This window comes from Salmonella sp. 32070601201500089SM (assembly GCF_017573605.1).
GTDB classification, from domain to species: Bacteria; Pseudomonadota; Gammaproteobacteria; order Enterobacterales; family Enterobacteriaceae; genus Salmonella; species Salmonella enterica.
The window spans coordinates 1-57,671 of record NZ_JAGETK010000020.1 but is presented as its reverse complement, the minus strand read 5'-3'; the positions used below and the strand labels follow the sequence as shown (position 1 = coordinate 57,671).

At 53.3% G+C, this 57,671-nt stretch carries 50 protein-coding genes and 2 pseudogenes (1 of these 52 running past the window's edge); 27 read left to right on the top strand and 25 right to left on the bottom strand.

Going from position 1 to position 57,671, the window contains the following annotated elements:
* Window positions 1-31, top strand: the final stretch of a protein-coding gene (gene thiP / locus J4728_RS22315) for a thiamine/thiamine pyrophosphate ABC transporter permease ThiP (RefSeq protein WP_208212429.1). 1,580 nt of this gene lie to the left of the window's left edge; the window shows 31 of its 1,611 coding nt (coding positions 1,581-1,611); the start codon falls outside the window, past its left edge; its stop codon occupies window positions 29-31.
* Entirely contained in the window at window positions 15-722 is a 708-nt protein-coding gene (gene thiQ, locus J4728_RS22310; protein ID WP_064000414.1) for a thiamine ABC transporter ATP-binding protein ThiQ, read from the top strand. The genes thiP and thiQ overlap by 17 nt, the downstream gene beginning before the upstream one ends.
* Window positions 723-760: 38 nt before the next feature.
* Here the strand turns inward: thiQ and J4728_RS22305 are convergent, their stop codons facing one another.
* Window positions 761-1,528: a DedA family protein gene (locus J4728_RS22305; RefSeq protein ID WP_001148369.1), complete on the bottom strand. Its 768-nt coding sequence runs from the start codon at window positions 1,526-1,528 to the stop codon at window positions 761-763.
* 118 nt (window positions 1,529-1,646) lie between these two features.
* Window positions 1,647-2,492: an arabinose operon transcriptional regulator AraC gene (gene araC / locus J4728_RS22300; RefSeq protein WP_000852387.1), complete on the bottom strand. Its 846-nt coding sequence runs from the start codon at window positions 2,490-2,492 to the stop codon at window positions 1,647-1,649.
* Window positions 2,493-2,831: 339 nt separating this feature from the next.
* On the opposite strand from araC, the gene araB reads away from it, so the two are divergent.
* The 3 genes from araB to araD all read left to right on the top strand — a co-directional run bounded on the left by araB (window position 2,832) and on the right by araD (window position 6,890).
* A complete protein-coding gene (araB, locus tag J4728_RS22295; RefSeq protein WP_208212427.1) occupies window positions 2,832-4,541 on the top strand; it encodes a ribulokinase in 1,710 nt (569 codons plus the stop codon).
* Between the two features lie 10 nt (window positions 4,542-4,551).
* Complete coding sequence (gene araA, locus J4728_RS22290; protein ID WP_086811520.1) at window positions 4,552-6,054, top strand: L-arabinose isomerase; 1,503 nt, start codon at window positions 4,552-4,554, stop codon at window positions 6,052-6,054.
* A gap of 140 nt (window positions 6,055-6,194) precedes the next feature.
* Window positions 6,195-6,890, top strand: a complete 696-nt coding sequence (araD, locus tag J4728_RS22285; protein WP_208212425.1) for an L-ribulose-5-phosphate 4-epimerase — start codon at window positions 6,195-6,197, stop codon at window positions 6,888-6,890.
* A 5-nt stretch (window positions 6,891-6,895) separates the two neighbouring features.
* On the opposite strand, the gene J4728_RS22280 is transcribed toward araD, so the two are convergent.
* On the bottom strand, window positions 6,896-7,315 hold the full coding sequence (locus tag J4728_RS22280) for a DUF4751 family protein (RefSeq protein WP_001103156.1): 420 nt from the start codon (window positions 7,313-7,315) through the stop codon (window positions 6,896-6,898).
* Window positions 7,316-7,832: 517 nt separating this feature from the next.
* Here J4728_RS22280 and J4728_RS22270 point away from each other — a divergent pair.
* The 4 genes from J4728_RS22270 to rluA all read left to right on the top strand — a co-directional run bounded on the left by J4728_RS22270 (window position 7,833) and on the right by rluA (window position 14,599).
* The gene (locus J4728_RS22270; RefSeq protein ID WP_000877505.1) at window positions 7,833-8,453 is read left to right on the top strand and encodes a YdcF family protein; all 621 of its coding nucleotides are present in this window, start codon (window positions 7,833-7,835) and stop codon (window positions 8,451-8,453) included.
* 43 nt (window positions 8,454-8,496) lie between these two features.
* Window positions 8,497-10,848, top strand: a complete 2,352-nt coding sequence (gene polB, locus J4728_RS22265) for a DNA polymerase II (protein WP_208212423.1) — start codon at window positions 8,497-8,499, stop codon at window positions 10,846-10,848.
* A 173-nt stretch (window positions 10,849-11,021) separates the two neighbouring features.
* Complete coding sequence (gene rapA / locus J4728_RS22260) at window positions 11,022-13,928, top strand: RNA polymerase-associated protein RapA (protein WP_001116966.1); 2,907 nt, start codon at window positions 11,022-11,024, stop codon at window positions 13,926-13,928.
* An 11-nt stretch (window positions 13,929-13,939) separates the two neighbouring features.
* Complete coding sequence (rluA, locus tag J4728_RS22255; RefSeq protein WP_000525197.1) at window positions 13,940-14,599, top strand: bifunctional tRNA pseudouridine(32) synthase/23S rRNA pseudouridine(746) synthase RluA; 660 nt, start codon at window positions 13,940-13,942, stop codon at window positions 14,597-14,599.
* Window positions 14,600-14,693: 94 nt separating this feature from the next.
* On the opposite strand, the gene djlA is transcribed toward rluA, so the two are convergent.
* Complete coding sequence (gene djlA / locus J4728_RS22250; protein ID WP_001200595.1) at window positions 14,694-15,506, bottom strand: co-chaperone DjlA; 813 nt, start codon at window positions 15,504-15,506, stop codon at window positions 14,694-14,696.
* A gap of 253 nt (window positions 15,507-15,759) precedes the next feature.
* Between djlA and lptD the strand changes: the two genes are divergently transcribed.
* From lptD to apaH, 6 genes are read left to right on the top strand one after another with little or no spacing between them, the layout of a single operon-like run.
* Complete coding sequence (gene lptD, locus J4728_RS22245) at window positions 15,760-18,120, top strand: LPS assembly protein LptD (RefSeq protein WP_000746127.1); 2,361 nt, start codon at window positions 15,760-15,762, stop codon at window positions 18,118-18,120.
* A 53-nt stretch (window positions 18,121-18,173) separates the two neighbouring features.
* A complete protein-coding gene (surA, locus tag J4728_RS22240; protein ID WP_000800482.1) occupies window positions 18,174-19,460 on the top strand; it encodes a peptidylprolyl isomerase SurA in 1,287 nt (428 codons plus the stop codon).
* Entirely contained in the window at window positions 19,460-20,449 is a 990-nt protein-coding gene (gene pdxA / locus J4728_RS22235) for a 4-hydroxythreonine-4-phosphate dehydrogenase PdxA (RefSeq protein ID WP_000093001.1), read from the top strand. Before surA ends, pdxA begins: the two co-directional genes overlap by 1 nt.
* Window positions 20,446-21,267: a 16S rRNA (adenine(1518)-N(6)/adenine(1519)-N(6))-dimethyltransferase RsmA gene (rsmA, locus tag J4728_RS22230; RefSeq protein WP_001065397.1), complete on the top strand. Its 822-nt coding sequence runs from the start codon at window positions 20,446-20,448 to the stop codon at window positions 21,265-21,267. Before pdxA ends, rsmA begins: the two co-directional genes overlap by 4 nt.
* Window positions 21,268-21,269: 2 nt before the next feature.
* The gene (gene apaG, locus J4728_RS22225; RefSeq protein ID WP_000610894.1) at window positions 21,270-21,647 is read left to right on the top strand and encodes a Co2+/Mg2+ efflux protein ApaG; all 378 of its coding nucleotides are present in this window, start codon (window positions 21,270-21,272) and stop codon (window positions 21,645-21,647) included.
* 10 nt (window positions 21,648-21,657) lie between these two features.
* Entirely contained in the window at window positions 21,658-22,506 is an 849-nt protein-coding gene (gene apaH, locus J4728_RS22220) for a bis(5'-nucleosyl)-tetraphosphatase (symmetrical) ApaH (protein WP_000257211.1), read from the top strand.
* Between the two features lie 105 nt (window positions 22,507-22,611).
* Here apaH and folA read toward each other — a convergent pair whose 3' ends face one another.
* The 3 genes from folA to kefF form a co-directional block, all read right to left on the bottom strand.
* Complete coding sequence (gene folA / locus J4728_RS22215) at window positions 22,612-23,091, bottom strand: type 3 dihydrofolate reductase (protein ID WP_208212421.1); 480 nt, start codon at window positions 23,089-23,091, stop codon at window positions 22,612-22,614.
* Between the two features lie 198 nt (window positions 23,092-23,289).
* Window positions 23,290-25,152 carry a glutathione-regulated potassium-efflux system protein KefC gene (kefC, locus tag J4728_RS22210; RefSeq protein WP_208212419.1) on the bottom strand — a complete coding sequence of 621 codons (1,863 nt, stop codon included), beginning with the start codon at window positions 25,150-25,152 and terminating at the stop codon, window positions 23,290-23,292.
* On the bottom strand, window positions 25,145-25,675 hold the full coding sequence (gene kefF / locus J4728_RS22205) for a glutathione-regulated potassium-efflux system oxidoreductase KefF (RefSeq protein ID WP_000600710.1): 531 nt from the start codon (window positions 25,673-25,675) through the stop codon (window positions 25,145-25,147). The genes kefC and kefF overlap by 8 nt, the downstream gene beginning before the upstream one ends.
* Window positions 25,676-25,796: 121 nt before the next feature.
* Here kefF and J4728_RS24345 point away from each other — a divergent pair.
* A pseudogene (locus J4728_RS24345) lies at window positions 25,797-25,877 on the top strand (hypothetical protein); the annotation flags it as partial.
* Window positions 25,878-26,228: 351 nt separating this feature from the next.
* On the opposite strand, the gene J4728_RS22200 reads toward J4728_RS24345, so the two are convergent.
* Window positions 26,229-28,118, bottom strand: a complete 1,890-nt coding sequence (locus J4728_RS22200; RefSeq protein ID WP_208212417.1) for a sulfatase-like hydrolase/transferase — start codon at window positions 28,116-28,118, stop codon at window positions 26,229-26,231.
* Between the two features lie 897 nt (window positions 28,119-29,015).
* Here J4728_RS22200 and srfN point away from each other — a divergent pair.
* Window positions 29,016-29,306, top strand: coding sequence for a DUF1471 family virulence protein SrfN (gene srfN, locus J4728_RS22195; protein ID WP_000745961.1), 291 nt, complete (start codon window positions 29,016-29,018; stop codon window positions 29,304-29,306).
* A gap of 223 nt (window positions 29,307-29,529) precedes the next feature.
* On the opposite strand, the gene J4728_RS22190 is transcribed toward srfN, so the two are convergent.
* From J4728_RS22190 to J4728_RS22160, 7 genes are all read right to left on the bottom strand, one after another.
* Window positions 29,530-29,946: a hypothetical protein gene (locus tag J4728_RS22190; protein WP_161460226.1), complete on the bottom strand. Its 417-nt coding sequence runs from the start codon at window positions 29,944-29,946 to the stop codon at window positions 29,530-29,532.
* A 299-nt stretch (window positions 29,947-30,245) separates the two neighbouring features.
* Window positions 30,246-30,476, bottom strand: coding sequence for a YgdI/YgdR family lipoprotein (locus J4728_RS22185; RefSeq protein ID WP_001172089.1), 231 nt, complete (start codon window positions 30,474-30,476; stop codon window positions 30,246-30,248).
* An 88-nt stretch (window positions 30,477-30,564) separates the two neighbouring features.
* Window positions 30,565-31,905 carry an MFS transporter gene (locus J4728_RS22180; protein WP_208212415.1) on the bottom strand — a complete coding sequence of 447 codons (1,341 nt, stop codon included), beginning with the start codon at window positions 31,903-31,905 and terminating at the stop codon, window positions 30,565-30,567.
* Window positions 31,906-32,051: 146 nt separating this feature from the next.
* Window positions 32,052-32,339 carry a ferredoxin-like protein FixX gene (gene fixX, locus J4728_RS22175; protein WP_000203736.1) on the bottom strand — a complete coding sequence of 96 codons (288 nt, stop codon included), beginning with the start codon at window positions 32,337-32,339 and terminating at the stop codon, window positions 32,052-32,054.
* Window positions 32,336-33,622: an FAD-dependent oxidoreductase gene (locus J4728_RS22170; protein ID WP_001287770.1), complete on the bottom strand. Its 1,287-nt coding sequence runs from the start codon at window positions 33,620-33,622 to the stop codon at window positions 32,336-32,338. The genes fixX and J4728_RS22170 overlap by 4 nt, the downstream gene beginning before the upstream one ends.
* A gap of 49 nt (window positions 33,623-33,671) precedes the next feature.
* The gene (locus J4728_RS22165; protein WP_061375648.1) at window positions 33,672-34,613 is read right to left on the bottom strand and encodes an electron transfer flavoprotein subunit alpha/FixB family protein; all 942 of its coding nucleotides are present in this window, start codon (window positions 34,611-34,613) and stop codon (window positions 33,672-33,674) included.
* A 15-nt stretch (window positions 34,614-34,628) separates the two neighbouring features.
* The gene (locus J4728_RS22160) at window positions 34,629-35,399 is read right to left on the bottom strand and encodes an electron transfer flavoprotein FixA (RefSeq protein WP_000692185.1); all 771 of its coding nucleotides are present in this window, start codon (window positions 35,397-35,399) and stop codon (window positions 34,629-34,631) included.
* A 480-nt stretch (window positions 35,400-35,879) separates the two neighbouring features.
* On the opposite strand from J4728_RS22160, the gene caiT reads away from it, so the two are divergent.
* The 6 genes from caiT to caiE all read left to right on the top strand — a co-directional run bounded on the left by caiT (window position 35,880) and on the right by caiE (window position 43,064).
* Window positions 35,880-37,397: an L-carnitine/gamma-butyrobetaine antiporter gene (gene caiT, locus J4728_RS22155; RefSeq protein WP_000787073.1), complete on the top strand. Its 1,518-nt coding sequence runs from the start codon at window positions 35,880-35,882 to the stop codon at window positions 37,395-37,397.
* A gap of 34 nt (window positions 37,398-37,431) precedes the next feature.
* Window positions 37,432-38,574 (top strand): crotonobetainyl-CoA dehydrogenase, encoded by a 1,143-nt coding sequence (caiA, locus tag J4728_RS22150; protein WP_000347134.1) that lies wholly within the window; start codon window positions 37,432-37,434, stop codon window positions 38,572-38,574.
* A gap of 111 nt (window positions 38,575-38,685) precedes the next feature.
* Window positions 38,686-39,903 (top strand): L-carnitine CoA-transferase, encoded by a 1,218-nt coding sequence (gene caiB / locus J4728_RS22145; protein ID WP_001016212.1) that lies wholly within the window; start codon window positions 38,686-38,688, stop codon window positions 39,901-39,903.
* A gap of 62 nt (window positions 39,904-39,965) precedes the next feature.
* Window positions 39,966-41,519: a crotonobetaine/carnitine-CoA ligase gene (gene caiC, locus J4728_RS22140; protein WP_208212413.1), complete on the top strand. Its 1,554-nt coding sequence runs from the start codon at window positions 39,966-39,968 to the stop codon at window positions 41,517-41,519.
* A 53-nt stretch (window positions 41,520-41,572) separates the two neighbouring features.
* Window positions 41,573-42,358: a crotonobetainyl-CoA hydratase gene (gene caiD / locus J4728_RS22135; RefSeq protein WP_080154449.1), complete on the top strand. Its 786-nt coding sequence runs from the start codon at window positions 41,573-41,575 to the stop codon at window positions 42,356-42,358.
* 109 nt (window positions 42,359-42,467) lie between these two features.
* Window positions 42,468-43,064 carry a carnitine operon protein CaiE gene (gene caiE, locus J4728_RS22130; protein ID WP_000122863.1) on the top strand — a complete coding sequence of 199 codons (597 nt, stop codon included), beginning with the start codon at window positions 42,468-42,470 and terminating at the stop codon, window positions 43,062-43,064.
* 77 nt (window positions 43,065-43,141) lie between these two features.
* Here the strand turns inward: caiE and caiF are convergent, their stop codons facing one another.
* The 3 genes from caiF to carA all read right to left on the bottom strand — a co-directional run bounded on the left by caiF (window position 43,142) and on the right by carA (window position 48,205).
* A complete protein-coding gene (gene caiF, locus J4728_RS22125; protein ID WP_000333324.1) occupies window positions 43,142-43,537 on the bottom strand; it encodes a carnitine metabolism transcriptional regulator CaiF in 396 nt (131 codons plus the stop codon).
* 273 nt (window positions 43,538-43,810) lie between these two features.
* Window positions 43,811-47,038, bottom strand: a complete 3,228-nt coding sequence (gene carB / locus J4728_RS22120; protein ID WP_001126310.1) for a carbamoyl-phosphate synthase large subunit — start codon at window positions 47,036-47,038, stop codon at window positions 43,811-43,813.
* An 18-nt stretch (window positions 47,039-47,056) separates the two neighbouring features.
* Entirely contained in the window at window positions 47,057-48,205 is a 1,149-nt protein-coding gene (gene carA, locus J4728_RS22115; RefSeq protein WP_000597282.1) for a glutamine-hydrolyzing carbamoyl-phosphate synthase small subunit, read from the bottom strand.
* A 638-nt stretch (window positions 48,206-48,843) separates the two neighbouring features.
* Between carA and J4728_RS24135 the strand changes: the two genes are divergently transcribed.
* Window positions 48,844-48,966, top strand: coding sequence for a hypothetical protein (locus J4728_RS24135; protein WP_000355310.1), 123 nt, complete (start codon window positions 48,844-48,846; stop codon window positions 48,964-48,966).
* 104 nt (window positions 48,967-49,070) lie between these two features.
* Here J4728_RS24135 and dapB read toward each other — a convergent pair whose 3' ends face one another.
* From dapB to citC, 7 genes are all read right to left on the bottom strand, one after another.
* On the bottom strand, window positions 49,071-49,892 hold the full coding sequence (dapB, locus tag J4728_RS22105) for a 4-hydroxy-tetrahydrodipicolinate reductase (RefSeq protein ID WP_000544038.1): 822 nt from the start codon (window positions 49,890-49,892) through the stop codon (window positions 49,071-49,073).
* A gap of 179 nt (window positions 49,893-50,071) precedes the next feature.
* Window positions 50,072-50,980 (bottom strand): triphosphoribosyl-dephospho-CoA synthase CitG, encoded by a 909-nt coding sequence (citG, locus tag J4728_RS22100; RefSeq protein WP_001103238.1) that lies wholly within the window; start codon window positions 50,978-50,980, stop codon window positions 50,072-50,074.
* Window positions 50,958-51,509 carry a citrate lyase holo-[acyl-carrier protein] synthase gene (gene citX, locus J4728_RS22095; protein WP_208212411.1) on the bottom strand — a complete coding sequence of 184 codons (552 nt, stop codon included), beginning with the start codon at window positions 51,507-51,509 and terminating at the stop codon, window positions 50,958-50,960. The genes citG and citX overlap by 23 nt, the downstream gene beginning before the upstream one ends.
* A complete protein-coding gene (gene citF / locus J4728_RS22090; protein ID WP_000665574.1) occupies window positions 51,509-53,029 on the bottom strand; it encodes a citrate lyase subunit alpha in 1,521 nt (506 codons plus the stop codon). Before citF ends, citX begins: the two co-directional genes overlap by 1 nt.
* A gap of 10 nt (window positions 53,030-53,039) precedes the next feature.
* Entirely contained in the window at window positions 53,040-53,909 is an 870-nt protein-coding gene (gene citE, locus J4728_RS22085; RefSeq protein ID WP_001247811.1) for a citrate (pro-3S)-lyase subunit beta, read from the bottom strand.
* The gene (citD, locus tag J4728_RS22080; RefSeq protein WP_000691461.1) at window positions 53,906-54,199 is read right to left on the bottom strand and encodes a citrate lyase acyl carrier protein; all 294 of its coding nucleotides are present in this window, start codon (window positions 54,197-54,199) and stop codon (window positions 53,906-53,908) included. The genes citE and citD overlap by 4 nt, the downstream gene beginning before the upstream one ends.
* Before the next feature lie 29 nt (window positions 54,200-54,228).
* On the bottom strand, window positions 54,229-55,272 hold the full coding sequence (citC, locus tag J4728_RS22075) for a [citrate (pro-3S)-lyase] ligase (RefSeq protein ID WP_208212409.1): 1,044 nt from the start codon (window positions 55,270-55,272) through the stop codon (window positions 54,229-54,231).
* 244 nt (window positions 55,273-55,516) lie between these two features.
* On the opposite strand from citC, the gene citS reads away from it, so the two are divergent.
* From citS to J4728_RS22060, 3 genes and pseudogenes are all read left to right on the top strand, one after another.
* The gene (gene citS / locus J4728_RS22070; RefSeq protein ID WP_000183602.1) at window positions 55,517-56,857 is read left to right on the top strand and encodes a citrate/sodium symporter CitS; all 1,341 of its coding nucleotides are present in this window, start codon (window positions 55,517-55,519) and stop codon (window positions 56,855-56,857) included.
* A gap of 158 nt (window positions 56,858-57,015) precedes the next feature.
* A complete protein-coding gene (locus tag J4728_RS22065; protein WP_001001154.1) occupies window positions 57,016-57,255 on the top strand; it encodes an oxaloacetate decarboxylase subunit gamma in 240 nt (79 codons plus the stop codon).
* 16 nt (window positions 57,256-57,271) lie between these two features.
* Window positions 57,272-57,671 (top strand): annotated as a pseudogene (locus J4728_RS22060) (oxaloacetate decarboxylase); the annotation flags it as partial.

The window sequence follows — 57,671 nt, the reverse complement described above, 5'->3', positions numbered from 1 at the left end:
ACTACCGGGCCGACATGCTAAAACTGATTGATATCACCTGGCTTTACCATCATTTGCCGATGCGTTTTACGCTGGCGATAGAACGCGGCGAGCAGGTGGCGATTCTTGGCCCCAGCGGCGCGGGGAAAAGCACGTTGTTGAATTTAATTGCCGGTTTTCTTGCGCCTGCCAGCGGTACGCTACTGATTGCCGGCGAAGATCATACGCTTACGCCGCCCTCACGCCGTCCGGTCTCAATGCTGTTTCAGGAGAATAATTTATTCAGCCACCTGAATGTGCAGCAAAATATCGGTCTGGGGCTAAACCCTGGGTTAACGCTCAACGCCAGCCAGCGGGAAAAACGGGACGCTATCGCACGTCAGATGGGCATTGAGAGTCTGATGGCGCGTTTGCCGGGCGAGCTGTCCGGCGGCCAGCGTCAGCGGGTAGCGCTGGCGCGCTGCCTGGTACGCGAACAGCCGGTACTGCTGCTGGATGAACCGTTCTCCGCGCTCGATCCCGCGCTGCGTCAGGAGATGCTGACGTTGGTCAGCGATATCTGCCGCGAGCGACAGCTCACGCTGTTGATGGTCTCGCACAGCGTGGAAGATGCGGCGCGAATTGCGCCCCGGTCAATCGTCGTGGCCGACGGGCGCATTGCGTGGCAAGGCAAAACAGACGAGCTACTAAGCGGTCAAGCCAGCGCCTCAGCGCTATTGGGCATCAAATCCCATATTTTGTAGGCCGGATAAGGCGAAGCTGCCATCCGGCAAAGGAATCGTTAGTAACCCACAACTTTGCGCAGAATATCGATATATACCGGCATCAGCGGGTGGCGAACCAGCACCACCAGCGCGACCACGCCGATCCCGAGCGTCAACGGCGCCAGATACAGCAAACGGCTGCGGGGGAAATACGCGGTTAAACGATCGACTGCCGCTTTGCCGCTGCGCCACAGCCGCCAGCATAGCCAGCCTCCGACCCACAGCAGCAACGCCGTCGCCAGCAGCAGCCATTTGAAATCTCCGCTCTGCATATCGGAAGGAATATCGATTGCCGCTCCCGCCAGAATGCCCGGCAGGAAATAAAACGGCGGCCACAGCAAACAGCCAATCAAGTTCGGCCCAATAAATTTCGCCACGGGAAGATCCAGCATCCCTGCCACCATCGGCACCAGCGGCCTCGTCGGACCGACGAAACGTCCGACCAGGATCGTGAACATACTGTGCTGATGCAGCGCATGTTCGGTTTTATCCAGCAGCGACTTGTTCTTTTTCATAAAAGACCAGCGGTGTAGCGGCTTTTTAAAGCGCCACCCCAGCCAGAACGAAATCCAGTCGCCCATCAGACAGCCGATAATACCCACCAGCCAGGCATGCCAAAAATTGAGCTCGCCGCTGCCGATAAGCGCGCCCAGCCCCGCCATCAGTACCGTGCCGGGTAAAATCAACCCCACCAGCGCCAGCGATTCCAGGAAGGCGACCAGCAACACGGCGATGAGCGAATACAGAGTGGATTGGGTGATAAAGTGTTCCAGCAGTGCTTGCATAGTGTGTCCGTCAGCGTGATGAAGCAGGGATTCTGCTTACCCCGTCCCCCTTCGTCAAGCCGTCAATTATCCGAATAGTTACGGCTTATGACATCTTTGTGGACACATCATTCACTTTTTATTCACATCCGGCCCTGAACTCGCTAGGACTTGCCCCGGTGCATTTTTTAAATACCCGCGAAAAATAGAGCTGATCGTCAAATCCAACATTGCGCCCAACGGTCGCTATCGGCATTCGCGTGGTGCTAAGCAGGAGTTTCGCCTGGCTGATACGCTGATCTTCGCGCCAACTTAATACGCTAATGCCTAACTGCTGGCGGAACAGATGCGATAACCGGGAGGGCGACAGGCAGACATGCTGGGCGACGCTGGCGATATCAAAATGACTGTCTGCCAGATGGTCGCTGATATACTGGCAGGCATCGCGCACACGGCTATCCATCGGCGGATGCAACGACTCATTAATTACCGCCATACGTCTGAGCAACAACTGCTCCAGCAGATTGATCGCCAGTAGCTCAGAATAGCGGCCTTCCCCTTGCCCGGCGCTGATGATCTGCCCGAACAGTTCGCTGAAATGCGGCTGGCGCGCCTCGTCCGGGCGGAAAAATCCTGTCTGGGCAAAGATTGTCGGCCAGGTCAGCCACTCCTGCCAGTAGGCGCGAGGCCGGAAATAAACCCACTGGTGATACCACTCGCTGGCGTCCGGATGCCGTCCATAGTGATGAATCTCGCCCGGCGGAAACAATAATATATCGCCAGGCCGACAGACAAACTGCTCGCCATTATTATTAATGACGCCCTCTCCGCGGATGGTCAGGTTAAGAATATATCCCTTCATGCCCAACGGACGATCGATAAAAAAATCCAGATATCCATTCGCTTCAATTGGCGTCAGCCCGGCGACCAGATGGGCATTAAATGAATATCCCGGCAATAGCGGATCATTTTGCGTTTCAGCCATGATTTCTCTACCCCCGATGTTCAGAGAAGAAACAAATTGTCCATATTGACCAGGACGACAGAGCTTCCGTCTCCGCAAGACCTTGCGCTTGATGAAAGCACGTATCAACCCCGCTTGTGAAAAGCGCTTTGTAACAAAAGCGTACAGTTCAGGCGATAAAATTAAGTAACAGAAGTGTCTATAACTATGGCTGGAATGTCCACATTGAATATTTGCACAGCGTCACACTTTGCAAAGCATTAGCATTTTTGTCCATAAGATTAGCGGATCCTGCCTGACGGTTTTTGCCACGACTCTCTACTGTTTCTCCATACCTGTTTTTCTGGATGGAGTAAGACGATGGCAATTGCAATTGGCCTCGATTTTGGCAGTGATTCAGTGCGCGCTCTGGCAGTGGACTGCGCCACCGGCGACGAGATCGCCACCAGCGTAGAGTGGTATCCGCGCTGGCAAGAAGGCCGTTATTGCGACGGCCCGAACAACCAGTTCCGTCATCATCCGCGTGACTACATGGAGTCAATGGAGGCCGCGCTGAAAGCCGTTCTGGCACAATTAAGCGCCGCGCAACGCGCAAATGTCGTTGGCATTGGCGTTGACAGCACCGGCTCTACGCCAGCGCCGATTGACGCCGACGGTAACGTCCTGGCGCTGCGTCCGGAGTTCGCCGAGAACCCGAATGCGATGTTTGTGCTGTGGAAAGATCACACCGCCGTGGAAGAGGCCGACGAAATCACTCGTCTGTGCCATAAGCCAGGCAAGGTCGACTACTCCCGCTATATTGGCGGCATTTACTCCAGCGAATGGTTCTGGGCGAAGATTCTGCACGTCACCCGCCAGGATAGCGCCGTCGCGCAGGCCGCCGTCTCGTGGATTGAACTGTGTGACTGGGTGCCGGCGCTGCTTTCGGGCACCACTCGCCCGCAGGATATCCGCCGTGGCCGCTGCAGCGCCGGGCACAAAACACTGTGGCATGAAAGCTGGGGCGGTCTGCCGCCCGCGAGCTTCTTTGATGAACTCGATCCGTGCATTAACCGTCATCTGCGCTACCCGTTATTTAGCGAAACCTTCACCGCCGATCTGCCCGTGAGCACCCTGTGCGCCGAATGGGCGCAGCGCCTCGGCTTGCCGGAAAGCGTGGTGATTTCCGGCGGCGCGTTCGACTGTCACATGGGCGCGGTCGGCGCGGGCGCACAGCCCAATACGCTGGTAAAAGTCATCGGCACGTCTACCTGCGACATTCTGATTGCGGATAAACAGAGCGTCGGGGATCGCGCCGTGAAAGGCATTTGCGGTCAGGTTGACGGCAGCGTGGTGCCGAACTTTATCGGTCTGGAAGCGGGCCAGTCCGCTTTCGGCGACATCTACGCCTGGTTTAGCCGCGTGTTGAGCTGGCCGCTGGAACAACTTGCCGCGCAGCACCCGGAACTGAAAACCCAGATTAACGCCAGCCAGAAGCAGCTACTGCCAGCGCTCACCAACGCCTGGGCGAAAAATCCGTCCCTGGATCACCTGCCGGTGGTGCTCGACTGGTTTAACGGTCGCCGCACGCCAAACGCTAATCAGCGTCTGAAAGGCGTCATTACCGATCTCAATCTCGCCACCGACGCGCCAGCGCTGTTTGGCGGTCTGGTAGCTTCGACCGCCTTCGGCGCGCGCGCCATTCAGGAGTGTTTTACCGAGCAGGGTATCGCGGTCAATAACGTGATGGCGCTTGGCGGCATCGCCCGTAAAAATCAGGTCATTATGCAGGTCTGCTGCGACGTACTGAATCGTCCGTTGCAGATCGTCGCTTCCGACCAGTGTTGCGCATTAGGCGCCGCTATCTTTGCCGCCGTCGCTGCGAAAGTCCATGCCGATATTCCTGCCGCCCAGCAAAGCATGGCAAGCGCGGTAGAACGCACTCTGCGTCCCCGCCCTGAACAGGCGCAACGCCTCGAACAGCTTTACCGCCGCTACCAGCAGTGGGCGCTAAGCGCAGAACAACATTATCTTCCGACTGCCGCGCCGGCGCCAACGACCCCGGCCAATCAGGCAATCCTGACTCATTAAGGACACGACAATGACGATTTTTGATAATTATGAAGTATGGTTTGTGATTGGCAGCCAGCATTTGTATGGCGCAGAAACCCTGCGTCAGGTCACCCAACATGCCGAGCATGTGGTCAACGCGCTGAATACCGAAGCCAAACTGCCATGTAAACTGGTATTAAAACCGCTGGGCACCTCGCCGGATGAGATTACCGCCATTTGTCGTGACGCCAATTATGACGATCGCTGCGCAGGGCTGGTGGTCTGGCTGCACACCTTCTCCCCGGCCAAAATGTGGATCAACGGGCTGAGTATCCTTAACAAACCACTACTGCAATTCCATACCCAATTTAACGCCGCCCTGCCGTGGGACAGCATCGATATGGACTTTATGAACCTGAACCAGACTGCGCACGGCGGCCGCGAGTTCGGTTTTATCGGCGCGCGGATGCACCAGCAGCACGCGGTCGTCACTGGCCACTGGCAGGATAAAGAGGCCCATACGCGTATCGGCGCCTGGATGCGCCAGGCGGTCTCTAAACAGGATACCCGCCAGCTAAAAGTCTGCCGCTTCGGCGACAATATGCGTGAAGTCGCAGTGACTGACGGTGATAAAGTGGCCGCGCAAATCAAATTTGGCTTTTCGGTCAATACCTGGGCGGTCGGCGATCTGGTGCAGGTGGTGAATTCTATCGGCGACGGCGATATCAACGCTCTGATTGACGAGTATGAAAGCAGCTATACCCTGACGCCCGCCACCCAAATCCACGGCGATAAACGCCAGAACGTGCGGGAGGCGGCGCGTATTGAACTCGGTATGAAGCGTTTCCTGGAACAGGGCGGCTTCCACGCCTTTACGACGACATTTGAAGATTTGCACGGCCTGAAACAACTCCCGGGTCTGGCCGTACAGCGTCTTATGCAACAGGGCTACGGCTTTGCGGGCGAAGGCGACTGGAAAACCGCCGCTCTGCTTCGCATTATGAAAGTGATGTCAACCGGTCTGCAGGGCGGCACCTCATTTATGGAGGATTACACCTACCACTTCGAGAAAGGCAACGATCTGGTGCTCGGCTCGCACATGCTGGAGGTGTGTCCGTCCATCGCGGTGGAAGAGAAACCGATCCTCGACGTCCAGCACCTCGGCATTGGCGGCAAGGAAGATCCGGCGCGTTTGATTTTCAATACCCAAACCGGCCCGGCGATCGTCGCCAGCCTGATCGACCTCGGCGATCGTTATCGCCTGCTGGTCAACTGCATTGACACCGTAAAAACGCCGCACTCCCTGCCGAAACTGCCGGTGGCTAACGCGCTGTGGAAGGCGCAGCCGGATCTGCCGACCGCCTCCGAAGCGTGGATTCTGGCTGGCGGCGCGCACCATACCGTCTTCAGCCACGCGCTGGATCTGAACGATATGCGCCAGTTTGCAGAAATACACGATATCGAAATCGCGGTAATTGATAACGATACCCGTCTGCCGGCCTTTAAGGACGCGCTGCGCTGGAACGAGGTGTATTACGGTTTAAAACGCTAAAAGTGGAGTCTGAATGCCCGGTGGCACTGCGTTTACCGGGCCTACGGTCCTGTAGGCCGAATAAGGCATTTGTGTCGCCATCCGGCACACCGTCGCTCGTAGGCCGGATAAGCGAAGCGCCATCCGGCAGGGAGAAAACAATGTTAGAAGATCTCAAACGCCAGGTATTGGAAGCCAATCTGGCGCTGCCAAAACACAACCTGGTCACCCTTACCTGGGGTAACGTCAGCGCCGTCGATCGCGAACGCGGCGTACTGGTGATTAAGCCGTCCGGCGTCGATTATAGCGTCATGACCGCTGACGATATGGTGGTGGTCAGCCTGGAGACCGGTGAAGTCGTTGAAGGTCATAAGAAACCGTCGTCCGATACGCCAACCCACCGTCTGTTGTACCAGGCATTTCAGACTATCGGCGGCATCGTACACACCCATTCGCGCCACGCGACTATCTGGGCGCAGACGGGTCAGCCGATTCCGGCGACGGGAACCACCCATGCTGACTATTTCTACGGTACGATTCCCTGCACTCGCAAAATGACCGAGGCGGAAATTAATGGCGAGTATGAATGGGAAACGGGCAATGTCATTGTTGAAGCCTTTGAAAAAAAAGGCATTGACGCCGCTCAAATGCCCGGCGTGCTTGTCCATTCGCACGGCCCGTTTGCCTGGGGTAAAAATGCCGAGGATGCAGTGCATAACGCCATCGTGCTGGAAGAAGTGGCCTATATGGGGATCTTCTGCCGCCAGCTTGCGCCGCAGTTGCCCGACATGCAGCAATCCCTGCTGGATAAACACTATCTACGCAAACATGGCGCAAAAGCCTATTACGGGCAGTAATGCCTCTAAAAACGCGTCCCATGGGGGGCGCGTTGATGAGTCTGGTCGGTGATATATTCAGCAAATGCGCTTTGATAGACGTAATGATCAGAACTCACATATTCAATAATATTATCATAATGTCCCTGCCACGCTTTTCCTTCCAGCGCATGGAAGAAAATATAATCTTCGATTGTTGACTGCCAGCGTTGCCCATTTAACAGATAATTAATAATGGTATCCCGATGTCCGTTTTTTCTGTCGTGTCCTTGCCAGTGAAAAAAAGCATTGCCGTTTTCAATAATCTCGGTACGCCAAATTTGTTCTGTCCATGTTTTATACTCAAAAAATCGACTCACGGTTTTTATGGAAGGGTTAGCGCGTTGAGTATTGACGAAAAGATAACGGTCGCTCCCTACCAGACGCGCCTGCATACTCACATTCATAAAAGATCATTCCCGAATACCACAAATTTTGATAAAAACACCCGCACCCGAAAGTCAAAATAAAATTATATTCTAAAATAAAAATTAAATTATGCAGAGAGTTCCCGACGAATTCGCACTGTAATCCATTTTTATTTAACCATAGCGGCCAATTGGAATATTATATTTCTACCTGACGGTGCGGATGTTCCAAATGAAATTGTTACACTTTTCATTAAGTAAAACAAACAAAAAATATCGCTTTTTTGTTAATCCGAGAAATAAGTAACAGATTCGAACAAGCGCCTTTCTGAAAAATACTTAATGTATGAAAACAGACTTGACACAAAACGGCTAATACATGGGTAAAAACTGTAAATAAACATGATTCAAAATTAGCAGTTATAGGATAATTATATCTGCTGTATATACCGGCATCATTATATTGATAAATATACGTCAGCAAAAATATCTGACGCTAAAAGCCATTTTATCGTTAAAATATCCATTACACCCGTCACGGGGAACGAACTCATTCATGAAATATCGCTACATCATCAGAATCGCGGCAGGCATAATTCTCATTATGGCTACGGTGTTTATCCATAATGCCATCGCTATTTATCAGTTCAGTCAGCAAAACCAGACGCGCATAGCTGACTGCGCGATTGTCGCAGGAGCAGGCGTTAGCGGAAAAACGCCTTCTCCCGTTTTTCAGGCCAGACTGGATCATGCCATCTGGCTTTACCAACAACACATTGTCCGCGCGTTGGTATTAACCGGCGGCTACGGCGCTGGCGCAACGGTTTCCGACGCGGCGATAGCCCGTCAATACGTTCTGGAAAAAGGGATTCCGGCTAAGGCGATTTTTATTGAAGAGCGCTCTACCGTGACGCGCGAAAATATTCGTTACGCAAAACAGATACTGCGACAACAACAATGGCGCACAGCGTTACTGGTCAGCGATCCGCTGCATATGCTGCGTCTGAAAACTATCGCTCAGGATAATGGTATCGATAGCCGCTCATCACCCACGCGATCCACCCGCTATAAATCCTGGTGGGCGCAAACCCGCTTCTTACTGCGAGAAACTTTTTATTACAGCGGATATCGGCTTTTACGTTATATGCCTGTACAAAATAACAGTATTACCCCCTAAAACAGGTTATAATTAGCGTGAATTTTTTAGACAGGTAATCATCGTGGCGCAGGCAGGTTTCATTTTAACCCGGCACTGGCGGGATACGCCGCAAGGGACGGAGGTCTCTTTCTGGCTGGCGACAGACAACGGCCCTGTGCAGGCGACGCTGGCACCGCAAGAGTCCGTGGCGTTTATTCCGACCAGCCAGACCTCCCGCGCAGCCTCGCTGCTACAGGCGGAAAAAGACTATCGCCTGACGCCGCTCCAGCTGCGAGACTTTCATCGTCAGCCGGTATCCGGTCTGTATTGCCGTACTCACCGCCAGCTTATGCGGATGGAGAAACTGCTGCGCGAAAACGGCGTCACCGTTTATGAAGCGGATGTACGCCCGCCGGAACGTTACCTGATGGAGCGTTTTATTACGTCGCCCGTTTGGGTAGACGGCGAGATGCGCAACGGCGTTATCCGCAATGCGCGTCTTAAACCCCACCCCGACTATCGACCGCCGCTAAAATGGGTCTCGCTGGATATCGAAACCACGCGACACGGCGAACTGTATTGCATTGGTCTGGAAGGATGCGGCCAGCGTACCGTTTATATGCTGGGTCCGGCGAATGGCGATGACCGCCAACTGGACTTCGAGCTTGTGTATGTCGCCAGCCGCCCGCAGTTGCTGGAAAAACTCAACGCCTGGTTTGCCGAACATGATCCTGACGTCATCATCGGCTGGAACGTGGTGCAGTTCGACCTGCGTATGCTGCAAAAACATGCCGAACGCTACCGTATCCCTTTACGGCTGGGGCGAGACAATAGCGAACTGGAGTGGCGCGAACATGGCTTCAAAAACGGCGTTTTTTTCGCCCAGGCCAGAGGGCGAGTCATTATCGATGGTATCGACGCGCTTAAATCCGCGTTCTGGAATTTTTCGTCTTTTTCGCTGGAAGCCGTCTCGCAGGAACTGCTCGGCGAAGGAAAATCCATTGATAATCCCTGGGATCGTATGGATGAGATCGATCGCCGCTTTGCCCAGGATAAACCCGCCCTCGCCACCTACAACCTGAAAGACTGCGAGCTGGTCACGCGCATTTTCCATAAAACCGAGATCATGCCGTTTTTGCTGGAACGCGCGACGATCAACGGTCTGCCGGTCGATCGCCACGGCGGTTCGGTCACCGCATTCGGGCATCTTTACTTTCCGCGAATGCACCGCGCCGGCTATGTCGCGCCCAATCTCGGCGAAGTGCCGCCGCTGGCAAGTCCCGGCGGCTACGTAATGGATTCACAACCCGGATTATACGATTCAGTACTGGTGCTGGATTATAAAAGCCTGTACCCGTCGATTATCCGCACGTTTTTGATTGATCCCGTCGGGCTGGTCGAAGGCATGGCGCAGCCGGATCCGGAACACAGTACCGAAGGTTTCCTTGACGCCTGGTTTTCACGAGAAAAGCACTGCCTGCCGGAAATTGTTAGCCAAATCTGGCACGGGCGCGATGAAGCCAAACGTCAGGGCAATAAACCGCTCTCGCAGGCGCTTAAAATCATTATGAACGCCTTTTATGGCGTACTCGGCACCACGGCCTGTCGCTTTTTCGATCCCCGTCTGGCGTCGTCAATCACCATGCGCGGTCATGCGATTATGCGCCAGACCAAAGCGCTGATTGAGGCGCAGGGTTATGACGTGATCTATGGCGATACCGATTCCACTTTCGTCTGGCTCCGGCGCGCGCATTCAGAAGCCGACGCGGCGGAAATCGGGCACAGGCTGGTGCGTCACGTGAACGAATGGTGGGCGCAGACGTTACAACAGCAAAATTTGACCAGCGCGCTGGAACTGGAGTTTGAAACCCACTTTTGCCGTTTTCTGATGCCGACCATCCGCGGCGCGGATACTGGCAGTAAAAAACGCTACGCGGGCCTGATTCAGGAAGGCGACAGCCAGCGCATGGTATTTAAAGGTCTGGAAACGGTGCGGACCGACTGGACGCCGCTGGCGCAGCGCTTTCAACAGGAGCTGTATCTGCGCGTTTTTCGCAATGAACCTTATCAAGACTATGTGCGCGAGACTATCGATAAACTGATGGCGGGCGAACTGGACGCGCAGTTGGTTTATCGTAAGCGTCTGCGTCGCCCTTTACATGAGTACCAACGTAACGTTCCGCCGCACGTTCGCGCCGCCCGGCTGGCGGATGAACAAAACCTGAAGCAGGGTCGTCCGGCGCAGTATCAGAATCGCGGCGCCATAAAATATGTCTGGACTGTTAACGGCCCCGAGCCCGTGGATTACCAGCAGTCGCCGCTGGATTACGAACACTATCTTACCCGCCAGCTACAACCCGTGGCGGAAGGAATTCTTCCCTTCGTTGAAGATAATTTTGCTACACTACTGACCGGGCAACTGGGGTTATTTTGACGCGTGACGAAAGCGCCGCCTTCCAGTACCATAGCGCCCTTTCCATTCCTGGACCTAATTAACGCCACTACCACATTAGCCTGGTAGCGGGGTCGTATACTCGCAATTATCCAGTGCTGTCGCCTGGGAATGGCGAGTAATGCCTGCAATTAAAGATATAGAGCCGAACACATATGCCTTTTACACTTGGTCAACGCTGGATCAGCGATACAGAAAGCGAGCTGGGACTTGGAACCGTTGTTGCGATGGATGCGCGAACCGTCACCTTACTTTTCCCGTCCACGGGGGAAAACCGCCTGTATGCGCGCAGTGATTCTCCCGTGACCCGCGTCATGTTCAACCCTGGCGATACGATTACAAGCCATGAAGGCTGGCAGCTACATATCGATGAAGTAAAAGAAGAAAATGGCCTGCTTGTTTATGTCGGCACCCGCCTGGATACCGAAGAGACCAATGTGACGTTGCGCGAGGTTCTGCTCGACAGCAAGTTGGTTTTCAGTAAGCCCCAGGATCGTCTGTTCGCCGGTCAAATCGATCGAATGGATCGGTTCGCGCTGCGCTATCGCGCCCGTAAATTTCAGAGCGAGCAGTACCGGATGCCATACAGCGGCCTGCGCGGCCAGCGGACCAACCTGATCCCGCATCAGCTTAATATCGCTCATGATGTGGGTCGTCGCCACGCGCCGCGCGTACTGCTGGCGGATGAAGTGGGCTTAGGTAAAACCATTGAAGCCGGGATGATTCTGCATCAACAGTTATTATCCGGCGCGGCGGAACGCGTATTGATCATTGTTCCGGAAACCCTGCAACACCAGTGGCTGGTAGAAATGCTGCGCCGTTTCAACCTGCGCTTCGCGCTGTTCGATGACGAACGCTATACCGAAGCGCAGCACGACGCGTATAACCCGTTTGAAACCGAACAACTGGTGATCTGTTCGCTGGATTTCGCCCGCCGTAATAAGCAGCGTCTGGAACATTTGTGCGACGCCGAGTGGGATTTGCTGGTGGTCGACGAAGCGCATCATCTGGTGTGGAGTACCGATGCGCCGAGCCGTGAATATATGGCCATTGAACAGTTAGCTGAACGCGTACCGGGCGTGCTGCTGCTGACCGCCACGCCAGAACAGCTGGGGATGGAAAGCCATTTCGCCCGTCTGCGCCTGCTCGATCCGAACCGTTTCCACGATTTCGAACAGTTTGTCGAAGAACAGAAAAACTACCGTCCTGTCGCCGATGCGGTGGCCATGCTGCTGGCGGGCAATAAACTCAGCAACGACGAACTGAACAGGCTGGGCGATCTGATCGGCGAACAGGATATTGAACCGCTGTTGCAGGCCGCTAATAGCGATCGCGACGACGCGCAGGCCGCCCGTGATGAGCTGGTGTCGATGCTGATGGATCGCCACGGCACCAGCCGCGTTCTGTTCCGCAACACCCGTAACGGCGTCAAGGGGTTCCCGAAACGTGAACTGCATACGGTAAAACTGCCGCTGCCGACCCAGTATCAGACCGCCATTAAGGTCTCCGGCATTATGGGCGCGCGTAAAAGCGCGGAAGATCGCGCCCGCGATATGCTCTATCCGGAACAAATTTATCAGGAGTTCGAAGGCGATACCGGCACCTGGTGGAACTTCGACCCACGCGTTGAGTGGCTAATGGGCTATCTGACCAGCCATCGTTCGCAAAAAGTGCTGGTGATCTGCGCCAAGGCGACCACCGCGTTACAGCTGGAACAGGTGCTGCGCGAACGCGAAGGCATCCGCGCCGCCGTGTTCCATGAGGGCATGTCGATTATCGAACGCGACCGCGCCGCCGCCTGGTTCGCCGAAGAAGATACCGGCGCGCAGGTGCTGTTATGTTCCGAAATCGGCTCCGAAGGACGTAACTTCCAGTTTGCCAGCAATCTGGTGATGTTCGACTTGCCGTTTAACCCGGATCTGCTGGAACAGCGTATTGGTCGTCTGGATCGTATCGGCCAGGCGCATGATATCCAGATCCACGTCCCGTACCTGGAAAAAACCGCCCAGTCGGTGCTGGTTCGCTGGTATCACGAAGGGCTGGACGCCTTTGAGCACACCTGCCCAACCGGTCGCGCGATTTATGATTCAGCCTACGCCAGTCTGATTAACTATCTGGCCGCGCCTGAAGAAACCGACGGGTTTGACGATCTGATCAAATCCTGCCGCGAACAACATGAAGCGCTAAAAGCCCAGTTAGAACAGGGCCGCGACCGCCTGCTGGAGATCCACTCCAACGGTGGTGAAAAAGCCCAACAGCTTGCACAAAGCATTGAAGAACAGGACGACGACACCAACCTGATCGCGTTCGCCATGAACCTGTTCGATATCGTCGGCATTAACCAGGACGATCGCGGCGACAACCTGATCGTGCTGACGCCGTCCGACCACATGTTGGTGCCGGATTTCCCCGGCCTGCCGGAAGACGGCTGTACTATCACGTTTGAACGTGACGTAGCCCTGTCTCGCGAAGATGCGCAGTTTATTACCTGGGAACATCCGCTCATCCGTAACGGACTGGATCTGATCCTCTCCGGCGATACCGGCAGCAGCACCATTTCGCTGTTGAAAAATAAAGCGCTGCCCGTCGGCACGCTGCTGGTCGAACTGGTTTACGTCGTGGAAGCGCAGGCGCCGAAACAGCTACAACTGAACCGCTTCCTGCCGCCGACGCCGGTACGTATGCTGTTAGATAAAAACGGCAACAATCTGGCCGCCCAGGTCGAGTTTGAAACCTTCAACCGTCAGCTCAGCGCCGTGAATCGCCACACCGGCAGCAAACTGGTTAACGCCGTGCAACAGGACGTCCACGCCATTTTGCAACTGGGCGAGACGCAGATTGAAAAGTCCGCCAGAGCGCTGATTGATAACGCGCGTCGCGAGGCGGATGAAAAACTGTCCGGGGAACTGTCGCGTCTGGAAGCGCTGCGCGCCGTCAACCCGAACATCCGCGACGACGAACTTGCCGCTATCGACAGCAACCGTCAGCAGGTGCTGGAAAGCCTGAATCAGGCAGGCTGGCGTCTGGACGCGCTGCGTCTTATCGTCGTCACGCACCAATAACGGAGCCGTACATGGGGATGGAAAACTACAATCCGCCGCAGGAACCCTGGCTGGTTATCCTGTATCAGGATGAGCACATTATGGTGGTCAATAAGCCCAGCGGCCTGTTGTCCGTGCCGGGGCGTCTGGAAGCGCACAAAGACAGCATTATGACGCGTATCCAGCGCGACTACCCGCAGGCAGAATCGGTGCATCGTCTGGATATGGCCACCAGCGGCGTGATTGTAGTGGCGCTGACCAAAGCCGCGGAGCGGGAGCTAAAACGCCAGTTCCGCGAACGTGAGCCGAAAAAGCAGTATGTGGCGCGCGTATGGGGGCATCCCTCCCCGGCGGAAGGACTGGTCGACTTACCGCTCATCTGCGACTGGCCGAACCGGCCAAAGCAGAAAGTGTGTTATGAAACCGGCAAACCGGCGCAAACGGAATATAACGTGGTGGAGTTTGCGGCGGATAATACCGCCCGCGTGGTGCTCAAGCCGATCACCGGACGTTCGCATCAGCTTCGTGTGCATATGCTGGCGTTAGGCCACCCGATTTTAGGCGATCGGTTTTACGCCTCGCCGGAAGCGTTGTCACTGGCGCCGCGTTTGCAGTTACACGCCGAAATGCTGACCATTACCCATCCCGCTTACGGCACCAACATGACGTTTAAAGTCCCGGCAGATTTTTAAATTCGGAGCCAATTTATGCCGGGGCGCTTCGCTTGCCCGGCCTACATTCATTAACGTAGGCCGGATAAGGCGCTAGCCGCATCCGGCAATTCAATCACTTGAAGCCTTTCTGTTCTTTGATTAGCTCATACGCTTTCTGAATTTCCTGCGCTTTTTGCTTCGCCATCTCCATCATTTCCGGCGGTAAACCTTTCGCGACCAGTTTGTCCGGATGATGCTCGCTCATCAGTTTGCGATAAGCGCGTTTAATGGTGGTTGCATCGTCGGTGGTTTTAACCCCCAGCACATTACAGGCATCTTCCAGCGTCGGGCCGCGCTGCGCCTGCTGCCAGCCGCCGCCGGACTGTTGATGATAACCGCCGCCAAACTGCGCGCCGCCCTGCATCATGCGCAGAAACTGATCGAACTGTACGCGGGAAATACCTAACTCTTCCGCAATCACATACAGCACTTCCCGCTCATTAGGGTGTAGCGAGCCATCGGCAAACGCCGCCTGGATCTGAATTTCCAGAAACATCCGGATCAGATCAAAACGCCCGAAGCAGACGCTACGAAACTGCCGCATCTTTTCACGTAATGGGTAATTATCCGCTTTTCCGACCCGAAAGGCGTTCTGCGCGGCAGTACGTGAATCGCCGTGTAAATTCATACGATCCATCAACTGACTGGCGATATGAATATCCGCTTCCGTCACCCGTCCTTTTGATTTGGTTAAGTGGCCCATCACCTCAAAGGTGGTGGCAAAAAACAGCGCCTGCCGTTCCCGCTGGTTGGCAAACCACGCCATTTTTCGGCTGCGGGCTTTGTCGAACATATGGCCCACCAGCAGACCCAGGACCACGCCCCAAAAGCCGCCGCCCATCATCAGGGCTACGGCGACGCCAATTATCTTTCCCCAGTACTGCATAGACTCCCCAAAACGTTACGCTATCGGTGAGGCTATCTCCCACAAAATAAGGTGCTTTTCTGCGAATGAAGGCTACGGTCAATTGTGGGACATCGCCTATAATTTGCATTATCATACCTGTCATTCAATGCCGTGCCTAACACCACAGACGCTAAACGGCAGGATTAACACTGGCGCAGCGAAGATGAGTAAGTTAGGCTGTGACCGTTTGTCACGCGCAACGCTACCGATGATGGAACAATAAATACAACGTATGAAAAAACGTATTCCCACTCTTCTGGCCACCATGATCGCCAGCGCCCTTTATAGTCATCAGGGGCTGGCAGCCGATCTCGCCTCACAGTGTATGTTGGGCGTGCCGAGCTACGATCGTCCTCTGGTAAAAGGCGATACCAACGATCTGCCGGTTACTATCAATGCCGATAACGCTAAAGGTAACTACCCGGACGATGCCGTTTTTACCGGCAACGTGGACATTATGCAGGGGAATAGCCGCCTGCAAGCGGATGAAGTGCAGCTTCATCAGAAGCAGGCGGAAGGTCAGCCGGAACCTGTACGCACCGTCGATGCGCTGGGTAATGTGCATTATGATGACAATCAGGTCATCCTTAAAGGGCCGAAGGGCTGGGCGAACCTGAACACCAAAGACACGAACGTCTGGGAAGGCGATTACCAGATGGTGGGCCGTCAGGGGCGCGGTAAAGCCGATCTCATGAAGCAGCGCGGCGAAAACCGCTATACCATTCTGGAAAACGGCAGCTTTACCTCCTGTCTGCCTGGCTCCGATACCTGGAGCGTGGTGGGGAGTGAAGTCATCCATGACCGCGAAGAACAGGTTGCGGAGATCTGGAACGCCCGGTTTAAAGTAGGTCCGGTTCCGATCTTTTATAGCCCCTATTTACAGCTACCCGTCGGTGACAAGCGTCGCTCAGGTTTCCTGATCCCGAACGCGAAATACACGACCAAGAACTATTTCGAGTTCTACTTACCGTATTACTGGAACATCGCGCCCAATATGGACGCCACCATCACCCCGCACTATATGCACCGCCGCGGCAATATTATGTGGGAGAACGAATTCCGTTATCTCACGCAGGCAGGCGAGGGAGTGATGGAATTAGATTATCTGCCTTCTGATAAAGTCTACGAGGACGATCACCCCAAAGAGGGCGATAAGCACCGCTGGTTATTCTACTGGCAGCACTCAGGCGTGATGGATCAGGTGTGGCGTTTTAACGTCGATTACACCAAAGTCAGCGACTCCAGCTACTTTAACGATTTCGACAGTAAGTACGGTTCCAGTACCGACGGCTACGCAACGCAGAAATTCAGCGTCGGCTACGCCGTACAAAACTTTGACGCTACGGTGTCGACCAAACAATTCCAGGTCTTTAACGATCAAAACACCAGCAGCTATTCAGCGGAGCCGCAGTTAGACGTTAACTACTACCATAACGATCTCGGCCCGTTTGATACCCGGATTTACGGCCAGGCGGTGCACTTTGTTAACACCAAAGACAATATGCCGGAAGCAACCCGCGTCCACCTGGAGCCAACCATCAATTTGCCGCTCTCCAACCGCTGGGGCAGCCTGAACACCGAAGCGAAGCTGATGGCGACGCACTATCAGCAAACGAATCTGGACAGCTATAACAGCGATCCAAACAATAAAAATAAGCTGGAAGATTCGGTTAACCGCGTCATGCCGCAGTTTAAAGTCGACGGTAAGCTCATCTTCGAACGCGATATGGCGATGCTGGCGCCGGGGTATACCCAGACGCTGGAACCACGCGTGCAGTACCTGTATGTGCCGTACCGCGACCAGAGCGGCATCTATAACTACGATTCTTCTTTGCTGCAATCCGACTATAACGGCCTGTTCCGCGACCGCACTTATGGCGGTCTCGACCGTATTGCTTCCGCCAACCAGGTCACGACCGGCGTCACAACACGCATTTATGATGATGCCGCCGTTGAACGTTTTAACGTTTCTGTTGGTCAAATCTACTATTTCACGGAGTCTCGCACCGGCGATGACAACATTAAATGGGAGAATGACGACAAAACCGGTTCGCTGGTTTGGGCAGGCGACACTTACTGGCGTATTTCAGAACGCTGGGGGCTGCGTAGCGGAGTGCAGTACGATACCCGTCTGGATAGCGTCGCTACCAGCAGCAGCAGCCTCGAATACCGTCGGGATCAGGATCGTCTGGTACAGTTGAACTACCGCTATGCCAGCCCGGAATATATTCAGGCTACGTTGCCTTCGTATTATTCCACGGCAGAGCAGTATAAAAACGGCATCAACCAGGTGGGCGCGGTGGCAAGTTGGCCGATTGCCGATCGCTGGTCGATTGTCGGCGCGTACTACTTCGATACCAATTCGAGCAAACCTGCAGACCAGATGCTCGGCTTGCAGTACAACTCTTGCTGCTATGCGATCCGCGTCGGATACGAACGTAAGCTGAACGGTTGGGATAACGATAAACAACACGCGATTTATGATAACGCGATTGGCTTCAACATTGAGCTGCGCGGTTTGAGCTCTAACTACGGCCTCGGCACGCAAGAAATGTTGCGTTCGAACATTCTGCCGTACCAAAGCTCTATGTAATCTGATTGATTTACAACGTAATCCGCATTGCGGTTAATTGAAATGGAAAAAGTATGAAGAACTGGAAAACGCTGCTTCTCGGTATCGCCATGATCGCGAATACCAGTTTCGCTGCCCCCCAGGTAGTCGATAAAGTCGCAGCCGTCGTCAATAATGGCGTCGTGCTGGAAAGCGACGTTGATGGCTTAATGCAATCAGTCAAACTCAACGCGGGTCAGGCAGGTCAGCAGCTTCCGGACGACGCCACGCTGCGTCACCAGATCCTGGAACGTTTGATTATGGATCAAATTATCCTGCAGATGGGTCAGAAGATGGGGGTGAAGATCACGGATGAGCAGTTGGATCAGGCCATCGCCAACATCGCCAAACAAAACAATATGACGATGGATCAGATGCGCAGCCGTCTGGCTTACGATGGACTGAACTATTCAACCTACCGTAACCAGATTCGTAAAGAGATGATTATCTCTGAAGTGCGCAACAACGAGGTTCGTCGCCGTATCACCGTTTTGCCGCAAGAAGTTGACGCGCTGGCAAAACAGATTGGCACCCAAAACGACGCCAGCACCGAGCTGAACCTGAGCCATATCCTGATTGCTCTGCCGGAAAACCCAACCTCCGAGCAGGTTAACGACGCACAGCGCCAGGCGGAAAGCATTGTTGAAGAAGCGCGTAACGGCGCAGATTTCGGCAAACTGGCGATTACCTACTCTGCCGACCAGCAGGCGTTAAAAGGCGGTCAGATGGGCTGGGGCCGTATCCAGGAGCTGCCGGGGATTTTCGCCCAGGCGCTGAGCACCGCGAAGAAAGGCGACATTGTCGGCCCGATTCGCTCCGGCGTCGGCTTCCACATTCTGAAAGTAAATGACCTGCGCGGTCAGAGCCAGAGTATCTCCGTGACCGAAGTTCACGCTCGTCACATTCTGCTTAAGCCGTCGCCGATCATGAACGATCAGCAGGCGCGCCTGAAGCTGGAAGAAATCGCGGCTGACATTAAGAGTGGTAAAACCACCTTTGCCGCTGCGGCGAAAGAGTACTCTCAGGACCCGGGCTCCGCTAACCAGGGCGGTGATTTGGGTTGGGCTACGCCAGATATTTTCGATCCGGCGTTCCGCGACGCGCTGACGAAGCTGCATAAAGGCCAAATAAGCGCGCCGGTACACTCCTCTTTCGGCTGGCATCTGATCGAATTGCTGGATACGCGTAAGGTAGACAAAACCGATGCGGCGCAGAAAGATCGCGCTTATCGTATGCTGATGAACCGTAAGTTCTCAGAAGAAGCGGCGACCTGGATGCAAGAACAGCGCGCCAGCGCTTACGTTAAGATTTTGAGTAACTAATGAGCAGTGCGCAACGCGTTGTTATCACTCCCGGCGAACCCGCCGGGATTGGCCCCGATCTTGTCGTTCAACTGGCGCAACGCGCGTGGCCGATTGAACTGGTCGTCTGTGCGGACGGCGCGCTCCTGACGGAGCGGGCCGCCATGCTCGGCCTGCCCCTCTCGCTTCTCCCTTACTCGCCTGATGTCCCCGCTGCGCCGCAGCCCGCGGGAACGCTGACCCTATTGCCGGTCTCGCTGCGCGCGCCTGCCATCCCCGGTCAGTTGACGGTAGAAAATGGCCCCTACGTGGTAGAGACGCTGGCGCGAGCGTGTGATGGCTGTCTGAACGGTGAATTTGCCGCGCTGATCACAGGCCCCGTGCACAAAGGCGTTATTAACGACGCAGGCATTCCGTTTACCGGTCATACCGAGTTTTTCGAAGAGCGTTCGCAGGCGAAAAAAGTCGTGATGATGCTGGCAACCGAAGAACTTCGCGTGGCGCTGGCGACCACGCATCTGCCGCTACGGGCGATTGCAGACGCCATCACCCCTGCGCTTTTGCACGAAGTGATTGCTATTTTGCATCACGATTTGCGGACCAAATTTGGTATTGCCGAACCGCGCATTCTTGTCTGTGGCCTGAATCCGCACGCGGGCGAAGGCGGTCATATGGGCACGGAAGAGATAGACACCATCATTCCGGTGCTCGACGAGCTGCGGGCGCAGGGGATGAAACTCAACGGGCCGCTACCTGCTGATACGCTGTTTCAGCCCAAATATCTCGATAATGCCGACGCGGTGCTGGCAATGTACCACGATCAGGGCCTGCCCGTGCTAAAATACCAGGGATTCGGTCGGGGAGTGAATATTACGCTCGGCCTACCTTTTATTCGAACCTCCGTTGACCACGGCACCGCGCTTGAACTGGCGGGCCGTGGAAAAGCGGATGTCGGCAGTTTTATTACGGCGCTTAATCTCGCCATCAAAATGATTGTTAATACCCAATGAATAATCGAGTCCATCAGGGCCATTTAGCCCGTAAACGCTTCGGGCAAAACTTTCTCAACGATCGGTTTGTGATCGACAGTATTGTTTCTGCTATTAATCCGCAAAAAGGCCAGGCGATGGTTGAAATCGGCCCCGGTCTGGCGGCGCTGACGGAGCCGGTCGGCGAACGACTGGATAAGCTCACGGTCATTGAACTTGACCGCGATCTGGCGGCGCGTTTGCAAACCCATCCGTTTTTAGGGCCGAAGCTGACTATTTATCAGCAGGACGCCATGACCATGAACTTTGGCGAACTGTCTGCGCAGTTGGGCCAACCGCTGCGTGTGTTCGGCAATCTGCCCTATAATATCTCCACCCCGCTGATGTTCCATCTCTTTAGCTATACTGATGCCATTGCCGACATGCACTTTATGTTGCAAAAAGAAGTGGTAAATCGTCTGGTTGCAGGGCCGAACAGCAAAGCGTATGGTCGTTTAAGCGTGATGGCGCAATATTACTGTCAGGTGATCCCGGTGCTTGAAGTGCCGCCATCCGCCTTCACGCCGCCGCCCAAAGTGGACTCCGCCGTGGTGCGTCTGGTTCCACACGCAACAATGCCTTACCCGGTTAAAGATATTCGCGTGTTGAGCCGTATTACCACCGAGGCCTTTAACCAGCGCCGTAAAACGATCCGTAACAGTCTCGGCAATCTTTTTAGCGTTGAGACATTGACGGAAATGGGTATTGACCCGGCAATGCGCGCGGAAAATATCTCTGTCGCGCAGTACTGCCAGATGGCCAACTATCTGTCGGAAAACGCGCCTTTGAAGGAGAGTTAAACATGATCAATTCGCCCAGAGTGTGTATTCAGGTGCAAAGCGTCTACATTGAGGCGCAATCCTCACCTGACGATGAACGTTACGTTTTTGCCTATACCGTAACCATCCGCAATCTGGGCCGGGCGCCAGTGCAGCTATTGGGCCGCTACTGGCTGATTACCAATGGTCATGGCCGTGAAACCGAAGTCCAGGGCGAAGGTGTGGTTGGCGTCCAGCCGCGCATTGCGCCTGGCGAAGAGTATCAGTACACCAGCGGCGCGGTAATTGAAACGCCGCTGGGCACCATGCAGGGTCATTACGAAATGATCGATGAAAATGGCGACGCCTTTACCATCGACATTCCCGTGTTTCGACTCGCCGTCCCTACACTCATTCACTAAAATTATAACAATGGCAACTTATCTCATCGGCGACGTTCACGGTTGCTACGACGAACTGATCGCCTTATTACAGCAAGTGGAATTTACGCCAGATACAGACACTCTATGGCTGACTGGCGATTTGGTCGCCCGCGGTCCCGGTTCGCTGGACGTGTTACGCTACGTCAAATCACTTGGCAATAGCGTGCGTTTGGTGCTGGGGAATCACGATTTACACCTGTTGGCCGTATTCGCCGGGATTAGCCGCAACAAACCTAAAGACCGGCTGACCCCGCTTCTTGAAGCGCCGGACGCCGATGAGCTGTTGAATTGGTTACGCCGTCAGCCGCTGTTGCAGGTAGATGAAGAGAAAAAGCTGGTCATGGCGCATGCGGGTATTACCCCGCAGTGGGATTTGCAGACGGCAAAAGAGTGCGCCCGCGATGTTGAAGCGGTGCTGTCGAGCGACTCGTACCCGTTTTTCCTCGACGCGATGTATGGCGATATGCCGAATAACTGGTCGCCGGAGTTAAGCGGTCTGGCGCGGCTACGCTTTATTACTAATGCTTTTACCCGTATGCGTTACTGCTTTCCTAACGGTCAACTGGATATGTACAGTAAAGCGTCGCCGGAAAATGCCCCTGCGCCGCTGAAGCCGTGGTTCGCCATTCCGGGGCCGGTGAGCGAGGCTTACAGTATTGCGTTCGGGCACTGGGCGTCGCTGGAAGGGAAAGGGACGCCAGAAGGTATTTACGCGCTGGATACCGGCTGCTGCTGGGGTGGGGAGTTGACCTGTTTACGTTGGGAAGATAAACAGTATTTTGTGCAGCCGTCAAACCGCCAGATGGATATGGGCGAAGGCGAAGCGGTCAACGCCTGATAGGTTTATGCCTGATGGCGCTACGCTTATCAGGCCTACATCTGGCTACATCTGGCTCAAGAGTAGGCCGGATAAGGCGTTTCGCCGCCATCCGGCACTACAGCGTTAATGACGTTCCAGAATCTCGAAACAATAGCTGTGAGAATTCTGCTCGTCGGCATCGTGAAACTCACTGAATACCGATTCCCAGTCATCCGGTTCATAATCCGGAAAATGGGTATCGCCTTCGACTTCCGCATCAATATGCGTCAGATAAAGCTTCTGCGCCTTTGGCAGGAACTGCTCGTACACGCGCCCGCCGCCAATGACCATAATTTCCGGCGCATCGCCGCAAGCGGCAATCGCCTCATCGACAGACTTCACCCACTGCACGCGATCGTCGGTGCCTGGCTGGCTGCTGATAACAATATTTTTACGTCCCGGTAAGGGGCGTCCGATGGACTCCCAGGTGTGACGTCCCATGACGACAGGTTTATTTAACGTGTTACGTTTAAACCAGGCGAGATCGGCAGGCAGGTTCCACGGCATGGCGTTTTCCATACCGATGACGCGATCCACCGCTAACGCCGCAATCAGACTGATCATTAATTATTTCCTGATACAAAAAAAATTGCCGCCACTATACGTAAAGCGCAATCTTTCGTCGACTGACGAAAAGAGGATGAGCACGAAAATTTTTCGTTCTGCTGGCGACGCCACTCATTTGATGTGGAGCGCCAGCATTACAGTAGTTCAAAAACAGCCAATTAGCAGTAAAGTTTGCAGAACATCACATTTTTTACTTTAGATTGACGGTTTGACCTCGGGTTCATCAGCGGCCTCCCCGGAATGTTTGCCCTCAGCCGTTCCCTGCCAGCCGTGGCGCTGAATCAACGACAGATGCTCCCGGTCCTCGGTAATAATTTCGCTCAACATCGCGCTGGTACGTTTATAGGCGGCGGCGCGAGATAACGGATCGTTTTCCCCTTTCGCCATCTCTTCCACCATCCGGGTATTAAAATGGCGGAACAGATCCGCGCGCTCGCGGGCTTCATAACGCCCCAGCCCCAGCGCTTCCAGCGCCTGTCGTCCGCTTTTGAGCGCGCCTTCGAAGGTTTCACGTTCGGGCATCGCCACACCAGCCTGACGCAGGCGAATGTAATGATCGACATCACGGGCGCGGGCGATAATCTGCAGATGCGGGAAATGCGACTTCACCAGTTCACTCAGTTGCAAATTGGTTTGCGGATCGTCAATGGCGTTAATCAATACCTCCGCCTTCGCCGCTCCGGCAGATTCCAGCAAATCCATACGCGTCGCGTCGCCATAAAAAACCTTCATGCCGAATTTACGCAGCGTTTCAATATGATCGGGGTCGTGATCGAGCACCACCATCTTCACCCCGCTCGACAGCAGCAAACGCCCGGCTATCTGACCAAACCGTCCAAACCCGGCCACAATAACCCGCGGCTGCTCTTCGTCGATTTCATCCGCCTCGCGCGCTTCCCCCGTCGCGGTCTTCTCCATGCGCGTCAGCAGCACCAGAAAAATCGGCGTTGCCGCCATCGACAGCGCGACCGCCAGCGTCAGCGCTTTTGCCCATTCCGGCTCAAGTACATCCGCCATTTGCGCCGCGCCAAAAACCACAAACGCAAACTCACTTCCCTGGCCTAATAAGACGGCAAACCAGCGACGCTGTTTTGCCGGTACGCCCAGCGGCCTCGCGACCAGCCACAGCATGACGATTTTGATTGCCAGAAAACCGGCCAACAACAGCAGAATGCGCAGCGGATTCTCCACCAGCGTGCCGAAATCAATCGACATGCCGACGCCAATAAAGAACAGCCCCAGCAGCAACCCCTTAAAGGGTTCAATATCGCTTTCCAGCGCATGACGATATTCCGAACTCGCCAGCAGAACGCCCGCCAGAAACGCGCCCATCGCCATTGACAGCCCAACCTCTTCCAGCAACAGGCCGAAACCAAACACCAGAAATAGCGCCACGGCGCTGAACACTTCCCGCAAACCAGAACGCGCGACAAAGCGCAGCGCCGGGCGCGTAACGTAGCGTCCCAGCAACACCACCAGCGCCAACGCGCCTGCGACTTTCAACGCCGACAGCGCAAACGCGCCAAGCGTGGTGGATGCGCCGCTGGCGGCCAGCAGCGGAATCATCGCCACCAGCGGGATCGCCGCGATATCCTGGAACAAGAGCACTGCAAATGCGCTACGCCCTACTTGTGAAACGGTCAGGTTACGCTCATTCATTGCCTGCATGGCGATAGCCGTGGACGAAAGCGCCAGCGTCATACCAATCAGTTCCGCCACCTGCCAACGCAGGCCAAGAAACATGCAGAACAGACCGATCAGTCCGCCGCAGACCACCATCTGTAACGCGCCGCCGCCAAATACCGAGGCGCGCAGCTTCCATAACCGTTGCGGGTCCAGCTCAAGCCCAATAACAAACAACATCAGCACGACGCCGATTTCCGCAAAATGCAGAATAGATTCGGCGTCCGTCACCAGCCGTAGCCCCCAGGGGCCGATAATGCAACCCGCAATCAGATACCCCAGCACCGATCCTAAGCCCAAACGTACCGCAATCGGCACAATCAGCGCCGCCGAACCAAGATAGATCAGCGCCTGCAGTAGAGCATGGCTATCCATGATTCACCTCCTGCCATGCCAGTAAACGCTGTTTATACTGACGCGCCTGCGCCTGTAAGGTGTCGTCATCGCAAATGAACGTGCAGTGCATGGCAAACGGCGGCAGCCATTTGAGGCCGCAATAGAGCGCCGTCGCCTGTAGCGGCTGAGAAAGGACGTCAAATCCCGGATGTGAACCGATAGTAAAATGGTTTTCACCACCGCCGGTCGTTACCGCCCACAGCAGATGTTTACCGTGCAATGCCGTACCGCCATGACCGTAAGCCCAGCCGTGGGTGAGGACTTTATCCATCCATAATTTGAGTAAAGGAGGGACGCTATACCACTGCATCGGATGCTGCCAGACGATAAGACTCGCGCGCGACAGCGCCTCCTGTTCGGCGGCAACGTCAATATTGAAATCGGGATAGAGGTGATAAAGCGAACGTATTTCGACGTTTTCCAGCGTCCCTGCCTGTTCAAGCATCCGCTTATTCGCATGAGAATGATGCGGATACGGATGCGCATAAATAATGAGGATCATGATTAGCCTGTGATGATCTGTTTTTTATCACAAAGTGTAGTGACAAATTCGCCAGGCTAATAGTGAATATTATTGAGCGGCTAATCAGAAAAAATTGAATTAACGCCAGCAAGGAGTTGACGCCATCCTGCCCCCGGAAGATGCCCTCGAAGGGCCGCAGGCGTTTGTGGAAAAGCGCGATCCGGTGTGGAAAGGTCGGTGATGATAGCAGCCTTAAATCGCTGACAAATCGGTTTAAGGCCTTCTTGTCGGGCGGCGCTGCGCTAAATTTGCCTGTAATGACTATAATATCAATCCATTACATGATGACACAGGCCCAATAAGCGCAGCGCCAACAGCATCTGAACCTCCAGACACGCTGGATGCCAGATCGCCGACGCATAAATTAACCTAATGGGTCAGGTACTTAGAGCCTGGCCCAGTAGGCGTAATTGTTGAAGCCAGTTTGGGGCCGACCAGCGCGCAGAAACCGGAGCGTACACGTAGTACGTGAGGATTTTGAGCACTGCCCGGACCCAAAATGGCGAATAAAATAGCCTAATGGGCCAGGCTCTTAATCTTTCGCCATGCGGTTAAACTGCTCAATAGTAAGATCCCACGGCTCACGGGCCGCATCCGGCATAAAACTGCCGTCATCCACGCCAATTTCGTCTTTGATAATTTTATTCAGTTTTTCATTCATCGTAAGAATGAGATCCTGATATTTCTGTTTATCAGCAGCAAGGTTATGGTTCTCATCGGGATCATTTTTAAGATCGTAAAGTTCAAGATCGTTGTACTTAATAAGATCCTCCCAGGTTTCCGGCGTATTATGCTCCCTTAGCGAGAAATAACTCGCAAACTTATAACGACCATCGTTAATCATCCGCGTCCCTGAACGATGGCTAAAATCAGGATGCAAATGGGATATTTCCTGCTTGATTTGCGCCACCGTTTTTTGTTTATCTCTTTGTAGCGCGATAACGCGGTGGAGATAATGGGCATCGGTATACAAGATCATGCCATAGCAATATAAGCTGGCATTTCTCACCGCATTAACCGCAACGCCCTCCGGGTTTTTTAGCAATCCGCTAAAATTAACGCCTTTGCGGTTGCCTAACGCCTGGTGCTGTTTTTCTTCCGGCAAACCGGTCAGTCCAACTAATGTCGGCGCGATATCAAGATGACAGGTCAATGCCTGACATTTCTTATTACCGGGGTACGCCGGGTGGGAAATAATCATCGGTACATGGATCTGTTCTTTATAAACGGAAGCGCCTTTACCGTGCATCTGATGGCTTCCGCCTAATTCGCCATGATCGGCAGTAAATACAACAATCGTTTTATCAGTTAACTTGAGGGCATCCAGTTCATTTAATATCCGGTCAAGGTGAGTATCACAATCGCGGATACAGTTGAAATAGTAGTCAAGCAGTTTACGCCAACGACGATCTTCATCAGGAAACTGCCCTTCCAGCGCAGCGCGCGCCGTCTGGTATTCAAGATGCGCCGGCGGTCTTCCCAGCTCATTGAATGATTGATGCCTGTTTGCCGGCAGCGGATAGTTCGGCCAGCTTGCCTGATAAAGCTCGTTTTCCGGCGGCTGCGTGGGCGCCAGGGTATTATCATCCTGATCCAACTCGCCACGCCACTGTACCTTTTCTCCCTCTTTATCGGTATCAATAAACATGACGTCATGAGGATTAACGAGGTTAACGGCCAGGAACCAGGGCTTGTGTTGGTCATTCAAGGGCTGCCCCTTGCATCTTAACCAATTTATAGTCTGAGCCGTGGTGGTTGAATCATAAAAATAGCCGCCTTTACTATGGCCTATAATATCGCCGATGCCGTGATAGTCAGCAAAACCATATTTTTCCATAATTTTATGTAATTCTGGTTCAGGAATATCCCCGACATCAATATCCTCATCTTTTTCGTCAGGCAAAGGCTTCTCCAGTTTTTCTGTAAGATGCCACTTACCTTTATAGGCCGTATAGTATCCCAGTTCCCGCATCATATGGCCTGTGGTTCCAAGAGCGGGGTCAAGGTCATAAGGCATCCAGGGTAATCCCAGATTATCAAACATCTTTGTCTGGGGCATATGTAAGCCGGTATACAATACGGAGCGGGAAGGCGTACAGACATTACTGGTATTCTGATGATTACAGAATGTCACCCCCGTTTTCATGAGCCGCTCTCTGCCGGGTACCGGGAAAGGAAACGTAGGAAAAAAACGCTCCTGGTCGGTCACGACTAACAGAATATTATATCCTTCTGGCAATTTTTCCGGGATTTCGCCGGTAAACGGTTTATCCCACGCCGGTTTCGCCTTGACGGCACATTTTTCATCAGCTTTTACCGCGCCGGATAGCATACCGCCGGCGGCAAGAATACCGGCGCTGGTTAACAGTTTCCTACGCGTAAGATCCGTCTCTTCTGCGGACAGATTTTTTTTATTACTCATATTATTATACCTGTAGTCAGTAACTTTATCACATATTCATTTATTACTGTACGAGGAAGCGTGGATATGTATCAATGCCTTCCGGGTAAGAATATGTGTTATAAATTGATTTGTATTTCAAATTAGAAATATATTAATAAATGAGCATAATTCATTGAAAAATTATTTAGATGAAAAGTTCATTGTTTTTATTTTAGAGATACAACTGCAGACATTACTTCATAAAAAAATACATTATTAAACATACTCTATAGCTCTGTGTTCGTGCCTTTTCCCTTCAACTACGGTGATTACCCTATGCCGCTACAATAAAATCGCCCCGAAAGAAACACTATCAGTAACAGGCCGCGCAACCATAGACATACAACCGGTAATATCACTCTGGGAAATTAAAACATAACTCAATTCTGTTATGTTGCTTATGAATAAAACTAGCGTATTGCCGCGTGATTCAATAAAAATTACGCCATTAAAAGAAATAATATAAAAACTATTATTTACAGGGGGTTAAGTTTCTTTTTAGCTGGCAGTGCATTATTTTACATTGACAACAACATAAAGAGGTGACTATTACAAGATATAAGACGGTCACACCAAATAAGGCTATTTTCAGATAATCAACCGAGGTTATTACCCAAAATAATTCGAGTTGCTTAAAGGCGGCAAGGGAGTGAGTCCCCAGGAGCATAGATAATTATGTGACTGAGGTGAGCGACAAATTTGCCGGGAGCAGATTTGAACGTCGCGTGCGACGGCCCGTCAGGGCGAGGCCCATGGGTGGGCCGAGTAATCCGTAGCCAACCCATAAGCAACCTGAAGTATGAAGGGGATAAATAATTTCGTTACGGATTACTGATATTGCGCAAACCTTATCATCAATGCAACAGGAACAGAACTATGAAAAAACGCATTATTGCCGCCGCATTACTGGCAACGGTTGCTTCATTCAGCACACTTGCGGCAGAGCAGGTCTCTAAACAAGAAATCAGCCACTTCAAACTGGTTAAGGTCGGCACCATAAATGTGTCCCAGAGTGGCGGGCAGATTTCCTCACCCTCTGATCTACGCGAAAAACTGTCAGAATTAGCCGATGCGAAAGGCGGAAAATATTATCATATTATCGCTGCACGTGAGCATGGTCCGAATTTTGAAGCCGTTGCCGAAGTTTATAACGATGCGACGAAATAAAGCTCTGATTGCGCCATAACGAGGGCACAGGCATGAAATAATAAGAGAGCGCCAGCAAGGTGCCATGTTACGTCACAATCCACTCAGGGCCGTCTGGAAACAGATGCTGGCCCTCTTTTTTATCAACAGTTCATCCGGGGCAGGCAAGCCGTTGGAATGTGCGCGCGCAGGCAGTAAGCCCTTCGTGAATAAGACGGTTTTGCGGGCTGTTTTAAGGTAATATTTAGTGCGCTTTTACCTGCCTGAACCAGTAATTTTCCATTTTCGTTATCCATTTCCCCTTTTTATTTTTCGGTATTACGCCAGCCCAAAGTAATTGCAGCTGTCGGTTATAGGTTCCAATAGCGTGTCCACCATACGCCCCTTCAAATGCTATCACCATGGGTCCCTGCCCTTTTACCCCCTCTTGTCCCTCATGGCAATAAAGCGCGTTGCGGTGAGTCACGTCAAGTTCATACTGCACGTTCAGTTTCACACATTTTTCCCCGCAGCCTTCTACTGGCGGCAATATTGTCATGGTATAAGGCGGGTTATCTGCCGTGGTTTTCCATGTTCCGATCAGGTCTTTGCAGGCGTTTATCTCCGTAGCCCCGGAGGCGGCAGAAAATAGCGCGAGAAAATAAAAAGGTATTAGTTTCAGTTTCATTACAGACTCCTGTTCCTTATACCTCATCATTTATACCTAATCATAAGGATAAATGCCCTGCGATATGTTTTTTTCCGGGAAATGTTGAGCCGCTGTTCAGAGAAATGTCGATGAGTGTAACCTCATGTAAGCGGACAGCGCGGTGGGGAAAGCGGGAACACGGGCGAATGGTCTAACGTATTTCGACGTTTTCCGGCGTCCCTGCCTGTTCAGGCATCCGTTTATTCGCATGGGAATAAATGGATGCGCATAAAGAGAGAATATTATTGAGCGGCTAACCAGAAAAAATTGAATTAATTATCCAGCTCGCTCATATTTTTCAGCTGATCGCGGTTAATCTGTTCGGTTTTCCCGGTGGCGGCGTTTTTGTAAGACACCATACCGGTGTCGTTATCGACCTCGGGTTTCCCGTCGGTGACAATAGTTTTGCCATCCGTGGTTTCAACCGCCTGGTTAGAAGAGCATCCTGCGACGGTGAATAGTGTTGCTGCGGTAAACAGTGCGGTCATAAGACGTTTTTGCATGGTGTTCTCCCTGCTTTTCAGTTGTTTTAGCATGTGACTGTTAACTGTAGCGTTATTGGCGAAAAGCAGGGAGAAATGCAGAACACTCTTAACGAGGGTTATCTGATGGCGTTCCGCGCAAAGTCATGTTTCCGGTCTGTGTTAGCGTCAAGCCGCGAGTTTCCGGGGCAAACATCACCGATACGCCAAACCCGACTAACGAAATCAACGCGCCAATCAGCATGACGTTATTAATACCGTAACGAGTAATAAAAATCGGTAATGCCCAGGTGGAGACAATGGTTCCGATGCGGCTTAACGACATGATAACCCCCACGGCCGAAGCGCGAATATCCGTCGGGAAGAGTTCATTAGGATAAAGCCATTGCAGTATGCCCGGTCCGCCGGAAAAGAAGGCGTATACCGCAAACGCCACCACGACCAGTATGATGCCCAGATTTGACACCAGCCCCAGCAGCGCCAGCGCGATAGTCATCATGGCGAAGCTGCCAATAAGCAGAGGGCGACGGCCAATACTGTTTAGCCAGAACATCGCCGGTATACAGCCCAGCATAAAAAAGAGGCTAATCACCACATTGCCGAGCGCCGCGTTGCGCCCCTGCTCCCAGCCGAGTAACCCGACGATCTGCGGCCCAAAGGTATAGATAGCGAACATCGGGATTACCTGACAAGTCCAGATAGCCGCAACGAACAGTACAAACGGAAAATGACGGCGGTTAAACAACTGCAGGAAGCGGGTCTCCTGCGGCGGCTCATCGTCAAAGCAGACCGGTTCGCCGAACAGTTTGATCATCATTTGTTCGCACTCTTTTACCCGTCCTTTTCGCAATAGCCAGCGTGGCGATTCCGGCAGGTCAAAGCGGCCAATCAAAATGATTAAGCACGGGATAAAGGCGCTGCCAAGCATCCAACGCCAGCCGCCTTCCATGTCATACAGCCAGTAGCCCACCAGGTTGGCGCAGGTCGCGCCGACGTACCACATCGCGGCGATAAAACCGATGGAGAACGCGCGCTGGCGGGTGTTGGAAAACTCCGTAATCATGGAAGTAGCGATAGGGTAATCCGCGCCGATAACAATGCCAATTAAAACGCGCATCACCAGTAATTCAAGCGGCGTGGAAACAAACATGGTCGCCACGGAGATAATGCCGATAGCGATAATATCAAGCAGGAACATTTTACGCCGCCCGACTTTATCGCAAATATAGCCAAACAACGAGGTGCCGATAAACAGTCCGGCAAGCGTAGCCGCGCCGAGCGCGCCAATCCATTCAGCATCAAGGTGCAATAGCGGCGTCAGTTGTTCCAGCGCCACGCCAATGATCACCAGCACGTAGCCATCAAGGAACGGGCCGCCGCTTCCCCACAGCATAATTCTGCGATGAATGGAGGAGAATTTAAGGTCATCAAAGTTCCTGGGCTGCTGCATGGTGATGTCCTGTGTCAACACGGGCAAAGCGCATCTGTAGGCCGGATAAGGCGTTTCCGCCGCCATCCGGCATTGGCGCCACATGATTGCCGGATGGTGACGCTACCGCATCTTATCCGGCCTACGGGGGCACAACTTCGTACTTATTAGCCGTAGCGGAACTCCACGCCAAACGTCCCGCGCGGGTATTCCCATTTTTCCAGCGCCGTATCAAGGCCGAGGATCCGGCACGTTCCGCACTCCAGGCACCCGGCGTAATCAAAACGAACACTGCCGTCGTCCTGCTTTTTATACAGTCCCGCCGGACAGGCCTTAATCAGCACCTCCAGCGCCTGTTTATCAGGATCGGTTTTGAGAATGATGTGCGGGCTGTCTTCATCCACATTGAACTTATTGACGCCCAGTTTGACGTCCACATTAACGGGAGATGTCATAATACGGTCACTCCTTTCAGGCCATCTTTCATCAGGTTGATGAAGCCCACTTTCTTCGCATGGCGCAGGATTTTTTTACGCATGGGCACCGGCGCGGAGCCATCCACGGTGAACAGGTCGCGCGCGATATTGACCGCCATTTCGGGATAGGCGGTAAACATGCGGGGATTATCAAGAAAAGCTGGCAGTTTCTGATACATGCGCATATCGCGCATCGGACCTTCGTCCAGATGTTGACGGTATTCATCCAGCGACTGCTTGCTAAAATCGTCGCGCTTCATCGCCGAAAGCACCGTCTTCGCCGCCGCTTCGCCTGCGGATATGGCGAGATCCATACCCCGGATGGTAAAGCCGAGGTTCATACACATGCCGGCAGCATCCCCGGCAATCAGTACGCCATCGCCCACCAGTTCAGGCTGCATATTCATTCCCGCCTCGGGTACAACGTGTGCGGCATATTCCACCAGCTTGCCACCGGCGATCAGCGGCGCAACTGCCGGATGCTGTTTGAAATCTTCCAGCATTTGCGGGACCGATTTTTTCGCGTCTTTCAGATGATGAAGACCGCAGACCAGCCCCAGGGAAAGGGTTGTTTCATTCGTATACAGGAAGCCACCGCCCATCAGACCATCGGTCGGCGCTCCGGCAAACAGACAGGCGGCACCTTCGTTGCCCTGTAACTGGAAACGATCTTCAATGACCGACTTCGGCAATTCGATCAGTTCCTTCACGCCGACAGCAACATGTGATGCCTCAACACGCTTGGCCATGCCCAGCTTTTCAGCCAGCAGAGAATTCACCCCGTCAGCGAGGATTACGACTTTGGCTTCCAGAATATCGCCATCGGCTTCCACGCCCACGACTTTGCCATCACGCTGAACAACGTTATCGACGCGAATACCGGTGATCAGTTGCGCCCCCGCCTCTTCGGCCTGCTCCATCAGCCAGGCGTCAAATTTACTGCGTAAGACGGAATAGGAAACCTGCGACGCTGAAGCATCTTCACCATTGCAGTAGTCGATAGTCATCGCCCCGTTGTCGGTCATAAAGGCGAGTTTTTCGTGGGTGATCATGCGTTCAATGGGGGCCTGATCCGCAAAGCCGGGAATGATGCGTTCCAGGCTATGTGCATACAAACGCCCACCGGTGACATTCTTCGCGCCAGCAGAATTGCCGCGCTCGATAACCAGCACCTGTGCACCTTCGCGAGCAAGCACCAGCGCCGCAACCGAACCGGCCAGACCTGCACCCACGATGATGGCATCAAAGATATCTTCGGACATACGTACTCCTGTCAGCGGCAGGATACCTTCGCATCCTGCCCGAAATGGTTTATCGCGCTAAGGCAGCCGTCAGCGCAGGCAGGATCTTCAGCGCATCGCCAACGATGCCAAAATCCGCATACTGGAAGATTGGCGCGTTTTTATCTTTGTTGATGGCGAAAATCGTCTGCGCGCCGTTGGCGCCGACCATGTGTTGGATCTGCCCGGAGATCCCCACTGCCAGATACAGTTCAGGTTTGAGCATCAGGTTGGAGATACCGACGTAGCGCTCGTGCTCCATCCACTTCTCGTTTTCCGCCACCGGGCGGGAACAGGCCAGCTCGGCGCCGATGGTCTGGCACAGCGCTTCGGCCAGCGAGATATTCTCTTTGCTGCCGATGCCGCGTCCCACGCTGACCACCAGACGCGCTTTGTCGAGGTCAACGCTGTTGCTCTGACGCGCCTGGGTTGCGGTGCGGGTCACGGCAGTGGCCGGAGCCTGCCACTGCACGGTGTGCATCTCGCCGCTGCGAGAAGTGTCCGGTTGTTGTGCGTCAAACGTTCCGCTGCTGAGTGTGATCACGGCAAACGGCGAAGCGATGGTTTCTGCCCCTATCGCCAGACCGCCGTAGACCATATGTTTAACCGCCGCTTTTCCATCCTGCAGGGAGACGTCGCTGGCGTCATTGGAAACCGCAGCCGACAAGCGATAGCCCAGCTTTGCCGCCAACAGCTTGCCCCGACGCGTATTCGGCAGCAGCACCGCGCCGCCCTCGCTATGCTGACGAATAGTCTCAGCCATCGCAGCAGCGTAGTCTTCGATCATGCGGTCTTCTGGTTTGCCGCTGAGCAGCCAGACATGATCCGCGCCCAAATGACATGCTGTCGCGCTGTCTGCTTCGTTCAGTACGAACGCGTTAACTTTTTCACCTACAGCCTGCGCGCCACTCATCAGTTCGGGCAGACGAGAAGGGGTATCGCTGAATACCCAGACATTGGAAAATTTGTTCATAACATCCCCTGATAATTAAATGATTTTGCGCAGATTCTCGACAAACGCGGCGATTTGTTCTTCACCGTCACCTTCAATCACCACACGCTGACGCTCGCGCTGCTTCGGTGCGGCAACCTGTTGTGCGGAATACGCGGGTACGCTGTTCAGCCCGATATCCGCAGGCGACCAGACCTGAACCGGTTTTTTCGCCGCGCCAAGAATGGCTTTCATCGAAGGGATTTGTGGGGTGTTAATGTCGGTGGAAACCGCGATCACCGCCGGGAGCGGGATGCTCAGCGTTTCAACTTCATCTTCCAGTTCGCGTTCTACTGTCAATGTGCTGTCGGTAAGAGAGAGGATTTTACTCACGCCGTTAATCGCCGGAATGTTCAGCGCTTCGCCCACCAGCAAACCAACCTGCTGAGCATAAAGATCGGAAGAACCGTCGCCGCAGATAAGTAGATCGAAACCTGATTTTTGCGCCGCGGCGGCCAGCGCGGTAGCGGTGTGTTGCGGCAGCGCCTGCTCAAATTGATCGTCAATGACCACAATCAGTTCATCAGGGCCACGAGAGAGGACATCTTTGCGCCCTTTTGCATTAGTCAGCGCTTTGCCGCCAACGCTCATGGCGACAACCTGAGCGTCTCCCAACTGCTGTTTTAACTGGCAAGCAGCTTCAATTGCATTCAGATCATATTGGCTGATTTTGCTATCCGCTTTGCTGAAATCGAGTGTTCCGTCAGCATTATTAATCGCAATATCCTGCTCATCAGGTACGCATTTGTAGCAAGTAATTATCTTCATTGCATCTCCAGAAATCATGAAGGAAACGTATTTATATCGGCGGTGTTAAATACAGATATCACGCTCTTTAATTCGGAAATAAAACCTTAATCACCAATATTGAAAATGTCACACATTGATATTCGTAACTTTCAATAGTGTTACGCACCTCACCAATATTGAAAGAAATATGCCAAATATGAAAATTTTCAATATTGTTTGCTGGCTCAACAATATTGAACGTCAGATACTTAAAAAAGTTAAAAAACCACAACCAATCAATTGATAAATAAAGAAAAAATCAAAATTTAGACACAAAATAATCAACGCAAAAAAGTGTGACGAAGATAACAGAATCACCCGAAGTGAATACCCATCATGAGTTACTCATTGAGGCGTCCCAGAGGTTAAAAACTTATCAACAAATCATTAATAATAAATAAACAAACGTTCATGGACTGGCACGCTAAATAAATTTCGTTTTCACACTGGAATTCACTTATGAAAAATGAAAAGAAAAAATCGGGAATTGAACCGAAGGTTTTTTTTCCGCCATTAATAATTGTCGGGATACTTTGCTGGCTAACAGTCAGAGATCTTGATGCCGCTAACGTCGTTATTAATGCGGTATTCAGTTATGTCACCAACGTCTGGGGTTGGGCATTTGAATGGTATATGGTCGTCATGCTCTTCGGCTGGTTCTGGCTGGTTTTTGGCCCCTATGCCAAAAAGAGATTAGGTGACGAAAAACCGGAGTTTAGCACCGCCAGCTGGATTTTCATGATGTTCGCCTCCTGTACATCCGCTGCGGTTCTGTTCTGGGGCTCTATTGAGATCTACTACTATATATCCACCCCACCGTTCGGCCTGGAACCAAATTCCACGGGCGCGAAAGAGATAGGCCTGGCGTACAGCCTGTTCCACTGGGGGCCGCTGCCGTGGGCAACCTATAGCTTCCTTTCCGTGGCCTTCGCCTACTTCTTCTTTGTACGCAAGATGGATGTCATCCGCCCCAGCTCCACGCTGGTACCGCTCGTCGGTGAAAAGCATGCGAAAGGGTTGTTCGGTACCATCGTCGATAACTTCTACCTGGTGGCGCTGATCTTCGCGATGGGCACCAGCCTCGGTCTGGCTACCCCGCTGGTCACCGAGTGTATGCAATGGCTGTTCGGTATTCCGCATACGCTGCAACTCGACGCCATCATCATTACCTGCTGGATCATTCTGAACGCGATTTGCGTGGCCTGCGGCCTGCAAAAAGGGGTCAGAATCGCCAGCGATGTGCGTAGCTACCTGAGCTTCCTGATGCTCGGCTGGGTGTTTATCGTCAGCGGCGCCAGCTTCATCATGAACTACTTCACCGACTCCGTCGGGATGCTGTTAATGCATCTGCCACGGATGCTGTTCTATACCGACGCCATCGGTAAAGGCGGCTTCCCACAGGGCTGGACCGTTTTCTACTGGGCGTGGTGGGTTATATACGCCATCCAGATGAGTATCTTCCTGGCCCGTATTTCCCGTGGTCGTACCGTACGTGAGCTGTGCTTCGGGATGGTGATGGGTCTGACCGCGTCTACCTGGATCCTGTGGACTGTCCTTGGCAGTAACACGCTGCTGCTGATGGATAAAAACATCCTCAACATTCCGCAACTGATTGAGCAACACGGCGTGGCGCGCGCCATTATCGAAACCTGGGCCGCCTTGCCGCTCAGCACCGCCACCATGTGGGGCTTTTTCATCCTCTGCTTTATTGCCACCGTCACGCTGATTAACGCCTGCTCTTACACCCTGGCGATGTCGACCTGTCGCGAAGTTCGCGATGGTGAAGAGCCGCCTCTGTTAGTGCGTATCGGCTGGTCAGTGCTGGTCGGCATCATCGGTATCGTTCTGCTGGCGCTGGGTGGGTTGAAGCCGATTCAGACCGCGATTATCGCCGGAGGATGCCCGCTGTTCTTCGTCAACATTATGGTGACGCTGTCCTTTATTAAAGACGCCAAAGTGCACTGGAAAGACAAGTAATTCTTATTAACCCAATTGATCAAGAGGCTGAAAGATGGATTTCAACTTAAATGACGAACAGGAGCTGTTTGTCGCCGGTATTCGCGAACTGATGGCCAGTGAGAACTGGGAAGCTTATTTTGCCGAGTGCGATCGTGACAGCGTCTACCCTGAGCGTTTTGTAAAAGCGCTGGCGGATATGGGTATTGATAGCCTGCTGATCCCGGAAGAACACGGCGGTCTGGAAGCGGGTTTTGTTACCGTCGCCGCCGTCTGGATGGAGCTGGGACGTCTTGGCGCGCCAACTTACGTGTTGTACCAATTGCCGGGAGGTTTTAACACTTTCCTGCGTGAAGGAACTCAGGAGCAAATTGATAAAATCATGGCGTTCCGGGGCACCGGTAAGCAGATGTGGAACTCTGCTATCACCGAACCGGGAGCGGGATCGGATGTTGGTAGTCTGAAAACCACTTATACACGCAAAAATGGTAAGGTTTATCTTAATGGCAGTAAGTGCTTTATCACCAGTAGCGCCTATACCCCGTACATCGTGGTCATGGCGAGAGACGGTGCATCGCCGGATAAACCGGTTTACACCGAGTGGTTTGTGGACATGAGCAAAGCGGGTATCAAGGTCAACAAACTGGAGAAACTCGGTCTGCGCATGGATAGCTGCTGTGAAATCACCTTTGACGACGTTGAACTGGACGAGAAAGACATGTTCGGTCGGGAAGGTAACGGCTTCAACCGCGTGAAAGAAGAGTTTGACCATGAACGCTTCCTCGTCGCGCTGACCAACTACGGTACCGCAATGTGCGCTTTTGAAGACGCTGCGCGTTACGCGAATCAGCGCGTGCAGTTTGGTGAAGCTATTGGCCGTTTCCAGCTGATTCAGGAGAAGTTTGCGCATATGGCGATCAAACTGAACTCCATGAAAAATATGCTGCTGGAAGCCGCGTGGAAAGCGGATAACGGCACGATTACCTCCGGCGACGCGGCAATGTGCAAATACTTCTGCGCCAACGCCGCGTTTGAAGTGGTAGACACCGCCATGCAGGTACTGGGAGGTGTTGGTATCGCGGGCAACCACCGCATCACGCGTTTCTGGCGTGACCTGCGCGTTGACCGTGTTTCTGGTGGTTCTGATGAAATGCAGATCCTGACGTTGGGTCGTGCGGTACTTAAGCAATACCGCTAATCGATCCCTTGTAGGCCTGATAAGACGCGGGGCGTCGCCATCAGGCAATCATGCCGGATGGCGCTGTGCTTATCCGGCCTACATACCGCAAAAAATGCCAGGAGAAAAATGATGAATCATTTACCAATGCCAACCTTTGGCCCGCTTGCTGGGGTACGCGTTGTTTTTTCAGGAATCGAAATCGCCGGTCCATTCGCCGGACAGATGTTCGCCGAATGGGGCGCCGAGGTTATCTGGATTGAAAACGTCGCATGGGCCGATACCATTCGCGTACAGCCTAACTACCCGCAGCTCTCACGCCGCAACCTGCACGCCCTGTCGCTGAATATTTTCAAAGATGAAGGTCGGGAAGCATTTCTGAAACTGATGGAAACCACCGATATTTTCATTGAAGCCAGTAAAGGCCCGGCCTTTGCCCGCCGTGGTATTACTGATGAAGTGCTGTGGGAACATAACCCGAAACTGGTCATTGCCCACCTTTCCGGCTTCGGCCAGTATGGTACCGAGGAGTACACCAATCTTCCGGCGTATAACACCATCGCGCAGGCATTCAGTGGTTATCTGATCCAAAACGGCGACGTTGATCAGCCGATGCCAGCCTTCCCGTATACCGCCGATTACTTCTCCGGGATGACCGCGACGACAGCCGCGCTGGCGGCCCTGCACAAAGTACGCGAAACGGGTAAAGGTGAAAGCATCGATATCGCCATGTACGAAGTGATGCTGCGCATGGGTCAGTACTTCATGATGGACTACTTCAACGGCGGCGAAATCTGTCCACGTATGACGAAAGGGAAAGACCCCTACTACGCTGGTTGCGGCCTGTATAAATGCGCCGATGGTTACATCGTCATGGAGTTGGTCGGCATCACGCAAATCAACGAGTGTTTTAAAGATATTGGCCTGGCCCATATTCTTGGTACGCCGGAAGTTCCGGAAGGCACGCAGCTCATCCATCGCGTGGAATGCCCTTACGGCCCGCTCGTCGAAGAGAAACTGGACGCCTGGCTGGCAACACACACCATCGCCGACGTTCAGGCGCGTTTTGCTGAGCTGAATATCGCCTGTGCGAAGGTGCTCACCATTCCGGAACTGGAAGGTAATCCGCAGTACGTTGCCCGCGAATCGATTACTCAGTGGCAAACAATGGACGGTCGCACCTGTAAAGGGCCGAACATCATGCCGAAATTTAAAAACAACCCAGGGAAAATCTGGCGTGGCATGCCGTCACACGGCATGGATACCGCCGCCATTCTGAAAAACATTGGTTATAGCGAAGCAGATATTAAGGAACTGGTCGGCAAAGGCCTGGCCAAAGTTGAGGATTAAACGCGATGCGCTAATCGGTTTTCCGGTTAGCGCTCACGCCTGATTTCAGTGGATAAAGCAATATGGATATCGTTGGCGGACAAAACTTACGTCAGATGTGGGACGACCTGGCCGGGGTGTACGGAGATAAAACGGCGTTAATTTTCGAATCCTGTGAGGGAATCGTTCGGCAGTTTAGCTATGCTTCGCTCAATGAAGAGATTAACCGCACGGCGAACCTTTTTTATTCCTTAGGGATCCGCAAGGGTGATAGGGTCGCGCTGCATCTGGATAACTGTCCGGAATTCATCTTTTGCTGGTTTGGACTGGCAAAAATCGGTGCCATTATGGTGCCGATTAATGCCCGCTTACTGGGCGAAGAAAGCGCCTGGCTCCTGCAAAACAGCCAGGTGAGTCTGCTGGTTACCAGCGCCCAGTTTTATCCTATGTACCGTGAAATACGCCAGGACAATAGCACTCCGCTTAATCATATCTGTCTGATTGGCGAGCAGCTTCCGGCTGACGATGGCGTGAGCCACTTTTCCCAACTGCAAGCACGTCAATCGGCCACGCTGTGCTATACGCCCGTGTTATCCACTGACGATACGGCGGAAATTCTGTTTACCTCCGGTACCACCTCGCGTCCAAAAGGGGTGGTGATTACCCACTATAACCTGCGTTTTGCAGGCTACTACTCTGCCTGGCAAATCGCCCTGCGCGATGATGACGTGTACATGACGGTGATGCCCGCTTTTCATATCGACTGCCAGTGTACCGCCGCAATGCCAGCCTTTTCCGCTGGCAGCACCTTTGTGCTCCTGGAGAAGTACAGCGCCAGGGCCTTCTGGGATCAGGTACGTAAATATCAGGCGACGGTGACCGAGTGCATTCCTATGATGATCCGCACGCTGATGGTCCAGCCCGCCGCACCAACGGACAGGCAGCATCATCTGCGCGAAGTGATGTTCTATCTCAATCTATCCGCGCAGGAAAAAGACGCCTTTACCGAACGCTTTGGCGTCAGGCTGCTGACCTCTTATGGTATGACTGAAACCATTGTCGGAATTATTGGCGACCGTCCCGGAGACAAACGGCGCTGGCCTTCCATTGGTCGCGTGGGTTTTAGCTATGAAGCTGAAATTCGCGACGATCAAAATCGCCCGCTGCCCGCCGGAGAAATTGGCGAAATCTGTATTAAAGGCATCCCCGGCAAGACTATCTTCAAAGAGTATTACATGCAGCCGGAGGCAACCGCCAGGGCGCTGGAACCAGAGGGCTGGTTACATACCGGTGATTCGGGTTACCAGGATGAGGATGGCTATTTCTATTTTGTCGACAGACGCTGCAACATGATTAAACGTGGCGGGGAAAATGTCTCCTGCGTCGAGCTGGAAAATATTATTTCTGCGCATCCGAAAATTCAGGACATTGTGGTGGTTGGTATTAAAGACGCGATCCGTGATGAGGCCATTAAAGCGTTTATCGTCCTTAATGAAGGTGAAACATTAAGCGAAGCCGAGTTTTTCAGCTTTTGCGAAAACAATATGGCGAAATTCAAGGTTCCCTCTTTTATGGAGATCAGAACCGACCTGCCGCGCAACTGTTCAGGAAAAATAATCAAAAAAAATCTGAAATAAACCTTCCGGCAGGAATCCCTCCCGCCGGGAAACTATTTATCTGGAGATGAACTATGAGTGAGTCATTACATCTGACCCGTAACGGCCCGATCCTGGAAATTATCCTCGACCGACCTAAAGCGAATGCCATTGATGCCAAAACCAGCTTTGCAATGGGTGAAGCTTTTCTTAATTTCCGTGACGATCCGGAATTACGCGTAGCAATCATTACCGGCGGCGGTGAGAAATTCTTTTCTGCTGGCTGGGACTTAAAAGCGGCAGCGGAAGGTGAAGCGCCGGATGCCGATTTTGGTCCCGGCGGCTTTGCCGGTTTAACCGAAATATTTGACCTCGATAAGCCGGTTATCGCCGCGGTGAACGGCTACGCGTTTGGCGGCGGTTTTGAGCTGGCGCTGGCGGCGGACTTTATTGTCTGCGCCGAAAACGCCAGCTTCGCGCTGCCGGAAGCAAAGCTCGGCATCGTGCCTGACAGCGGCGGCGTATTGCGTCTGCCTAAGCTGCTGCCACCGGCTATCGTCAACGAAATGGTAATGACCGGCAGACGAATGAGCGCCGAAGAAGCGCTGCGTTGGGGGATCGTGAACCGCGTTGTCAGCCAGAGCGAACTGATGGATAGCGCGCGCGAACTGGCGCAACAACTGGTCAATAGCGCTCCGCTGGCTATCGCGGCGCTGAAAGAGATTTATCGCGCGACCAGTGAAATGCCGGTTGAAGAAGGCTACCGCTACATCCGCAGCGGCGTACTGAAGCATTATCCGTCGGTGCTGCATTCAGAAGATGCGCTCGAAGGACCGCAGGCATTTGCCGAAAAACGCGATCCGGTGTGGAAAGGTCGTTAATGTGACTATGCCGGATGGCGCTTCGCTTATCCGGCCTACAGCACATGCGCAACCGTAGGCCGGATAAGGTGTTTACACCGCCATCCGGCAAAAAAACCGAGGTACAACTATGAGCTATTACGCCTTTGAAGGACTGATCCCAGTGGTGCATCCGGACGCGTTTGTCCATCCCAGCGCCGTGCTGATTGGCGATGTCATCGTGGGCGCCGGTGTTTATATTGGCCCACTCGCGTCATTGCGTGGGGATTATGGTCGCCTGATCCTGGAGGCAGGCTCTAATCTGCAGGATGGCTGCATTATGCATGGCTACTGCGATACCGATACCATCGTGCATGAAAACGGCCATATCGGCCACGGCGCTATTCTACATGGCTGCGTGGTGGGACGGGACGCCCTGGTCGGCATGAATAGCGTCATTATGGACGGCGCAGTGATTGGCGAAGAGAGCATTGTCGCCGCCATGAGTTTTGTCAAAGCCGGATTTCAGGGTGAGGCAAGGCAACTGCTGGTGGGGTCACCTGCGCGCGTACTACGCCAGGTTACGGACCAGGAGCTGCACTGGAAACGCCTCAATACCAAAGAATATCAGGATCTTGCGATCCGTTGTCGAACGGGGTTATCTGAAACGAAGCCGTTAACGCAGGTCGAAGAAAACCGGCCGCGCCTGAAAGGCACGACGGACGTGAAGCCAAAATCAGCACAGTAATTGATGCCGGATGCGCTCACGCTTATCCGGCCTACGCGTCAATTACCGTTTACCCCGCCATCAGGTTAAACAGATAATTAGCGACGCATACTTTTTGACAGCATCATCTGCCATTTCTGCTCACGGTTTAGCTCTGTGGGGGGAACGGCAGACAGTCGCGGCGCTTTCGCCACGCTCACTTTTCTTTCCTGCAAATTATGATTCAATCGGCGATAGAGTTGAGAGTCGATACTCACGACTTTCACCAGACGCTGGCACTGGCAGCCTCGTCCTGCAATTTGGTTAGGGATCATCTTCACTTCACAAACAATTTCCCCCACTTCTGACAGAATATAGGAGAGCGTATTAATTGCTTTGCAATGTTCAATATCAAATTGACGGGAAATCTCCCTGGCAGTGATCCATCGGTTCTCTGCCATCATCCAGTCAGCAATTAACAAATAAAGCGGTCTTTCAACATATTTTTCACACATAAGCACACCATTTCACAAATTAAAAATCTGGCTACGGCCTGTCCAAACTAATAAAAACTAAGCCATATTAAAATTGTGGATATGCAAGATAGTATGCGACTTAAATATTGATTAGTGTGAGCAATATCGTGCTTATTACATTGAAAATGTGGTTACGGAAACGGACTTCTCCAGGAATGACCTTACGCAAGATAAAAAAAGGGTTTCTTTACAGAAACCCTTTCAACATTATATTACAGGTCCGGTTAGAGCAATATCCGCCGGACCCTTTGTTTACGACTTTTTGATCTGCGCGTGCATTTCCTGCACCGAGGTTACCTTCTCGGTGGCATCGGCATTGAGCGCCATCGTCGTTGCAAAACCGCCGTTCAGGGTGGTGTCATAATGCACTTTATACTGCAGCGCGCTGCGGCGAATCACCCTGGAGTCTTCAATCGCGCGGCGACCTGCGGTGGTGTTGATGATATAGGTATATTCGCCATTCTTGATACGGTCCTGAATGTGCGGACGACCTTCGTGCACCTTGTTCACCAGACGCGGGTTGATACCGGCTTCGCCCAGCACAATCGCCGTACCGTGGGTGGCATCCAGCTCAAAGCCCTGTTTCAGCAGCTTAGCGGCCAGGTCCACCACGCGCTCTTTGTCGCCTTCGCGAACGGAGAGCAGCGCACGGCCCTGTTTCTTCATGGTGGAGTTACTGCCCAGCTGCGCCTTAGCGAACGCTTCCGCGAAGGTACGGCCCACGCCCATCACTTCCCCGGTGGAGCGCATTTCTGGCCCTAACAGCGGGTCAACGCCGGGGAATTTGTTGAACGGCAGCACCACTTCTTTCACCGAGTAGTACGGCGGGATAATTTCTTGGGTCACGCCCTGCTCGGTCAGCGATTTGCCGGCCATCACGCGCGCCGCCACTTTCGCCAGCGGAACGCCGGTGGCTTTGGAGACGAACGGTACGGTACGCGCCGCACGCGGGTTGACTTCAATCAGGTAGACTTCGTTGTCCTTGACCGCAAACTGCACGTTCATCAGGCCGCGCACCTGCAACTCGAAGGCCAGCTTCTGCACCTGCTGGCGCATCACGTCCTGAATTTCCTGGCTCAGCGTGTAGGCCGGCAGGGAACAGGCGGAGTCGCCGGAGTGTACGCCCGCCTGCTCAATGTGCTCCATAATGCCGCCAATCAGCACCATTTCGCCGTCGCAGATAGCGTCCACGTCCACTTCAACCGCGTCATCAAGGAAGCGGTCCAGCAGCACCGGCGCATCGTTAGAGACGCTGACCGCCGTCTGGAAGTAGCGACGCAGATCGGCTTCGTCATAGACAATTTCCATCGCCCGACCGCCCAGCACGTAAGAAGGACGTACCACCAGCGGGTAGCCAATCTCTTTCGCCTTCTCAACCGCTTGTTCAATGGCGGTGACGGTGGCGTTGGCCGGTTGCTTCAGCTTCAGACGGTCAACCGCGTGCTGAAAGCGCTCACGGTCTTCCGCGCGGTCGATGGCGTCCGGGCTGGTGCCGATAACCGGCACGCCTGCCGCTTCCAGCGCGCGCGCCAGCTTCAGTGGGGTCTGGCCGCCGTACTGTACAATCACGCCCTTCGGCTTCTCGATGCGCACGATTTCCAACACGTCTTCCAGCGTCACCGGCTCGAAGTACAGGCGGTCGGAAGTGTCGTAGTCGGTGGAAACGGTTTCCGGGTTACAGTTGACCATGATGGTCTCGTAACCGTCTTCGCGCAGCGCCAGCGAGGCGTGTACGCAGCAGTAGTCAAACTCAATGCCCTGGCCGATACGGTTCGGACCGCCGCCGAGGACCATAATTTTATCGCGGTCAACGGACGGGTTCGCTTCGCACTCATCTTCATAGGTGGAGTACATGTAGGCGGTGTCGGTGGCGAATTCCGCCGCGCAGGTATCCACGCGCTTGTAGACCGGATGCAGGTCATACTGGTCGCGCAGTTTGCGGATTTCCGCTTCACGCACGCCCGCCAGTTTTGCCAGACGCGCATCGGCAAACCCTTTACGCTTGAGCTGACGCAGGAAGTCGGCGTTGAGGCCAGTAATCCCGACTTCAGCTACTTTCTCTTCCAGACGCACCAGCTCTTCAATTTGCACCAGGAACCAGCGGTCGATGTTGGTCAGGTTGAACACGCCATCCACAGACAAGCCCGCACGGAAAGCATCGGCGATGTACCAGATACGATCCGCGCCCGCGTCTTTCAGCTCGCGGCGGATTTTGGTCAGCGCTTCCGGGTCGTCGAGGCTGACTTTCGGGTCGAAACCGGTGGCGCCCACTTCCAGGCCACGCAGCGCTTTCTGCAGGGATTCCTGCTGCGTGCGACCAATCGCCATCACTTCACCAACGGATTTCATCTGGGTGGTCAGACGGTCGTTGGCACCGGCGAATTTCTCGAAGTTAAAGCGCGGAATTTTGGTCACAACGTAGTCGATAGACGGCTCGAAGGAGGCCGGAGTACGCCCGCCGGTGATGTCGTTCATCAGTTCGTCAAGGGTGTAACCTACCGCCAGTTTGGCGGCCACTTTAGCAATCGGGAAACCGGTGGCTTTCGACGCCAGCGCCGAGGAGCGGGATACGCGCGGGTTCATTTCGATAACGATCAGACGACCGTTTTTCGGGTTCACTGCGAACTGGACGTTAGAACCGCCGGTTTCGACGCCGATTTCACGCAGAACCGCCATCGAGGCGTTACGCATGATTTGGTATTCTTTGTCGGTCAGAGTCTGCGCGGGCGCCACGGTGATCGAGTCACCGGTGTGGATACCCATCGCATCGAAGTTTTCGATAGAGCAGACGATGATGCAGTTGTCGTTTTTATCACGCACCACTTCCATCTCGTACTCTTTCCAGCCGATCAGCGATTCATCAATCAGCAGCTCGTTGGTTGGCGAGAGGTCCAGACCGCGTTCGCAGATTTCTTCGAACTCTTCACGGTTGTAAGCGATACCGCCGCCGGTGCCGCCCATGGTAAAGGACGGACGGATGATGCACGGGAAGCCCACGTCAGCGGCAACCGCCAGCGCTTCTTCCATAGTGTGCGCGATACCGGAACGCGCGGTGTCGAGACCAATTTTCTTCATCGCGATATCGAAGCGACGACGGTCTTCGGCTTTATCAATGGCGTCGGCGGTGGCGCCAATCATGGTGACGCCGAACTCTTCCAGCACGCCCTGCCGCTCCAGCTCCAGCGCGCAGTTCAGCGCCGTCTGGCCGCCCATGGTCGGCAGCACCGCATCCGGACGCTCTTTTTCGATGATTTTGCGTACCACTTCCCAGTGAATCGGCTCGATGTAGGTGGCATCAGCCATTTCCGGGTCGGTCATGATGGTGGCCGGGTTGGAGTTCACCAGAATAACGCGGTAGCCCTCTTCGCGCAGCGCTTTACACGCCTGAGCGCCGGAGTAGTCAAACTCACACGCCTGACCGATAACAATCGGGCCCGCGCCCAGAATCAGGATGCTTTTTATATCTGTACGTTTTGGCATGGCTCTTATTACTCCTGATTATTTCGCGGACTGACGGTATTGCTCAATAAGCTCGATAAAGTGGTCGAACAGCATAGCTGCATCGTGCGGGCCTGGGCTCGCCTCCGGGTGACCCTGGAAGCTGAACGCCGGTTTGTCGGTACGATGAATTCCCTGCAGGGTGCCGTCGAACAGCGACTTGTGGGTCACGCGCAGGTTGGCTGGCAGCGAGTCTTCATCCACCGCAAAACCGTGGTTCTGCGCAGTGATCATTACCACGTTTCTGTCCATATCTTTTACCGGATGGTTGCCGCCGTGATGGCCGAACTTCATCTTAACGGTCTTCGCACCGCTCGCCAGCGCCAGTAGCTGATGGCCGAGGCAGATGCCGAACACAGGAATGTCGGTCTGGAGGAATTTCTTAATCGCCTCGATGGCGTAGTCGCACGGCGCCGGGTCGCCAGGGCCGTTCGACAGGAAGATGCCGTCCGGATTCATTTTCAGCACCTCTTCAGCAGAGGTTTGCGCTGGCACCACCGTCAGGCGGCAGCCGCGGTCCACCAGCATGCGCAGGATGTTGCGCTTGGCGCCAAAATCGTAGGCCACCACGTGGAACGACAGGTCATCCTCAGATTTCGCTTCCGGTAAACCATCTTTCAGCGTCCAGCTACCCTGCGTCCAGCGGTAAGTTTCCGCCGTGGTCACTTCTTTCGCCAGATCCATACCGTTAAGTCCAGGAAATGCTTTCGCTTTTTCCAGCGCCAGCTTCGCATCCGGGCTATCGCCTGCAATGATGCAGCCGTTCTGTGCGCCTTTCTCACGCAGCAGTCGGGTCAGCTTGCGGGTATCGATATCAGCAATCGCCACAATGTTATGGCGCTTCAGGTAAGAAGAGAGGTCTTCTGTGTTACGGAAGTTGCTGGCAATCAACGGCAGATCGCGAATCACTAAACCTTGCGCATGAACCTGAGAAGATTCTTCATCGGCTTCATTGGTGCCGACATTACCAATATGGGGATAAGTAAGAGTGACGATTTGGCGGGAATAGGAAGGATCAGTGAGGATTTCTTGATAACCGGTCATTGAAGTATTGAAAACGACTTCCCCAACCGCCGAACCTGTTGCCCCTATGGCCCGACCGTGAAACTGGGTTCCGTCTTCCAGAACCAATAGCGCTGACTTAATCAAAACACCCTCCAGAGAATATTCACTCACTTTATTTGCATATTAATTCATTCAGTCAGTATGAAGCAATGCAAATTTGCTTACCCGTGGATTTCTGGCAAACGGCGGCATTCTGAAGTTAAGCCGGATAAAAGTCAACTTAAAGCGGGTATTTTTTATGTTATTTTGCACATTATAAGGAAGTTATTCTGTTTAAGAGGCAAAAAGATCAACTAAGTGACGATAGAAAACGCTTGCGCTTCCTTGAGTTCGCAAAAAACTGGCTGGCATGATAAAAAGTGGACCAAATGGTCAAATTTCACATTAAAACAACAAAAAACAACGATAAAAACTCACTTAATAGCCATCAATGCCATTAAATGCATAAAAATTCAAAATTAAGAAAGTTAACGACAAAAAAATTTTAAAAATCAATATATTAAAAATATAAAAAACAAATCAAATGCATCATAAAATCAACAAAAAACAGCAAATTAAGACAATGTAATAAGAATTACAATCGCGATATAAAGATCCAGCTTCTTTTTCTTTAAGACAGGCACATACGATTGGACCACAACCAGCCTCACTACAGCATAAAAAAGCCAACCTATTGAAGCAAAAGAGATAAAACGCCCCCGAGGAACAGCACTCCCCCTCCGATGGATATCAGTCTTATCAGTCTGGTCGAGGTGCCTTTTGCATACGGTAAGCCGCTGCGGCTGAACATGTCGTGGGCGAAGAAACTGTCGAAACATGAATGGCGAAAGGCGTTACTTATCTGACCGAATAACCGGGGGGCAAAAAAAAACAAAAGGGCAATAATATATTGCCCTTTGTAATCAATTAATCTTGATTACCACAACCACATCACGAAGGTATTTAGTCGCTATAATACATCCAGCCCCAGCACATCCCGCATGTCAAATAGCCCATTTTTCTTCGTTTTTAGCCATAACGCCGATCGCAACGCGCCATTTGCAAACGTCATGCGGCTGGAAGCTTTATGCGTAATCTCTACGCGCTCGCCAATATCGGCAAACATCGCGGTATGTTCGCCGACGATGTCGCCCGCCCGAACGGTCGCAAAGCCAATCGTGCCCGCTACGCGCTCGCCGGTATAACCTTCACGCGAGTAGACCGCGCAGTCCTTCAGATCTTTATCCAGCGCCCCGGCGATTGCCTCGCCCATTGCCAGCGCCGTACCCGACGGTGCATCCACTTTATGGCGGTGGTGCGCTTCAATAATTTCAATATCGCTATAGTCGCCCATTACCTTCGCGGCTTTCTCCAGCAGCTTGAGCATGACGTTAACACCGACGCTAAAGTTTGCGGCGAAAACGATCGCAATCTCTTGTGACGCCTCGCGAATGGCTTGTTTACCGGCGTCGTCAAAGCCGGTAGTACCAATCACCATCCCTTTACCATGCTGGCGGCAAAACGCCAGATGCGTCAACGTGCCTTCCGGACGGGTAAAATCGATGAAAACGTCAAAATCATCTTTTACCGCCTCAAGGCTGCTTTGAACGGTCACGCCGGACTTTCCCACCCCTGCCAGTTCGCCAGCATCGCTGCCCAGCAAGGAAGAGCCTTCGCGCTCCAGCGCGGCACCCAGCTGAACACCTTCCATCGCCATGGCGGCCTGGATTAACTGCCGTCCCATGCGGCCACCGGCGCCGGCAATGGCGACGCGGATTTGTGCTTCATGCATAGCTATTCTCTTTTGTAAAAATTGCGTAAACCGTTTTCAGAGTAACCAGCGCGCCCGGAGGCCGCCATCTAAAATCGCCGATAATTAGAAATTAATGATAAACAGGGAGCGATATCAGTAAAAGACATGATTCATCCCGCAGGATGAATCATTGCTGGAGAGAATGAAAGAAGAGAAACTTACTCAGGATAGAGGGAACCGGCAGGAAAATGACTTAAAAACCAGGTCACTGCCAGTAAATCCGCGCTACCGCCAGGGCTTAAGTTACGCAGGATGAGTTCATCATCGAGGGACTGCATCGCTTCAATGCCCCCCTCAACCAATACGCCCCCTTGCCACAACAATTTTTGTGCCTGCTGCTGCACGTAGTAAAGCCCTTCCAGGCCTCCCCGCGACACCAGATTGGTATCATCATTCCACGCCATCAGATGCAACAATGTTTGCAGTAGGGCAAGATGGGTATCGTCATGCTCCTGCACGACCCGGTTAAACACCGGCAAAGCCTGCGTTCTGACGGTTCGAAAACCGCTTTCCGCTTCTCCCCGCGCGCCCGACAGGCCATAACACTGGAAATGGGTTTCACTCTTTGTCAGTTTTCCCGCTTTTTTTGCTGAGAGCTCGTGGGCAACAATATTCCGACTCAGGCGGGCAACCTGGTCGCAGATACGATTTTGCTCCAACGGTTCTCCCCGCGCGAGAAGTCGGCCAATTGCTGCGCTCAGCAGGCCAAAAGCGAAAATCGCCCCGCGATGGGTATTCACACCATTGGTCGCCTGTAGCATATCGTTCTCACAGGCCATCCCCAGCGGACGCAGCATCACCAGGACATTTTCTGCCGCCAGCGCCGCCGTGTTGTTGCCCATGATAAAAAACTTTTCCATCCACGGAGCAATGGCGGTAGTGCTACGTTCAAATGCCGCCAGATCCATATCCCTATGCGCTCCCGAATTACGAATATCGACCAGACCGGGTTTTGGTGTCAGCCTGGCTTCCGTCAGCAGCGCTCTTGCAACCAACCCATTAAGTTCGCCAGCCGCCAGCGATGAGTACGCTGGCGTACGCCGTTCAGTCACAACGCTCACGTTCATAGCATTCAATCCTTCGTGCAATTTCATCCAACAAAAGGTCAAGGGTGTGATGCTTGCCCCGGGCACAGAGATGAGCATCCTGCTGGCATATCAAACATGGCCGGGCAGGATGCCCGAGTTCACGGCGTGATAGCGACTTACCGTCGCTATCAATAATGTCGATGTCCCAAAGCCGCCCTAACGGATGGCACATCTCTAGTGTCGACATGTGCTGTTTCAACGCCATTGCCGGCGCACAGACCGCTGCCATCCATTCCGGGCCGCTGCGTTCATTTACCTGCATTTCCCAGACGTTGACCCACTCCTTCTGTTCGCAAAGCGCCAGTATTTCGGCAATTGCGTAATCGGCGACACGCCGCCAGACCGCTGAGTTTTTAACGGCGCCCGGTGCAACCAGCGTGAGGGAAATCAACGGTAGCCGATAGCAGTTCAACGCCTGACGCTGCCTGGCGGCACGTTTATCGCGCGCTTGTAGCATCTCCTCCAGCGTAACTGCCTGGCCCTGGTTCAGCAGGTCTGTGCCCTTCATCAGCCTTTAACCTGGCGAATCACGTCAATCACTGAACCGTCGCGATAACGCACCACAGCCACCACCCGATCGGTAAACTCAATCGGCTGCGGTTTGCCCGTCAGTTGCTCGGCGCGCTGTTGCAGTTGTTCGATGGTCGTCAGCGCCACGCCCGCAGCACGCAGGTTATCAAGCAGATCCTGACGCGCAGGGTTCACCGCAATACCATGGTCGGTAACCAGCACATCAACACTTGCCCCAGGCGTGACGGTAGTCAGCACTTTTTCCACCACGCATGGGATTCGGCCACGGACCAGCGGTGCGGTAATAATGGTGAGATCGGCCCCTGCTGCCGTATCGCTATGGCCGCCCGATGCGCCACGCAGTACGCCGTTTGAACCGGTCATCACGTTAACGTTGAAATTCACGTCAATTTCCAGCGCGCTCAGCATCACCACATTCAGGCGTTCGCATGCCGCGCCTTTAGAGGCGGGGTTCGCGTATTGATTGGTTGAGATTTCAATATGATGTGGATTCTGCGCCAGTGAACGGGCTGCATCGCCATCGAATGATTGCGTATCCAGCAGCGCTTTGATCAACCCTTTCTCATGCAGATCCACCATGGTGCCGGTGATCCCGCCCAGGCCAAAACTCGCCGTAATGTTGTGGCGACGCATTTTGTCTTCCAGGAAACGGGTGACCGCCAGAGAAGCGCCACCGGTGCCGGTTTGCAGCGAGAAACCATCACAAAAATAACCTGAGTGTTCGATCACATTGGCCGCCTGCCGGGCGATCAACAGTTCACGCGGGTTGCTGGACAGACGAATCGCACCCGCGGTGATTTTTTCCGGATCCCCTACTTCGTCCACCTGTACGATCAAATCAACCTGATCCTGCGCGATACTGGCCGGATAATTGGGGAATTCGACCCACTCTTCAGTCAGGAGCACCACACATTTAGCGTACTGCGCATCAACCTGCGCATACCCCAAAGAGCCGCAGCGTGACTTGCCGCTAAAGCCGTTAGCATTACCAAATTCATCGCAGCACGGCACGCCGAGGAAAGCGACATCAATATTCAGCTCACCGCTCTGAATCAGCTTTACGCGGCCGCCGTGAGAGTGGATCTGTACCGGGTTTTCCATCAGGCCAGCGGAGATCTCTTCCCCTAACTTGCCGCGCAGCCCGGAGGTGTAAATCTGCCGCACCACGCCATTTTTAATGTGTTCGATAAGCGGCCAGTGGGCATCAATTAATGAGCTGGAGGCAAGCGTCAGATCGCGGAATCCCATTTCCGCCAGCTTCGCCATCACCATATTGACGACTTTGTCGCCACCACGAAACGCATGGTGGAAGGATATCGTCATGCCATTTTTAAGCCCGGAACGACGGATAGCCTCTTCAAGCGAGTCACAAATTTTACGCCGACGCTTTTCCGTTTCACTGGCAAGCCACGGGCTGTTTGCTGTTACCCCCTGGTAGGGCTGTAATCCTTCCGGTACGACATATTGCTGGTTGAGCATGGTTACAGTCTCTTTCATGGTTCCTTCCTTAATCACGAATACCGGAAGCCGACAGCGCCACCACTTTGCGCGCGTGGTCGATAATCGGGCCGTCAATCATTTTGCCGTTGAGTGAAACGACGCCCAGACCGCGAGACTCAGCCTCTTCAGCGGCGGCAATCACCTCATACGCATGCTCAACTTCTTTACGTGTCGGAGAATAAGCCTGATGTAATAGCTCAATCTGACGTGGGTTCACTAAGGACTTACCGTTAAAACCAAGCCCTTTCGCCAACTGCACTTCCTTCAGGAAGCCTTCTTCATTATTGATATCCGACCAAACGACATCATAGGCGGCAATACCCGCAACGCGCGCCGCATGCAGCACTGCGCAGCGGGCGTAGAACAGCTCGGTGCCATCGCCCCGGCTGGTGCCCATATCCATCACGTAATCAAATGCCGCCAGCGCAATTGCCACCATGCGCGGGCTGGAGGTGGCGATGTCGACGGCATTGACCACGCCTTTCGCTGATTCGATCGCCGCCATCAGCCTGGTACTGCCGACCTCGCGTCCACATTCACGTTCGATCCGTTCGACCTGCGCTTCCAGCTCCAGCACATCGTTTTTGCTGTCGGTTTTCGGCAGACGCACGATATCCGCGCCACCACGCACGACGGCTTCAAGATCGGCCAGACCAAACGGCGTGTTCAGTGGATTAATGCGCACCACTTTTTCAACATCCTGATAGAACGGATGTTGAAGCGCGTGATGGACTAAAAGACGGGCGGTATCTTTCTCACGTAACGCTACGGCGTCTTCTAAGTCGAACATCACCGCGTCCGCACCGTAGACAAACGAGGTGCTCAACATGGCCGCATTTGCGCCGGGGATAAACAACATACTGCGACGTGGTCTCATAACGCACTCCATTGAATTTCCGTTTGTTCTGCAGCGCGTAACGCCGCCGCCTGCACTCGGGCGCGTAAAATACACTCCAGCGCGCCTTTGTCATCGACGCTAACCAGCGCGCGTTCAACGCCCAGCTTCGCCAGCGTTTCGCGCACCACCTGCTCAATCGCCGCGCCAAACTGCTGCTTCACCAGACTCTCTAGCTCCAGCCGAATTCCTGGCTCGCTGGATGGACCAATCCTGATCATCACATCGCTGGATTCCAGCGTGCCTGCCAGGGCATCTTTAATGATTTTCATTAGTTATGTTCCTTGTTAACGGTGTTACGTCATATGGTTTCAGTGTGTCTGGCGGCATGCCGCTGCAGATATGCCAGGGTGCCAGCAGGCACCAGCGCGCTTATTGCCGACCAATTACGTTCGCTATACAGTTTTCTGACGCGAGAGGCGGAAATAGCCGCGCCGTTTTTCTCCACCCGCGCCAGCTCGACGACCTCAATAACCGGGCCGCTACGCTTCGGATCGTGCAAAATGTCGTGCATTCGCTGGTTATAGGCACAGGTCAGAGGACAAAACGGTTCACTGCCGACAAAACGATGGGTAATCCCCAGCGCTGGAGCCAGATGTTCACGGAAGAGTTGCAGATCGATCTGGCAATGGCAGTCGTCCACAACCCCTTTTTCTTTGAGGAAATAGCCGGGAAACGTCGCACGCGAGATCATATAAGCGGAGCCGGAATGCAACGTGACGTTGTCAATGCCCGCGATTCCTTGTTCGATCAGCGCCCAACGGTCGGTATAGGAAAAAAATGAAGCATCTTCTTTGACTACAAACAGATGCAACCAGTCACAGGCCGCAGCCGCTTGCTCCACCAGATAACGGTGGCCCAATGTAAACGGATTGGCGTTCATGACGATGGCGCCGATCGTTTTTCCCGGTTGACGATAAAGCGCCAGTTGGCGACAAAAGCGCGCTAACCGTTCACTGCTGTTCTCCATTAACACCGCCAGCTTACCTGCCTGCGCAATGGGCCAAAACCCCGCGCCAGAAAACAGCAGCCGATTTTGCGGCTTAGTGAACAGGAAAAGTTCGCTGCGGTTTAACTCGTAGGCCAATGTAAGCAGCTCAGTCAGCAGTTTGAGGCTGAGCCCTTCCCCTTGTAAAACCGGGGAAACAGCGATGCATTTCAGTACGTTCCCGGCCAGAGAACCGCACCCGACTATCTCACCCTGCCAATATGCGCATACCGCGATTTCACAATCGTCTTCCAGGGCGAGTCCCACGCCCTCCAGAAACATGGCGACCGACTCGCGACGCAATACATCCTTTTGCAAATAAATGCGTTTAAATATTAGATTCACTCTATTCTGCATCCGTCAGCAAATAACGTCGCATATTTCGCCAGCGTTTGTATTACTCGTCTGGAATAGACATCACAATTTCCCCCTTGCTTTTATAAGCTTTATGGTTTTTATTTCCTTAATTAACCAGAGTTAATAAAAATAATTAAATTAATTAAAAACACAACCATTCAGTGAAGATAGTCACATCTCACGGTTCATTGAATTTATTAGTATGCGCGGGTCTTGTTATCCATCAATACACAGGAAAATGTTTATGACCAACATGACCCAGGCTTCGGCGACGGAGAAAAAGGGGGCTAGCGATTTACTCAGATTCAAAATCTTTGGTATGCCGCTACCGCTTTATGCCTTTGCATTAATTACTTTATTACTGTCTCATTTCTATAACGCTATACCGACTGACTTAGTCGGTGGTTTTGCCCTTATGTTTGTGATGGGGGCCATTTTTGGTGAAATCGGCAAACGTTTACCGATCTTCAATAAATATATTGGTGGCGCACCGGTTATGATATTTCTGGTTGCGGCTTATTTTGTCTATGCTGGCATATTTACGCAGAAAGAAATTGATGCGATCAGCAACGTAATGGATAAAAGCAACTTCCTTAACCTGTTTATCGCAGTGTTGATCACAGGCGCGATCCTGTCGGTAAACCGTAAGCTGCTATTAAAATCACTGCTGGGCTATATCCCAACCATCCTCGCCGGGATTGTCGGCGCGTCCCTTTTCGGTATCGTCATTGGTCTGTGCTTCGGTATCCCGGTCGACCGTATCATGATGCTGTACGTTCTGCCGATTATGGGCGGTGGTAACGGCGCGGGCGCCGTGCCTCTGTCTGAAATTTATCACTCGGTTACCGGACGTTCTCGCGAAGAGTATTACTCAACGGCTATTGCTATTCTGACCATTGCGAATATCTTCGCCATTATTTTCGCCGCCCTCCTCGATATGATAGGCAAAAAATACACCTGGCTTAGCGGTGAAGGTGAGTTGGTTCGTAAGGCTTCCTTCAAAACCGAAGATGATGAAAAGGCCGGTCAGATTACCCATCGTGAAACGGCGGTTGGCATGGTGTTATCCACCACCTGCTTCCTGCTGGCCTATGTTGTTGCCAAGAAAATTCTGCCAAGCATCGGCGGCGTCTCTATTCACTACTTCGCCTGGATGGTCCTGATTGTTGCTGCGCTGAACGCATCAGGTCTTTGCTCACCGGAGATTAAAGCCGGGGCGAAACGTCTTTCTGACTTCTTCTCCAAACAGCTACTGTGGGTGCTGATGGTAGGTGTGGGTGTTTGCTACACCGATCTGCAAGAGATCATCGATGCCCTGACGTTCGCCAACGTCGTTATCGCCGCGATCATCGTGGTCGGCGCAGTCGTCGGCGCGGCTATCGGGGGCTGGTTGATTGGCTTCTACCCGATTGAATCATCCATTACTGCGGGTCTTTGTATGGCCAACCGCGGCGGCTCCGGCGATCTGGAAGTGCTCTCCGCCTGTAACCGTATGAACCTCATTTCATATGCACAAATTTCCTCTCGTCTGGGCGGCGGTATTGTGCTGGTTATCGCTAGCATCGTGTTCAGCATGATGGTGTAAAAAAACGCACGGCGGTGTCTTTGCCGCAAACGACCTGGAGAAAAGTAGAGGCCAAAGCCAGAGGTGGCCAAGGGAAATCCACTCTACTCCTTAGCCGGATTCACCAGGAAGGCTGTCGTCAAGGCCACCGTCGTGCCTCTCATTATGGAAAATGATTCATGAATGAAGCTGTACTACTGGGTGAAGGTTTCACCCTGATGTTTTTAGGGATGGGGTTCGTACTGAGCTTTCTGTTCCTGCTCATCTTTGCCATTCGCGGCATGTCTGCCGTGATTACTCGCTTCTTCCCGGAACCCGTCGCCGCGCCCGCACCGCGTGCCGTTCCCGTCGTGGACGACTTCACCCGCTTAAAGCCGGTGATTGCCGCCGCCATTCACCATCACCGCCACCACGTTTAATTTCCCGGAGGGATCCATGACCATTGCCATTACCGACGTCGTCCTGCGTGACGCCCACCAGTCTCTGTTCGCCACCCGCCTGCGCCTTGATGACATGCTGCCGATTGCCGCCGCGCTCGATGACGTGGGCTACGGGTCGCTGGAGTGCTGGGGCGGCGCCACCTTTGACGCCTGTATCCGCTTTCTCGGCGAAGACCCGTGGCTGCGCCTGCGCGAACTCAAAAAAGCCATGCCCAAAACCCCACTGCAGATGCTGCTGCGCGGCCAGAACCTGCTCGGTTATCGCCATTACGCCGATGACGTGGTGGAACGCTTCGTTGAACGCGCGGTGAAAAACGGCATGGATGTGTTCCGCGTCTTCGATGCCATGAACGACCCGCGCAATATGAAAGCCGCACTGCAGGCGGTGCGCAGCC

Coding starts and splice junctions, on each gene's coding strand:
- fixX (WP_000203736.1), bottom strand. CDS start 32,339: ATGACATCTCCCGTTAATGTGGACGTCAAACTGGGCGTCAATAAGTTC.
- caiT (WP_000787073.1), top strand. CDS start 35,880: ATGAAAAATGAAAAGAAAAAATCGGGAATTGAACCGAAGGTTTTTTTT.
- citD (WP_000691461.1), bottom strand. CDS start 54,199: ATGAAAATCATTAAAGATGCCCTGGCAGGCACGCTGGAATCCAGCGAT.
- J4728_RS22200 (WP_208212417.1), bottom strand. CDS start 28,118: ATGAGTAATAAAAAAAATCTGTCCGCAGAAGAGACGGATCTTACGCGT.
- srfN (WP_000745961.1), top strand. CDS start 29,016: ATGAAAAAACGCATTATTGCCGCCGCATTACTGGCAACGGTTGCTTCA.
- citS (WP_000183602.1), top strand. CDS start 55,517: ATGACCAACATGACCCAGGCTTCGGCGACGGAGAAAAAGGGGGCTAGC.
- citF (WP_000665574.1), bottom strand. CDS start 53,029: ATGAAAGAGACTGTAACCATGCTCAACCAGCAATATGTCGTACCGGAA.
- pdxA (WP_000093001.1), top strand. CDS start 19,460: ATGAGCAGTGCGCAACGCGTTGTTATCACTCCCGGCGAACCCGCCGGG.
- citE (WP_001247811.1), bottom strand. CDS start 53,909: ATGAGACCACGTCGCAGTATGTTGTTTATCCCCGGCGCAAATGCGGCC.
- araD (WP_208212425.1), top strand. CDS start 6,195: ATGTTAGAAGATCTCAAACGCCAGGTATTGGAAGCCAATCTGGCGCTG.
- J4728_RS22185 (WP_001172089.1), bottom strand. CDS start 30,476: ATGCAAAAACGTCTTATGACCGCACTGTTTACCGCAGCAACACTATTC.
- caiF (WP_000333324.1), bottom strand. CDS start 43,537: ATGTGTGAAAAATATGTTGAAAGACCGCTTTATTTGTTAATTGCTGAC.
- caiC (WP_208212413.1), top strand. CDS start 39,966: ATGGATATCGTTGGCGGACAAAACTTACGTCAGATGTGGGACGACCTG.
- rapA (WP_001116966.1), top strand. CDS start 11,022: ATGCCTTTTACACTTGGTCAACGCTGGATCAGCGATACAGAAAGCGAG.
- citC (WP_208212409.1), bottom strand. CDS start 55,272: ATGCAGAATAGAGTGAATCTAATATTTAAACGCATTTATTTGCAAAAG.
- J4728_RS24135 (WP_000355310.1), top strand. CDS start 48,844: ATGGATATCAGTCTTATCAGTCTGGTCGAGGTGCCTTTTGCATACGGT.
- caiB (WP_001016212.1), top strand. CDS start 38,686: ATGAATCATTTACCAATGCCAACCTTTGGCCCGCTTGCTGGGGTACGC.
- kefC (WP_208212419.1), bottom strand. CDS start 25,152: ATGGATAGCCATGCTCTACTGCAGGCGCTGATCTATCTTGGTTCGGCG.
- araC (WP_000852387.1), bottom strand. CDS start 2,492: ATGGCTGAAACGCAAAATGATCCGCTATTGCCGGGATATTCATTTAAT.
- citX (WP_208212411.1), bottom strand. CDS start 51,509: ATGAAGGGCACAGACCTGCTGAACCAGGGCCAGGCAGTTACGCTGGAG.
- J4728_RS22165 (WP_061375648.1), bottom strand. CDS start 34,613: ATGAACAAATTTTCCAATGTCTGGGTATTCAGCGATACCCCTTCTCGT.
- J4728_RS22305 (WP_001148369.1), bottom strand. CDS start 1,528: ATGCAAGCACTGCTGGAACACTTTATCACCCAATCCACTCTGTATTCG.
- caiA (WP_000347134.1), top strand. CDS start 37,432: ATGGATTTCAACTTAAATGACGAACAGGAGCTGTTTGTCGCCGGTATT.
- lptD (WP_000746127.1), top strand. CDS start 15,760: ATGAAAAAACGTATTCCCACTCTTCTGGCCACCATGATCGCCAGCGCC.
- kefF (WP_000600710.1), bottom strand. CDS start 25,675: ATGATCCTCATTATTTATGCGCATCCGTATCCGCATCATTCTCATGCG.
- araA (WP_086811520.1), top strand. CDS start 4,552: ATGACGATTTTTGATAATTATGAAGTATGGTTTGTGATTGGCAGCCAG.
- J4728_RS22180 (WP_208212415.1), bottom strand. CDS start 31,905: ATGCAGCAGCCCAGGAACTTTGATGACCTTAAATTCTCCTCCATTCAT.
- caiD (WP_080154449.1), top strand. CDS start 41,573: ATGAGTGAGTCATTACATCTGACCCGTAACGGCCCGATCCTGGAAATT.
- araB (WP_208212427.1), top strand. CDS start 2,832: ATGGCAATTGCAATTGGCCTCGATTTTGGCAGTGATTCAGTGCGCGCT.
- djlA (WP_001200595.1), bottom strand. CDS start 15,506: ATGCAGTACTGGGGAAAGATAATTGGCGTCGCCGTAGCCCTGATGATG.
- dapB (WP_000544038.1), bottom strand. CDS start 49,892: ATGCATGAAGCACAAATCCGCGTCGCCATTGCCGGCGCCGGTGGCCGC.
- J4728_RS22065 (WP_001001154.1), top strand. CDS start 57,016: ATGAATGAAGCTGTACTACTGGGTGAAGGTTTCACCCTGATGTTTTTA.
- carB (WP_001126310.1), bottom strand. CDS start 47,038: ATGCCAAAACGTACAGATATAAAAAGCATCCTGATTCTGGGCGCGGGC.
- J4728_RS22280 (WP_001103156.1), bottom strand. CDS start 7,315: ATGAATGTGAGTATGCAGGCGCGTCTGGTAGGGAGCGACCGTTATCTT.
- rsmA (WP_001065397.1), top strand. CDS start 20,446: ATGAATAATCGAGTCCATCAGGGCCATTTAGCCCGTAAACGCTTCGGG.
- citG (WP_001103238.1), bottom strand. CDS start 50,980: ATGAACGTGAGCGTTGTGACTGAACGGCGTACGCCAGCGTACTCATCG.
- apaG (WP_000610894.1), top strand. CDS start 21,270: ATGATCAATTCGCCCAGAGTGTGTATTCAGGTGCAAAGCGTCTACATT.
- thiQ (WP_064000414.1), top strand. CDS start 15: ATGCTAAAACTGATTGATATCACCTGGCTTTACCATCATTTGCCGATG.
- rluA (WP_000525197.1), top strand. CDS start 13,940: ATGGGGATGGAAAACTACAATCCGCCGCAGGAACCCTGGCTGGTTATC.
- apaH (WP_000257211.1), top strand. CDS start 21,658: ATGGCAACTTATCTCATCGGCGACGTTCACGGTTGCTACGACGAACTG.
- J4728_RS22270 (WP_000877505.1), top strand. CDS start 7,833: ATGAAATATCGCTACATCATCAGAATCGCGGCAGGCATAATTCTCATT.
- surA (WP_000800482.1), top strand. CDS start 18,174: ATGAAGAACTGGAAAACGCTGCTTCTCGGTATCGCCATGATCGCGAAT.
- J4728_RS22170 (WP_001287770.1), bottom strand. CDS start 33,622: ATGTCCGAAGATATCTTTGATGCCATCATCGTGGGTGCAGGTCTGGCC.
- J4728_RS22160 (WP_000692185.1), bottom strand. CDS start 35,399: ATGAAGATAATTACTTGCTACAAATGCGTACCTGATGAGCAGGATATT.
- folA (WP_208212421.1), bottom strand. CDS start 23,091: ATGATCAGTCTGATTGCGGCGTTAGCGGTGGATCGCGTCATCGGTATG.
- caiE (WP_000122863.1), top strand. CDS start 42,468: ATGAGCTATTACGCCTTTGAAGGACTGATCCCAGTGGTGCATCCGGAC.